The organism is Micromonospora sp. WMMD1082 (assembly GCF_029626175.1).
Classification (GTDB): domain Bacteria; phylum Actinomycetota; class Actinomycetes; order Mycobacteriales; family Micromonosporaceae; genus Micromonospora.
In genome coordinates this window covers 3758886-3816556 of sequence record NZ_JARUBM010000002.1, presented here as the reverse complement: position 1 = coordinate 3816556, position 57671 = coordinate 3758886, and the positions used below count along the sequence as shown (strand labels likewise).

The following is a 57671-nucleotide window of genomic DNA, read 5'->3' as shown; positions in this document are numbered from 1 at the left end:
GGGACGAGTTTCAGCGGCGACCGCCGGGCACCCGTACGGCTCTTGCTGTCTCCAGACCTCGCAGGCGTTCCTTGATCGCGGACACCTGGGGCACCCGCAGGTGGCTCAGCAGCTCGAGTGCCTGCTGCCAGGCTGCACGGGCTCCGTCCGGGTCACCGAGGGCCAGCGAGGCGTCGCCCTGTGGCAGCAGGCACTCGACCGAGTTCATCCGCCACCCGGTCTGCTGGTAGATGTCGGCCGCCCGTCTCCAGGACGCCAGCGAGGCAGTCAGGTCTCCCTTGGCCTGGAAGCACTTGGCCAGCGTCTCGTAGCAGAGGCCCTGGCCGTTGAGGTCACCCATCGCTCTGGCGATCGGCAGCGCTCGGTTGGCAAGGTCCATTCCGACGTTCGGCCGGCCGAGGCAGGAATGCGCGTCGGCCAGACAGCACAGGACGATGACCTGGTCGGACAGGTCGCCCAGCGCCTCGAAGATGCGCAGGGCGCGCTCGTAGTGTGCGACGGCATCGAGATGACTCTCCTGCGCGACGCTCACCTGGCCGCGGTTGCGGTACACCAGGGCCTGTTCCCAGCGAAGCCCGAGCCCGACGAACAGGTCCAGTGACTGACGGAGGAGACGCGCGGCCTCGTCATGGTTGCCCAGCACGTGCTCGGCGCCGGCCAAGCTGCGGGAGAGGTGGGCCTGGCCGAGGTCGTCCCCGGCGGAAGTGGCCGCGAGCAGACAGGCGCGCGCCATCGCCGCCCAGTCGTGCCACCAGCCCTCGCCCTGGTGGAAACGCTGAAGGCTGATCGCCAGGCGCCAGGCCGTAGCGACCCGGCCGTCATCGAGCTGTCGCTGCACCACGGCGCTGAGGACGTGCCGGTCCGCGTTGAGCCAGGCGACCGCCTCAGTTGCGTCGTTCAGGCGGGTGACGACCACACCCTGTAGCGTCTCCGGCGGGTCCAGCACCATTGTGGGTGTCAGCAGCAGATCTGCTTCGTACACGGTCTGCCGGTAGTGGTGGCCGAGCCGTTCGGCCGCACGCTGTCGGGCCTGGTCGTCCTCGTGTAGGTGAACCAACTCCTGAGCGTACGCCCGAATGAGGTCGTGGCTGGTGAACCGGCCCAAGGTGTGCTCCGCGAGCAGGCCGGTCCGGACCAGCTCGCCGGCCAGCAGACGCGCCTCGCCCAACGGTACGCCGGCGAGGCTGGCCATCGCCGCGACCGTGATGTCCTGGCCCGGATGAAGCGACAGCAACCGGAACAGGCGAGCCGCGCGGGCACCGAGCATCCGGTACGACCAGGAGAAGATCGCCCGGATGTCGTTGGCCATGTCGTCGACGGAGAACGCGTCCAGGCTGCCCTGCGCCTCCCGCAGTTCCCGGGCGATGTCGGCCAGCTGGTGATCGGGGTGGGCCAGGGCACGGGCGGCGACCATCGCCAGCGCCAGCGGGAGCCGCCCGCACCGCTCTATGATTTCGTCGATCGCTTCCGGGGCGGCGGAGGTCCGGTCCGCTCCGATACGGAGGATCAGGCAGTTACGCGCGTCCTCGGGTGGCAGCACGTCAAGGGTCATGAGGTGGGCGCCGTGCGCGGTGGCCAAGCCGGTGAGACGCTTGCGGCTGGTGACCAGCACGAGGCAGCCGGTTGCGCCCGGCAACAGCGGACGGACCTGCTCGACGCTGTGCGCGTTGTCGAGCACGACGAGGATACGGCGGCCGGCCAGGACGCTGCGGTACAGGCCACTGCGGGCGTGATGGCTCGCCGGGATGTCGGTGTCCGGAACACCGAGCGCGTTGAGGAAGCCTTGGAGGGCCTCCGCGGGGTGCAGCACCGACTGGTCGGGGTCGAAGCCCTGCAGGTCGACGTAGAGCTGCCCGTCCGGATAGCTGTCGGCCAGTTGGTGGGCCAGGTGGATGGCCAGGGCGGTCTTGCCGATGCCGGGAATGCCGTCGATGGCGAGCACCGGCATCGATGCCTGGGTCATTACGTGGCTGTTGACCAGGCCGAGCGTTTGGCGCTGGGCGTCGTCGCGGCCGGTGAACCAGGGCAGGTCTGCCGGCAGTTGGGCGGGCAGCACCGCGGTGAGGCCCGAGGCTCGGCCGATTAGTGTCCGGCCTGGTTGCGCAGTCGGCGGCGGCTCGGCCTTCCCGGATGACTCCGGTCCGGCCACGCTCTGCCGCAGAATGCGGTGGTACGCCGCACTGAGTTCGTCACCCGGCATCACTCCCAGCTCATCGGCAAGCCGGCGGCGGATGTTCTGGTACAGTGCGATCGCTTCGGCTTGTTGGCCGTCGGCGGACAGCGCCAGCAGGAACTGGGCTTGCAACGCCTCGTCCAGCGGGCGGTGTTCGGCCAAGCGCCACAACACCGGAAGGACCGATCGGACCCGGTCCAGGCGCAACGCCAGACAAGTGGCCTGCCGGGCCAGGTCCGCGCACTCGTGGTCCACCACACTGAACGCGAGGCGGTCGTACGAGGCCAGCTCGGACGCACCGCCAGTCGGTCCACGCCACATGCTGAGTGCGTCCTCATATGTCGACATCGCCTCGGTGAGCCGCCCGGCGAGCTCGTCCGCTCGCGCCTGCCCGGTCAGCTGACGCAGCTTCAGCAGGTCGAGACTGTCCGTGTCGACGCGCATGCGATAACCCGCCGCGTCGCCCAGCAGCCAACGGCCGGCCGATCGGGTCGGCAGACCGGGTTCGAAGAGGCGCCGCAACGCGCCGATGTAGCGGTGTACGACGTTGACGGCGCTTGCGGGCGGCCGCTGGTCCCAGAGCGCCTCGACGATGTCGCCGATACCGACCGGTTGTCCGGCGTTGGCCAGAAGCAGTGCCAGGATCAGGCGCTGCTGCCGGGCACCGATGTCCAGTTCCACGCCGTGCCGCCAGACTTGCACCGGCCCGAGCACGGCGAAACAGAACGGTCTCCCGTCGCCGCTGGTCGTTGGCACAGGACTATCCCCCTATGTGCAACAGGAATCTGGTAGACCGAACGTGGGACCAACCCAGAGCGATCAAGAGGTCGAATCCCTCCGACTCAGAGCGACCGATCGTGCCACCTTTAGCGTACACACCGCAGGGAGACGAGCCGCTTTCGTGAAGTGGCTCACGGCCGATACGAGGCACGGTCACCGTCGGCATCCTTGACTCTCCCTCCGGGGGAGAGTCAATCGTTAGCCCATGAGAACCTGGTTCGTCCTTTCGATTCGGTTTCGCTGCCCGGGCTACCGGCTCCGGCGGTGGCGGCGGCGGCGCGGAGGATGAGGTCTGCCACCGCTTGGGGCTGAGAGGCCGGAAGCGCGTGTGAGGCGCCGGCGACTTCGATCGCCTTTCGCGCGTCGGCTCGCTCGGCCATGAAGCGGAACGTCTCGAGCGGGATGGCGGGGTCCAGCTCCGGCGAGATGAACCAGGACGGGATGGTCTTCCAGGCCGGCTCGCCGGTGCCTCGTTGAGTGCCGAGGTGTTGAACGCCCGCTGGGTGGCGGCGTCGAGTGCGACCTGCTCGGCCGGCAGGTCCGCGGCGAAGTGCTCGTGGTAGCTCTCCGCGTCGACGTAAACGTCGGCGGTGCCGTCGCTGAGCGGCATCTCGTACAGGTGCTCGCCCAGCGTGGCGCCAGGGAACTTGCCGAGCAGGTCGGGCGTGTTCTCGCCCTTCTCCGGTGCCAGGGCAGCCACGTAGACGAGGGCCTTCACGTTGTCGTTGCCGACCGCGGCGTTCGAGGCCACCATGCCGCCGTACGAATGCCCGACCAGCACAATCGGGCCGTCGATCGAGGCCAACAGATCGGACACCGCGGCGGCGTCCCCGGACAGGCTGCGCAGCGGTTGCCGGCCGCGATGGTCCGGTGCCCGGCGGCCCGCAGCCGGCTGACGACGCCGTGCCAACTGGCCGACTCGGCGAAGGCGCCGTGAATCAAAACAATGGTGGGCTTCAGGGGTTGCTCCTCGTTAGGTCCGGTGGGTTGCTGGGATCAAGACTCGGCTCACGGGCCGCCCACCGAATCGATCATTCGCCTGTCGTCCGCGAATGATCGACACGGTGGTCACGCGCATTCCCGACCGGGCCGGCCGGCGCATGTCCCCGGCGGGTGACGACGATCTCGCGACCGCGAACGCTCCGCGCGGCTGAATCGAGTCATTCGACGGATTCGCCACGCTGTCGAAGTGGCGGACGGGCGTACGGCGATCGGTGTCCCAGCTCGCGGGGCGTGTCTCCTGGACCTCGTCGAGCCGAGTCGCCGCCCGGTCCGTCGCACGTGACACGAGACGTGCGTCGTCACGGCCGCAGCTTGCCCTCATGTCCTTGGGAGGGGTCCCGGATCTGGATCACCGGCCTACCGCATAGACATCGGCGTAGTTGTGTGAGGAGCTTGATCGGACTCTGGGTGTTGTACTTGCCGCCAGGTTGGGTCAGCCCCAGTCGGGGTTCAACGTCGATAGCGCCCGCGGCATGTTCCTCTGCGAACGGTTTTGAACATGTTAGTTCGGCTCCTGTGAGTCGACCCTCACCTCGGTTACGAATAATCCAGACGACACCACGTCAGGTGGCGTCATCGCGATTATCGGCCTGGCCCGGATCCCCCGTGGCCGCAGCGGAGGTCTCATGAATCTCATCACCGCCCGACGCACCGCCTCGCGCGCTGTTCCTTCTTCCGCTGTGCGCCGCCGGCCTCTCGGCGCTGACCTGCGGGCGTTCGCCGCGCTGGACGCCGGCGTCGCCAGCACGCCGCCGACGGGGGCAGTTGCGGTGCGTTCAACCGCACCGTGACGGAGACGGGCGTCAAGGCGAATGACTACATGCGTGACGATCTGCACCATCGCGGCTGGTAATTCGTTCTGGTCGACAGGCCTGGGACTACCCGGGTCGCCACGTCGGCAGCCCGAACCAGGATGTCGACCTGCCGACATCCTCCAACTCTCGGAAGGCACTCATGAACCGTCCTCTTCGACTGGTGATGGCCATCGTCGCCACCTGCGTGACGTTGGCCGGTACGGCACTCGTCTCCGTTCTCCCCGTCTCCGCCGCGCCCGGCAGCCCGGCCGTCCGCCCGCCGCTGGGCTGGAACAGTTGGAACACCTTCGGCTGCAACATCGATGAAGGTAAGATCCGTGCGGCTGCCGACGCCATGGTCAACTCAGGGATGCGGGCAGCCGGCTACCAGTACGTCGTCGTCGACGACTGCTGGCAGGCAGCGACCCGTGACAGCGCCGGTAACCTGCGCGCGGATCCGACCCGCTTCCCGTCCGGCATGAAGGCACTGGGCGACTACATCCACGCTCGAGGGCTCAAGTTCGGCATCTACCAGGCGCCCCGCGAGAGGACCTGCGCCCAGTACTTCAACACCATCGGTGGCGCCACCGGCGCCCTCAACCGGGAGCAGCAGGACGCCAACACGTTCGCATCGTGGGGCGTCGACTTCCTCAAGTACGACTGGTGCTCGCCGTGGGGAACGGTGAACGACCAAGTCGCCAGCTTCTCCAAGATGCGCGACGCGCTGCGTGCCACAGGCCGGCCGATTGTCTACTCGATCAACCCCAACAGCGCCCACTCCAACACCGGGCCCTCCTACAACTGGGGCTCGGTAGCGGACATGTGGCGCACCACGGAGGACATCACCGACCGGTGGAGCACCGGCTGCCGCGCCGACTGCTTCATGGGCATCACCGAGATCCTCGACGTGCAGGCACCCCTGCACTCCTGGGCGGGACCGCAGCACTGGAACGACCCCGACATGCTCGTCGTGGGCGTCCGCAACACCTTCACCCCTACCGAGAACCGGGCACACTTCAGCATGCGGGCCATCATGGCCGCCCCGCTGATGGCCGGCAACGACATCACCTCAATGACCGCGGACGTGCGCACCGTCCTGACAAACCCGGATGTGCTGGCAATCAACCAGGACAGCGCCGGCCGGCAGGCCCAGCGGGTCCGTGATTTCGGCGAGACCGAGGTATGGGCGAAGACCCTCAGTGACGGTTCCGGAGCTGTCGCCCTGCTGAACCGCTCCAACAGCACCGCGACGGTGTCCACCACCGCCACCGAGATCGGCATGCCCTCGGCCAGCGGCTACCACCTGTTCGACGTTTGGACCAAAGCGACCCGAAACACCACCGGGGCAGTCAGCGCGACCGTCCCGCCGCACGGAGTGGTCATGTATCGGGTGCGGACCGGCTCCACGACTCCCACCGACACGTTCAGCCTACGCGGCGTCGGAAGCGGTCGTTGCCTGGATGTCCTCGGCGGCGTCCCGAACGACGGCACCCGGGCGGTCATCTGGGACTGTAACGGTGGCACCACGCAAATCATCACCGCGACGTCCGGCCAACTGCGCATCGGAGGCAAATGCCTCGACGCCGACAACAACGGCACCGCGAACGGTACCAGAGTGATCGTCTGGACCTGCGGCAGCGGCGCCAACCAGCAATGGACGATGCAGTCCGATGGCACCATCCGCGGAAACCAATCCGGCAAGTGCGTCGACGTGAACCAGGCCGCCACCGCCAACAACTCACCCCTCGTCCTATGGACCTGCTCCGGCGCCGCACACCAACGGTGGAGTCGCGCCTGAACGTGCGGGCACAATGAGGACCGGGCACCGGTCCAGTGGGCCGCCCCGCTCGGGCAGGTCACGACCCTGGCCGCGGTGCCCTGCCGCACCACCGACCGGTACAGGCCAGGGTCTGGTGGGCGATGGCGTCCCAGGAGAAGTCGACAGCCCGGCGGCGGCCGGCTCGGCGGCGTGCTGCGGGTTGGCGAGCAGCTCAGTGAGCCGTGCCGCCAGAGCGGCCTCGAAGCGGGACGGGTCCAGCGGCGCGCCGGAGCCGTCGGCGGCCTGCTCGATCGGGACCAGCAGCCCGGTCTCGCCGTCGGCGACCACTTCCGAGATGCCGCCGGTGGCGGTCGCCACCACCGCCGTCTCGCAGGCCATCGCCTCCAGGATGACGATGCCCATCGGCTCGTACACCGACGGGCAGACGAAGACGGTGGCGTGGGTCAGCACCTGGATCACCTCGGACTTCGGCAGCATCTCTGCCACCCAGGCGATCCCGGACCGGCTCGCCCGCAGCTCGGCGACCAACCCCTCCACTCGGCGGCGATTAGTGGCGAGGGCGGAGAACGCTCCCCGATGACTGCCGGCGTACATTTCCGAGTGCATAGGCGGGTACGCCATCAAGTCGTACCCGCCGACCATGACCTGTAGCGCGGTGCGCTCGCGGCGGTCGCGGTCGCGGCCGGTGAACTGCCAGGCGACCGCAGCGGCGGTGGAGACGTCGACCATCGAGTCGAGGCCGAACCCGGTCGGCGCCGTGGAGGAAGGAGGCGATGGTGCCGGCGGCGATCGCGACAATCGCCTCGATCATCTTGTAGGTGGTGGCGGCGACGGACCAGCAGGATCCGGCGCGTCAGTACGCGCGTCGGGTGGCGGACGGCCGGTGAGGGCTCGGGACGAGTGGCAGCGTGGCAGGCATCAGCGGCACCGGTCGGTGTCGACGGTTGGGCAGGCCGACGGTCGACCAGGTGATCGGACCGCACGGGCCGACGACAACGGCGACCAGGACGGCGGCGAGCCCGAGCACCGCGACGCGTGCCCGCCCGACGTGCAACCCGAGCGCGGCGGCCGCCTCGTCGCCGAGGCGCAGCACGCCGAGCGCGGGCAAGACCGCCACGACCAGCGGCGCGCACAGCAGCAGCCACGGCGGGGGGGAGCCGGGCATGCTCCCAGGTGATCCCGGTGAGACTGCCCACCAGGTAGCGGAAGAGCGTGTCGTACTGCAGGCGGTCGGCGGAGGCCATCACCGCCAGCAGCACCGCCTGCAACGCCGTGGACATCGCCGCGCCGATCAGCAGGACCGCGCCCGGCCCACGGCCGGTCCTGGCCGCGGCCAGGCACAGCGCGCCGCCGCCGAGGGCACCGACCAGCGCCACCACGGGCTGCGCCGCCGCCGGAACCGGGAGCGCCCACACCACCACCATCACCACGGCAGCCGCGAGCGCACCGCCGGTCGACACACCGAGCAACTCGGGTACGGCCAGCGGGTTGCGCAACGCGGCCTGCATCAGCAGCCCGGCGACGCCGACGGCCGCTCCGTCGAGCAGCGCCAGCAGCAGTCGGGGCGTCCGCAGTTCCCAGAGCACCACCCGGGCGACCTCGCCATCGGCGGGCAGGGCAAGGGTGAAGGTCGCCGCGATCGCCGCCGCCAAGGCGATCAGCAGCGCGATCATCGCCGGCCACCGGTGAGCCGCCCCCGGCCGCGTTAGGCCGTGTTCGTAGGGCGCGGAGCCATTGGTTGATGGCGGCGATGGTGAGGGTGGCTTCGTAGCGGACGGCGAGTTTGTCGTATCTGGTGGCCATGGCGCGGTGTTGTTTGAGCTGGTTGATACCGCACTCCACGGCGTGGCGCAGGCGGTAGACGTGAGGGTCGAAGGCGGGTGGACGTCCGCTTTTGGATCCTTTGGCCTTGCGGTGTGCGTCCTGGTCAGTCTTGCTCGGGATGCAGGCGCGGATACCACGGATCGCAGGTGGGCGCGGTTGGCCTTGGACGTGTACGCCTTGTCGGCCAGTACGGTGTCGGGGCGGGTCCGGGGACGGCCGCCACCGGTTCGGGTAACGCGGATCTTGGCCAGCACGGGGATGAACTGGGGGCTGTCGCCGCGCTGTCCGGCGGTCACCACCAGGGCCATCAGTTTGCGGCCTTGCTCGCAGGCCAGATGGGTCTTGGTGGTCCAGCAGCCCCTCGATCGGCCGAGCCCATGGTCTGCCGGTTCGGAATGCACACCACCAGGCGACTCCTTCTGCGCGTCGCCGTCACGGCGGGCTCCCGCCGCGTGTTGATGGGCGCGGCTGATGGTCGAGTCCACGCTCACCGTCCAACCGATCAACCCCGCCGCGTGCGCCCGAGCCTGCAACGAGCTGAGAATCTGCGCCCAGACGCCGTCACGCTGCCAGCGCCGGAACCATCGATACAAGGTCTGCCACGGCGGGTACTGCGCGGGCACGTCGCGCCACGGCGATCCGGTCCGGACCCGCCACCGGATGCCGTCGATGATCAGCCTCATGGTCCATCTACGCGGTCGAGCATGACCCGTTCCCTGCAGGCAGCAACGGCTCCAGCACCGCCCACTGCACATCGGTCAGGTCATGCCGCCTCACTGCCGCTACGCTCGGCACGAGGTCTCCGGTGTGACGTTCAAGCTTGGTCGCTGAACCAACTACCGGAGACCTCTTCAATTAGCGACCATCGCCACGCCCCAACCACGACACCCTACGAACACGGCCTAGTGCCACCCCGGCCGGGCCCTCGGTGGCCGATGCCGGTGCGGTCACGCCGTGGCCTTGGCGACCGCCTCGTCGAGGATCAGGCCCAACGCCCGGGTGCACGGCCCGACGCCCACAGCTCCGCGGGCACCTCGTGGGCGCGGCCCTCGCGGACCGCGGTGATCCGCTTCCACACCGGGTTCTCGGCGTACTGCGCCGAGACCGTCTTGGTGTCCGGACCGAAGGTGAACGACTGGATGGACACGATGTCGGGATCCCGGGTGAGGATCTCCTCCACGCTGTACGCCTGCGCGGTGTCGAAACCACCGCCCTTGCTCGGCCACGGGTAGCCGAAGACCTGGGAGAGCAGGTGACCGAGCAGGTCGTCGGAGGTGTCCACACCGATCGACGTTCCGCCGTACATCGCCAGCGCGGTCGTCTTCCGCGCCTTCGTCAAGGTGAAGAGCGACCGGGCGTACGGCGCCGTCGCCACGCAGGTCGGCAGCGACGCCTCGCCCGTCCTGCTCGGCGATTACAAGATCGACCCGAACGCCGAGCGGGAGTTCCCCGAGCAGTTCGCGCTCATCGACACCGCCGCCAACTCGCTGAAAGTGGTGCCGATGCCCGAGGGCGTCAGTTACAGCTTCCGCTCGCTGGGCCGCGGTCCGCAGGGTGAGGGCCTGATCCTCGGCACCGACGGCAAGCTGCACGTCGTCGACCCCACCGCCGGCGAGATCACCAACGCGTGGCCCGTGGTCGCTGCTTGGAAGGAGCCGATGAACTGGCAGGAGCCGCGTCGGCCCTGTTCGTCCGCGACGACGCCGCGTACATCACCGAGCCCGCCCACCAAGCAGGTGCACCGACTCGACCTCGCCACCGGCAAGGTCGTCGGCTCGGTGGAACTGCCCGCGATTCCGAACGAGATCAGCGGAACGCTGTCGGCGCACTGAGCGGCACGGACGTAGGGCCCGGACTGGGGAACGCGGTTCGGGCCCTCGCCGGCCCTGGCGGCGACTATCCACGGGCGCGACCCGTATCGACCCACACCGACTGCCGTGACATCTCACGCCCGTATCACGGATGGTCCGGGAAGGCCGCGGTGCGACCCGCCGGCAATATGAGTGCTGCTGACACAGCGAGCACGACACCCGTTTGCGGATCTTGAAGCGTAGACAACTCCACGATCCACAGGTGTCGTGCTCGCTCCTCATCCGGGCACCCACGACAAGGTCCGATCAAACGGACGTTCGCGGACTACTCCGGGCCCAGCGCCTGCCCTGGCGCACGTACGTGGATCCGCTACTTGAGTTCGATGTACCAGACGGTGCTTGAGTCTGTCGATCCGGTGTTCCATCTCACCTCGCCGGCTGCATACAGCGCACCTGATCTCCACGTCATGCCCGCCGCCGGGAGCACCAGTGGGACGTCGATCGACCGACGATTCCAGGAGCGCCTGGGCGGGGCCTCTGACGTCAGCCGTTTTGGATCGGCCCGATCCCTCTTCCGCCCAACGGCGTCAAATCGGGATAGCCTGCTCGCATATGAACTGCGCCGAAACGCTACATCCAAACAAATTATTGGCTGCTTGCGGCCGGCCGCAACGTTAAACTTGCAATGCCGAAATGGGAATCGACCTAGCCCGGGCTTCATGAGGCAGCCGGGTTCATGGTCGATACACGGGGAAGATGTAACGTCACAATGGTGTGCAATCCAGTCGCCTCCGCCTGCTCCCTGTAACAGAAGAAAAGGAGGCCGCAGCCACCTTTAATAACTCCTCGACAGGTCGAGCTGCCGACGGATTGAGGCTGGTGCTGTTAAGGGCGCCAGCGGGGGTTGTGCAGCATCGCCAGGTTGCGGAGGGCGTTTCTCCGGGCCATTCCCAGGGCTTTGCCGTCGTCGTTATCCGCATACTTTACGCGGATTTGCGCCTCGGTCACGTCATCGAGCAGGGCCCAGTAGATCGGGATCGCCGCGCTCCGGCTGCCGGTCACTGCCAACGTGTACGCCCAGTTGTTGCGGGCTGCGACGGTGGCCGCAGCCGTCGGGCCGAACGTCGCGGTGCTGACCTTGACAGCGGCTTCGAGGATCGACAGGGCCGCGGCCGTGTTGCCCTCCTGGCGCTGCTTCTCCGCGGTCTCGACCCAGCCGAGGGCCCAATCCTTCGTGACCTTCCGCTGCCGGATCCGCCGCTCGTAGATCGTGGCGCCCGACTCACCCACCTCGAGGTTCCACTCCAGATGGATGACCTCCTTCTCCTTCATCTTGCTCATCACCCACGACCGCAGATCGTCACGGACCTGCTGCAGCGTGCGCCCAGGGAGCAGGAACCGGGTGACGACCGGGCCACGATGGAACGCCAGTGATGGCGGCATTTCGCCGTTGTCCGTGGTGGCGGTCTCCAGACCGGTCATGTCGCTCCACGACAGGCTCAGGTGCCCCCACATCCGCACGTCCCGCGGCGAGAACGAGATGCTGCGGCTGCTGCCAACCTCGGATTCGCCGTCGCGTAGAGGTATCACGTTTGCGAGCTTCATTGGTCGTTCACCACTACGCCCATCAATGGATGGTACACGTTGCTGTCACCACCAGGTGGTGCTGGCCGCACCACCGCGCTACCTCGAGTACCGCCGCACGAGGGGCGGACATCGCCTGCGGCGACGTTCGCTCCGCGATCGGGGCACGTCATCAGGTCGAACTACTAACAGGACTCAGACACTCAGCCCAACCGCTGCGACAAATAACAAACCAGGCGCCCTCATTGCCGCAGGCAGCGCGCGGCGGCGCTGGTACGTCCGTCACCACCAGTAGCCGTCGAGCCAGGCGCGACCACGTTCGGACATGCCGAGTTGAGTGCATCCCCAGTTCCGTTCATCGCTCAAGTCTCCTGATACGTGCCGGTATCAATTGCTGAAGGTCTGCATCAGACGGCGGCACCGTTTGGGGATCCTCGGTGAGACCTGCGCGGAGGCCCCAGAGCCAATAGTCGGCTGCCCGGAAGACCACCCAATCTCGCCCGTGGTCAACGCCGATCCTGGCCGCCTCCACCGCGTCCTCGAAGTGCTCTACGATGCTCTTCCAATTGGGCATTGTCGATGCGGGTCCAGAGCACCCGGGCGAGTCGAACGCGATGGCCACGCATCAGTACAGGGTCTACCGTCGACCAGGGTTCCCTGGCTCCTCGCAGGACCTGCGCTGAGTGCAAATCTGCGTTAATACTCCAACGTCACTTGGCTTCGACGTTGGGCGTGGCGTGGACATGAAGACGGCCACCGCGTTGATCATCGATGGTTTGTGAGGACAACCGAAGATCGTGCTGGTCTGGTTGTCCAGGTGCTGTGACCACGAACGTTCACGGTGTTGGGGTCAGCTGGCCGGGGTGACGTGGTGGGTGCCAGCGTCGTTGTCGTCCGCTGCGGATGTGGGCGGGTCCGGAGGACGAGGTCAGCCTCCGCGGTCATCGCATCCGGTCGGAAAACTTCCTTGCGAGGTCCCGGTGCCGTTTCGCGGCTTCTGCCGCCTGGTCATCGGTGATGTTGATGTTCACCCCGGGCATCCGGCTCATCCGCTCAACCTGATCCGCGAACCGGCGGTGTTCGCGGCATGCGTGTTCCAGGCAGGGCAAACAGGTGACGCTATCCGGACGGGCAGACGTCATCGCATAGGCGACCTCAAGCCCGCAGCCGGTGATGACGACGCCCGGCGCGTCGGTCGCGCCGAACAGCAAGGTCATCGCGTTACGGACGTCAGCGCCGGCCCGGACCACGTTCTGCTCCACATGGATGTGCGGGTTGATCTGGCTCACCTAGGTCCCAACCTCGTCCAGGTCTGTCCGGTCAGGGTAGCGGGGACTGCGTATATTTCCGTGTTTGACCTGGGTGTGGTCCGTTGGACAGGACGTTGATCCTGTCCGGGAAGGACCACGTCATGGCAGACAAGAAGAACGCTGTTCAGCTTCCGGAGCCGTCGGCGGCGGAGGTGGAGTTCGCTCAGCAGTTGGTGGAGCGGGCCAAGGCCGACGGGGTGTCTCTGGTGGGGCCGGGTGGGCTCCTGGCGGGGATCACTCGTACCGTGCTCGAATCAGCGTTGGATGCGGAGCTGGATGCGCATCTCGACGAGGCCGGTGTCGACGAGGCGACCGGCCGGCGGGCCAACGTGCGTAATGGTCACGGAACCAAGACGATGCAGACCGATGTCGGGCCGGTGCGGATCCAGGTGCCGCGGGATCGGGCCGGATCGTTCACCCCGCAGATCGTGCCCAAGCATGTTCGCCGGTTGGACGGGTTCAACGAGGCGATCCTGTCGCTGTATGCGAAAGGGTTAACGACCGGGGAGATCTCGGCGCATCTGGCGGATGTGTATGAGGCCGATGTGTCCCGGGAGTTGATCAGCCGGGTCACCGACAGTGTCCTGGCCGAGATGGAGGCGTGGCGGCAGCGGCCGCTGGACCGGATCTATCCGGTGGTGTTCATCGACGCCCTGGTGATGAAGATCCGCCAGGGGCAGGTCGCGAACCGGCCCGTCTACGTCGTGGTCGGCATCAGCCTCGACGGGGAACGCGACGTGCTCGGTATGTGGGCCGGCACCGGCGGTGAAGGCGCCAAACAGTGGGCCGGCTACCTCACCGAACTCCGCAACCGGGGTGTCGAGGACGTGTTCATGGTCTGCTCCGACGGCCTCAAAGGCATGACCGATGTCGAGATCAGACTCCAGCCGTTCGAGTACCGTGACCACGGCGATCGAGTCGAATCCCGGCAGGTCGAACAGCGTCACCGCCGTGGTCACCTCGGTGGTCGGCACGCCGAGCACGTCTGCGACGGTCGCCACGACGCGTTCCCGGGTGGCGCTCACCGCCGGCCTCCCGCCGTCGCGCCGACCAGATCGAGCAACTCGGCTCGGGCGATCTTGCCGGTGCTGGTGTGTGGCAGTTCCGGCACCAGATGAACCGCCCCGGGCACCATGTAGTGCGGCAGACGTTGCCGGCAACCCGTCACGATCTGTCCGACGAGATCCTCGTCGGCGAGTTGGTTCCGGTCGGGTACGACCAGGGCGTGCAGTCGGTTGGTCAGCTCTGGATCGGGCTCGGCGACGACCGCGACCTCGGCGACTCCGGGCTGGGCGGCGACGGCCGCCTCGATCTCACCGAGCTCGACCCGGTAGCCGCGGGTCTTGACCATGCCGTCCCGGCGACCGATCAGGTGCAGAACGCCGGATGCGTCGCGCCGGGCGAAGTCCCCGGTGCGGTAGAAGCGACGCCGGCCGGTCTCGGTGGTCAGCTCGACCTTGGCCCGGTCGGTCAGGTCCGGTCGGGCCAGGTAGCCCGGGGTCACGCAGTCGCCGGCGATGACGATCTCGCCCTCGGCCGGACCGTATTCGCAGGCCCGCCCGTGGTCGTCGAGCAGCGCCAGGGTCACCCCGTCGATCGGGCGTCCCAGCGGTACGCGGGTGCTCTCCGGCACGGGCCCGGTCAGGGACAGGTGGGTGACCACATTCGTCTCGATCGGACCGTACAGGTTGCTGATCCTGGCCTGTGGCACGGCGTTCATCAGGGCGGCCAGTGGTTCAGCCCGGAACTCCTCCCCGGCGTAGAGGAGTTGGCGTAGCGTCGGCAGCCCCTCGGTAGGCAGGGCGGAGCGGTGCAGCAGCGCGGTCAGCGCGGAGGGCACCGCGTACAGGTGGGTGATCGCACGGTCGTGGAGGAACCGGTACAACGCCTGCGGGAACAGGGCGGTGCGTTCCGGCACCGGATGCAACGTCGCGCCGCCGGCGAGCCCAACGTAGATGTCGTAGACGGGCAGGTCGAAATGCAGTGGCGCGTGCACCGCGACCTGGTCGCCGGGACGCAGCGGATACGCCGCAGCCGCCCAGCGGACGAACGCCGAGGCGTTGCGGTGCGTGATGACCACGCCCTTCGGTGTGCCGGTCGACCCGGAGGTGTACAGCACGTATGCCTCGTCGCCGGGGTACACCCGGACCGGCTCGCCGGTCGACGCGTCGGAGGACCGGGCCCGATGCAGCACGGTCGGCAGGTCGAGGACCGGCAGGGTGACGCCCTCGGTGTGGTCGGTGTCGCTGTCGGCTAGGAGCAGTTCGCAGGCGGCCTGTTGGAGGATGAAGTCGCGGCGCTCGCGGGGCGCGCCCGGATCGATCGGCACATAACAGCGGCCGGCGTTCAACACCGCCAGCATCGCCACCACGGTGGCCGGATCCTTCCGCGTCACCACCGCGACCCGGCCGCCCTGGTTGGTGAGTTCACGCAGCATAGTGGTCAGTCCGGTGGCGGTTCGGGCCAGGTCCCGGTAGCTGAGGGCGGCACCGGTCTCGTCGACCAGGGCGGGCACATCGGGCTGGGCGTGGGCGGTATCCCACACGGCGTCACTGATCAGCATCATGGTCACTCCTGTCCGCTGCCCGGCGCGCGGGCGAGCTCGACCTCGGCGGTGGTGGCGGCGCGTAGCGCATCGAGCGCGGCACCGGGGGCACGGCGCCCGCTGCGGACCCGGCGCAACGCCAGGTAGGCGCTCTCCATCGCGCGATGCCAACCGCGCTCGATGCGGGCGAAACGCGCGACGAAGCCGGCGTCCGTAGCACCGGCGGGCAGGTCGGCGAGCCAGCGCGCGTGCAGGCTGCGGTTGCGGGCGATCAGCCACGTCTGGAGGGTCAGGTTCTCCAGCTCCAGCCGGCCGGCGGGGGCATGGTCGGCGACGAATCGCTCGTAGGCTCTGCTGTCGGCGGCGGCCCGCACAGCCGCCACGTTCGCGGCGATCTGGCCCCGGGGATCGCCGGGCTCAGGGGCGGTGCCGGTGGCGGTGAGCATCGCCCACCGGCCGGCTGACAGTGCCGGCGTCAGCGTGTCGAAATCGACGCCGGTGACGGTCGGTACGGCGCGCCCCCATTCGGTCGGGTTCTCGTACGGGTCGACGATGTGGACCGTGCCGTCCGTTCCCAGCCCGTCCACCACGAAGCCGTGCTCCATGTGCTCGCGCCGGTAGTAGGGGAGCCATGGCAGGTGGTACGCGTCGCCGACCACCACGATCGGCGCGTCCGCCGCCGGCGCGGCCCGCCAGTGATCGACCGCCGTGCCCGGGTCGGTGGCCCTCCAGTCGAGTCGCCAGCCGGTCCGTCGGGCCAGTCGTTCGTCTTGGTCGTCAGGAGGAAGAGCGACCTGGGCCGGACCGGTCGGCATGTCACGCAGCTCGAAGCGCCAGTCTCGGGCGAACACGGCCCGCACGTCCGGTACCGCCCGGTGGGCGAGCAGCACCGCCACCGCGTCCGAGACGCAGTCCAGGCGGGCGCCGTCGACCTGGGACAGGAAGCGGTCGCACGGTACGAGAAGGTTGGATCGCAGCAGATCGGTCACGAGAGCATCACCTCTTCGCCTCGACCCTGAGCGCTACGTCGATCGATCGACAACTCATTGCTCGGTTGTTGTCATCGAGGTTTGAGGCAGCAAGTGGACAATCGGTTGTAGGTCGACCGTGCGGTGTCTTTTCGTGGGATGACCCCTCCGCTATTCGGTGGAGGGTGCCGAGCTGAAGCGATTGGACCGAACATGCCCGATGACTCACTCCGCAGAGCCCGCGCGATGGCCGATTCCCCGGTTCATGACCCTCACCCAGACCGGGGCGGACCGGTCGACTCGCGAAGCGGAGGCAACTGATGGACAACGACCACATCAGCATCGGCTCAGACACCCGGGCACTGGTCACCGGCGGGCATGGCTTCGTCGGCTCGCACCTGGTGGACCACCTCGTCGCACGGGGAGCCCAGGTAACCGTCCTCGACGTCGCGCTGCCGGACGAGAAGCTGCCCACCGGGGTCGGCTACCGAGTGGTGGACCTCCGCGACCCGGCCTCGGTGCGAGGCGCACTGACTCCCGCCGACGTGGTGTTCCACCTCGCAGGCAACGCCAGCGGCACCATCTCCGTCGACCATCCCCGGTTCGACTTCGAGACCAATGCGGAGGGCACCTTCAACCTCCTCGAGGGCCTGCTCGACATCGAGGTACGGCGGGTGGTCTACCTGTCCTCCGCGATGGTCTACGGACGCCCGCAGACCCACCCGATCGCCGAGACGCACCCGCTGAACCCGTTCCTGCCGTACGCGGCCTCCAAACTCAGCGGCGAGCACGTCGCCATGAGCATGGTGGAGTCGTACGGGCTGCCTGCCGTGGTGGCTCGGGCGTTCACCATCTACGGACCGCGTGAGGACCCACGCCGCGCCGGCGGCGAAGTGTCCCAGTACCTGCGCTGGCACCTCAACGGACTGCCGATCCCAGTGGTGGGCGACCCCGATGCCAAGACCCGCGACTTCTCGCACATCGACGACCTGATGGCCGGACTGATCCAGATCGCGGAACGTGGCACGAGCGGCGAGTGCTACAACCTCGGCAGCGGCACCGAAACCTCGATGCGGGAACTGGCACGTCTCATCGGTGAGGTCACCGGCACCCCGGCCCGGATCGAATGCGACCGCAGCGTGCTCGAGGACAGCTACCGCCACGTCGCCGACATCAGCCGCCTGCGAGCCCTCGGGCACTGGCCCAGGGTGCCGTTGGCCGAGGGCGTCACCGCCCTGGCCGCCCTGCTCGGAGACCGGCCGGAACTGCCCGCTATGCCGACCGTCTTCCAACGTGACATGCCGGCCCCGGCGCCGGCCGCCGCCTGAGTGGAGGGTTCAGACATGACCCATCGGTTCGTCGTGCCCTACCACGGACAGGGCAGTGTGTTCGACGAGGACGACGTGGCTGCGGTCGCCCGGTTGCTCCGCTCCGACGCACACCTCTCCGGCGGTCAGGAACGAGGCGCGTTCGAGAACGAGTTCGCCCAACATGTCGGGGCCCGACACGCGGTCTCGATGACCAGCTGCACCATGGCTCTGGAGCTGGCCACCCATCTGCTCAGTCTACGGCCGGGCGACGAGGTCGTCGCCTCCCCGCTGACCTTCCAGGCGACTGTCGCGCCGCTGCTGTCGCGGCCGGTCGGCGTACGCTTCGCCGACATCGACCCGGACACGCTGGCCCTGGACCCGGCGGCGGTCGCCCGGGTCGTCGGTCCCCGCACCCGGGCGATCTACGTGACGCACTATGGTGGCCTTCCCGCCGACCTCGATGGCCTGCTCACAGTGGCCCGTCAGCACAACCTGGTGCTGCTGGAGGACTGCGCGCACGCGCTCGGCAGCCGATACCACGGGCGCGGTGCCGGCACCGTCGGAGACCTCGGCTGCTGGAGTTTCCACAGCCTGAAGAACATGTCCACGATGGGACAGGGCGGCATGGTGACCTGCCGCGACGACCGGTGGGCCGGCACGCTGCGCCGGATTCACGCGATGGAGCCGGACGCGGACTTCCGACCGCGGACGATCCCTGCGGACTTCGGTGGTCGACAGCCACCCGGACCGGAGGACCCGGAACGACACGCCAGAAACGCGTACACCGACGACTGCACCACAATCCGGCACGGCGGGCTGAACGCGACGATGAGCGAACCGGCGGCGGCGGTCGGACGTACTCAGCTGGCGAAGCTGCCGGCGATGGTGGCCCGACGTCGGGACATCGCCGCTCGCCTGCATGCCGGCTTCGCCGATCTGCCTGGCGTCGTCCCGCACCGGGACCTGCCCGGGACGGTGCACTCCTACCACCTCTACACGCTGCGGATCAGCGATGCCACCCCCGACCTGCGCGACGAGGTGGTGCGTCGGCTGCACCATGAGCACGGTGTAGAGATGATCCTCCGGTACTTCCCACTGCACCTGCTACCGGAGTGGCGTCGCCGGGGTGGCGCGTACGGGCAGGCACCGACGGCCGAGCGGATCTGGTTCGACGAGCTGGTGAACCTGCCCATTTACCCGGCGATGACCGATCGACAGATCGATCACCTCATCGACGGGTTCCGTGTCGCCGTGCGTCAGGCCCGCGGCGCACTGCCCGCGGCTCGGGTGGTGGCATCATGATCGAGCAACCAGAGCTGACCGAGGCGCTGCGTGAGTTCCAGATCAAGAACGATGTTCCCGGGGTGACCGCCGTGCTGTTCGACCGGAACGGGCCGCTCGTCGCCGCCGCGACCGGCCTTCGGTCGATCGAGGAACCCGACGCGGCGCTGCGTCCCGACACGTTGTTCCGGATCTATTCCACCGCCAAGACGCTCACCGCTACGCTGGCCGCCGCCCTCGTCGACAGCGGCGAATTGGGCTGGGACGAGCCGGTCGCGGCCACCCTGCCCGAATTCCGGCTCCGCCGTGCGCACCAGGCCCCGGCGGTGACCCTGCGGCACCTGCTCAGCCACCGTGCCGGCTTCATTCCCGACATGGTGCTGCACGAAGGGTGCAGCCGGGATCGCGACGCCGTGGCCGTTGCCGCTCAGGTAGAACCGCCCCGCACCCCGCTGGTCGGTCGTCCTGGACAGGTCTACTCCTACAGCAACCTAGGCTTCACGGTTGCGGGACACCTGCTCGAACGCCGCGCCGGTACGACCTTCGACCGGCTCTTCACCGAGCGGATCGCCGAACCGCTCGGGATGACCCGCACCTGGCACGACCCGTCCGTTGCGATGACCTATCCACTCCTGCAACACCACCGTCTCGACGCGGGAACCGTGCGGGTCATCCATGAGCCTCGCGTCGCGGCCAAACACGCCCCCTCCTCGCAGTGCTGGTCCACGGTGCTCGACCTGGCCCGGGTCGGCGCCGCCCACCTCGCCGCCGACCCGGCCGACCGGGGCCTGCGCGAACTTCGCCAACCGCAGGCCGACGTCCGCCTCGATGTCGATCTGCACTACGGTCTCGGGCTCTACCTGGGTCCGCGCGCCGGTGACGGTATCCGTTTCGGGCACGAGGGCTTCTACGAGGGCATGTGGACCAAGCTGCTCTGCTGCCCGGCCAGCGGGCTCGGCCTGGTCTGGGCCGACAACCGCGGCGAGGAACTGCGCGAGGCCCGCTACCAGGTGATCAATGACCTGTTCATGGCGCTGGGCGGTGCCACGCCGAACTGGACCCGCCCCGCGCGGAGCGTCGCGGTCGGCCCGCCGCCGTCGGGGCGCTACGAACGGCCGGCCAGCGGCAGCGCCCTGCGGCTGGTTTCGCACAGCGTGAACCTGGACATCATCACCGATGACCGTACGGTATCGACGCGTCCCGTCGCCGTCGACGTGTGGGCGGCCGAGGCGACCCCGGCCGCCCGGATGGCCCCGCCCTGGCGGCCACACGCCGGTAGCGATCGGGTCAGTGTCGGTGCCGTCCGGGACGACCAGACCGGTGAGGTCACCCACGTGCTCCTCAACGGGTTGCCGTACCGGCGGGCTGACCACCGCCGCTGACCGGGGGGGGTGTCCCTATGGGTTTGTCAATGGGGCGTCGAGGGTCTTGGCCCAGGCGATGACGTGGTCGATGGCGTCGCGGGTGAGGCCGATCGTCGGGTCGGTGGTGATCAACAGGGTGGGGCTGGTGCGTGTGGCGGCCCAGCTGTGAGCTTCGGGTGTGTGGAGGTCATCGATCCATGCCGCGGGCCGTTGCAGGGCGTAGGTGGCAATGAGTGGGATCTTGTTGCTGGGGTGGAAGGGTGGGGCTGGCATGGTGATCACGGGTAGGGCCGTGATGTGCAGAAGCGGAGCGAGAAGCTGGTTGGCTTCGTCGTTCCAGCTTGTGGCCCATGCGATGTCCAGGACGGTGCTCGCTTCGGTGATCCAGGCGCCGTGTGTGGGGTTGACACGAACGGGTTCCTCGTCCTCAGGGAACAGGTGGTGCTCGGTGTAGCCGGCCGGCGGCTGAGTGGTTCCGTAGGGGTTAAGGACACCGTCGACGTCGAGCAGCAGCAGGGGTCGGCTCATTCGGAGGATTGTGCCTGGTGTGGTCAGCCGGTTGTGACCGCGACGATTGGCCTCGGCTGGTAAGGGACCTTGTCGCGGAGCATGGCGAACAGGACGTCGATGCGGCGGCGGGCCAGGCAGATCAGGGCGGCGTTGTGGCGTTTGCCTTGGGCTCTCTTGCGGTCGTAGTAGGCACGGCTGGCTGGGTCGGCCAGGGCAGCGAACGCGGCGAGGAAGAATGCGCGTTTGAGCTGTTTGTTGCCGTTGCGGGCGGGGTGTTCGCCGCGGATGCTGCTGCCGGAGCGTCGGGTGACCGGTGCCAGGCCGGCGTAGGCGGCCAAATGTCCGGGGGTGGCGAACGAGGTGCCGTCGCCTACTTCGAGCAGGATTCTTGCGGCGGTCCTGACGCCGATGCCGGGCATCGAGGTCAGGACCGCGGCAAGAGGGTGCGCATCAAGCATCCTGTCGACTTCGGCGGCGACCTGGTCACGCTGTTGCAACACGTCGCGCAGGCTGTCGGCCAGCCTCGGCAGGATCGTCTCGGCCGCGGCGGTGCCCGGGACGATGACGGTCTGCTCATCCAACGCGGTCGTGATCCGTTCGACCAGGCGTTCGCCCATGCGCGGCGCGTTCTTGGTCGCGATCGACATCAGTTTGCGGCGTCCGGCCTTGCGCAGCCCGGCCGGGCCGCCGCAGCGCGACAGCAGCTCCAAGACGGCCTTGTGCTGAATGTTCTGGCCCAAAGCTCGCTCCAGAGCTGGATGAATCTGGGTGAGCAGCCCGCGGATGCGGTTGGTCAGCCGGGTGGCCTCACCGGCCAGGTCGTCGTCGAAGCCAACCAGTACCTCCAGCTCGGCGAGGGCTTCGTCGCCGACGTCGACGCGGCGCAGCGTGTGCGGCATGGTGCGGGCCGCATCAGCGATCACGTAGGCGTCGCGGGCGTCGGTCTTCGCGCTGCCGGGGTGCAGGTCGGCGATCCGGCGCATCGCGAGCCCGGGCAGGTAGGCGACCTGCTGGCCGCAGGCACGAGCGACCGCGACAGGCAGCGCTCCGATCGAGGCCGGCTGGTCAACCACGACCAGGACCGGGCCGTGCTTGGCCAGCTTGTCGAAGACCTGCCGCAGCTTGCCCTCCGTGTTGACCAGCGCCGCGTCGTGCAGCCGCTTGCCGTCCCGGCTGAGGGCGACGGCGTGGTGGCCGTCCTTGCCGACATCAAGACCGAGAAACACCTGGTAGTCGCCGTGCATCGCATCGCCTCCCCGCGACGTCGCGTTCCCGTCTCGGTCGCCAGTCTGGCGTCGACTGCCGGCAGCCACGTTACGAAGAGACCTACCCCAACCGAGCGGGCGGCCGTGTCCCTATCAGCGGTCCGTCGACGCCACCCGGCCCGGCGACAACACCCCCCGGATCATCCGTACGACAGGGGCAGTAAGTCATACCGAGCCGGGCGACCGAGCAGTCCCCGGCTGGGGACGATCAAAAAGGTAACGGGACGGGCAGGTGAACATCGCTGGTGGCAACCGGGCCGGCCTGGTACTCGCACTGGTGTGCAGTGTGCAGTTCGTGGACGTGCTCGGCGTCACAGTGCTGGTGGTGGCACTGCCGACCGTGCAGCGTGACCTTGGGGTGGATCCGGCGACGCTGTCCTGGATCGCCGGAGCGTACCCGTTGTTCTTCGGCGGTCTGCTCGTCGCCGGCGGACGGGTGGTCGACACGTTCGGGCGGCGGCGGGTGTTCCTGGCTGGCACGCTGGTGGTGACCGCGGCGTCGGTGGTGTGCGCGCTCGCGCAGCACGGTGTGACGCTGCTGGTAGGCCGGGCAGTGCAGGGAATCGGCGCGGCGGTAGCGGTGCCGGCGGCGCTGGCGGTGTTGCTGGCCGCCTTCCCGTCCGGGCCGCGCCGTACCCGCGCGCTCGGCGTATGGACGCTGTGTGGAGCGTTGGGTGGTGCCGGTGGATTCGTTCTCGGTGGGTTGGTCACCCAGGTCGTGGGATGGCGGTGGCTGTTCGCCGCGCTGGTGCCGGTCGGTGTCGCGGTGGTGATCCTGGCGCGCCGTGCGATCGATGCGGGAAAGGGCACGCCTGCCCGCCCGGATGTTCTCGGCGCGATCCTCGTCACCGGCGCTGCGCTGCTGTTGATCCTCGGGTTCACCCGGGCCGGCGAGTACGGCTTCGGCGACTGGACCGCCTGGTTACCATCGCTGCTGTCGGCGGCCTGCGCGACCGTCTTTCTCGCGGTGCAGCGGTCGGTGGCCGATCCGCTGGTGCCGCCCTGGGTGTGGACGGTGCCGTCGCTGGCGTTGGGTGCCCTGGTGGCGTTGGTGCTGACCTTCACCACCAGTGGTGCCAACGTAGTGGGCACCCTCTTCCTGCAACAGGTGCTCGGCCTGTCCGCCGGGGTGAGTGGTGCGGTGTTCCTGCTCTTTAGCGCGGCGGTCGCGGCCGGCTCGACTGTCGCGTCCCGCGTGGTCCGCCGAGTGGGGCGGGTATCGGCGATGGTGGGCGGTCTGGTGGTTGTCGCCAGCGCCATGCCGGTGAGCGCGATCGCAGTCGATCGGCGGGCGCTGGCGCTGTTCATGGTCGGCCTGGTTGGCTCCGGGCTCGGTCTGGGTGTGGCATCGGTCGCCTCGACCGCGCACGGCACCAGCACCACGGTCGCTGAGAACGCCGGTCTGTTCGGCGGTATCTTGAACGCCGCCGCGCAGATCGGTACCGCGGTAGGCATCGCCGTGCTGTTGGCCGGGGTCTCGATCGGTGCCGGGCTGGCAGCCGGTTCGCCGGACGCGAACGCGTGGGGCCAGGTGGTGGCCTATCTCATCGCCGGGACGCTCGCCCTGCTCACTGCGGCACTCGTCGTGCTGCTCGCGCGGCGGTCGTCGGATGGTCCCGCCCGCCGGTCGGCGTCCAGCCAGGACTACCTGGGCGGGACGTCAACCCGCGCCAGCACCCAGATCCCGCACGATGCAGGGACACCGGGCACCGGCACCGGGTTCATGCCCCCGTTTACCCCCCGGAAACCCGGTCCAAGTGGTGACCATCAGTGACAGGTTACAGCGAGACAGGTGCCGCCACACTGGCCGTGCTTGTCGAAGCGGGGCCAAGCCTTCCTGCTGGCGGCATGACCAGACGACCGTCCCGCGTTGGTTGCGACTGCCAACAGAAACCCTGCACTGACGGCCCGCTCGGCACTCCCCGACAGCCGCCGCCCCGGTCGGCAACCGTAGGGGGCTCTCGGTCTACCCTGGCCGCGCGAATCGGCCCCCTCTCTAAGGGACGTCTCGTAACTGGGTGACTGGTCCATGATGGATCATGTCGGGGTGCAGGTGATCTCGGCGGGCCGCCAGGAGTGGATCTTCCCGTTCACCGGGCTGCAGTCCGCCCAGTTTCGCCGGCTGGTCCGGCTGGTCGCCGAGCGTGGCGGAGACGTGATCGCTGATGGTCGGCCGGGCCGGCCGTGGTCGCTCGACCTCGCCGACCGGGTACTGCTGGTCGCCGCGTACTGGCGCACGAACCTGACGATGCGGCAGATCGGCCCGCTGTTCGGGGTGTCGCACTCCGCCGCTCACAGGGTGATCGACACTCTCGGCCCGCTGCTGGCCCTCACCCCGGGACGCCGTCGTCGGGTCGACCAGATCACCATCGTCGACGGCACGCTCATCCCGACCCGCGACCGCCGCCTGGCCGCCCCGAGCAAGAACTACCGCTACTCGACGAACCTGCAGGTCGCCATCGACGCCCACACCCGCTTGGTCGTGGCCCTCGGTGATCCGCAGCCCGGTAACCGCAACGACACCATCGTCTACCGCACCTCGGGCATCGACCAGAAACTCGCCGGGCGGCCCGTCATGGCCGACGGCGCCTACCGCGGCAACCCCGAGGTGATCATCCCGTACCGCAAACCCTCCGATGGCAGCGAACTGCCCGAGTGGAAGAAGGACCTGAACAAGCAACACCGCACCGTCCGCGCCCAGGTCGAACACGCTCTGGCCCGCATAAAGAGCTTCAAGATCCTGCGGGACTACCGGCGTGCCGCCACACATTGACCGACACCGCCGCCGGCATCGCCCACCTGCACAACATCATCCTGCTCGGGTGACACCAACGCCGGTGCCGGGCAACACCTTCAACCAGTTACGAGACGTCCTTTAGTCAGGTGGATGCCGGTGGCGGCGCGTCCGGCCGGGCGGTCCTCGCCGTCGAGACCGGCCGAAAGAGACTCCCGGAACTGCTCACACCCCATGCCCCGGTAGTCGGCCGATAACGCCGCCCGGTTCCCGGCATCCGCTTCAGCTGCCGGACGACCAGCGGCAACCGGGAACGCCGACGGGCGGCTCCGCTGCGGCTCAACGGGGAAACCAACCGCCGCTCCACGACGACCAGTAGTAGACGAGGAGTGAGAGACGAGGACAGCGGAGGAAATGCACATGCGCGGCTCGGCACTACCCGCCGTACGCCGCCGGGCAGCCACGTTCGCCGTCACCGTGGTGACGGTCATCGGCCGCGACGGGCTGCGGCGGGACCGCCGACACATCGGGGTCCACCGCCGGTCCGGTCCCGTCGGCGACCACCGACAGTGCCACGTTTCATGGTGCGTGACCCGTGGATCAAGGTGGCCGACAAGGGGCATGACCGCCGCGTTCGGCACCCTGGTCAACAACACCGGCACCGACGTCACCACCATCAACCTCCCGGACGGGCACGCGCCGAGGTCGTCCCCTCCGGGCGTGACGCACGGGATGCCCGGACTCGCGGCCCGGCACGCTGTGGTTGGTGACGGATGTGGTAGCGGAGCAGTAGCGCCTGCCACGAAACCTCCCCCTCGGCGGGTCCAGGCCAGGGGGCAGACGAGGTACGTCGAGCCGGGAGCCTCACCAGGCCCACGTCCACGATGCGGAAGATTAGTGTGGTGGGGAACTCGGGACGGGCAGCGACCGACTACTGGGATCGTGGTGTGCTGCGGCGCCGGTCGCGGCACTGTCTCCGGGAAGGTTGTCCAGTTATGAGTGTCACACGTCGCCGGGCCGCGAGGATTGGCGCGCTCGGGCTCTTCGCCGCTACCACGGTGGCGGTCACCGGGTCACCGGCCGCCGCGCATGTCACGGTGAGCCCGTCGGTCACCACCGCGGGTTCCTACACCGTGCTGACGGTCGGCGTGCCGCACGGCTGCGACGGTTCCGCCACGACGAAGGTCTCCATCAAGATCCCTGAGAAGATCGTCTCGGTTACCCCGACGGTGAACCCGAACTGGGCTGTGGAGAAGGTCCTGGCGGACCTGAACCCTCCGGTCAAGGACAGTCACGGCAACGAGGTCACCCAGCGGGTTGCCGAGGTGGTCTACACCGCGAAGACGCCGCTGCCAGACGATCTACGGGACAAGTTCGAGCTGTCGCTGAAGCTGCCGGACGCGCCCGGTGAGACGCTGGTGTTCCCTGCCGTGCAGACCTGCGCGCAGGGTGAGGCGCCCTGGGTGGAGTTGCCCGCCGCCGGCCAGGACGCCGATGAGTTGGAATACCCCGCGCCGAGTTTCGTGCTAACCGCGAAGGCCGACGCCGACACCGAGGGCGCCGACGCTGACGTGCAGCCGGTGGCTCAGACCACCGACGACTCCGGGGGTAATGGCGCTGGCGTGGTCAGCTGGATCGCCTTGGTGCTCGGCGCGCTGGGCCTGGTGGCTGGCGGGCTGGCGCTTCTGCGTAGCCGCAAGTCCGCCTGACGTCGGCGGCGTAGATGCTGTCGCCCAGCATCCTGGTGGTGCGACGGTCGAAGCCGGTTCAGTGGGCATGGTGGACGATGTCCACCACGCTCGCTGGCCTGCTCGGCCTGCTGGCGGCTGTCGTCCCGGCGGCGCCGGCGGCCGCCCATGCGGTCCTGCTGGCCACCGACCCCGCAGACGGGGCCGTGCTGGCGAGCGGCCCGGCCGAGGTCACGCTGACCTTCAACGAGGTGGTGACGGTACGCCCGGGCGGGGTCCGGCTGCTCGACGCGGCCGGAGACGAGATCTCCAGCGATAGCCGGTCGGTGGACACGAACGTGATCCTGACCGTCCCGCCGAACCTTCCCGGCGGCACCTACATCGTGGCTTTCCGGGTCATCTCGGCCGACAGCCACCCCGTCTCGGGCGGGCTCAGCTTCGCCGTCGGCGCGCCCAGCACCGCGGTCGCGCCATTACCGGAGAGCCGTCCGGGGTCCGCGCTGGACGTGCTGCGCCAGGCAGCCGAAGGTGCCGCCTACCTCGGCCTGCTGGTCAGCGCGGGTCTACTCGTCTTCCTGCTCGTCCTGCTGCGTGCCGACGCACCGGTCCTGCGGCGCCGGCTGCTGCGGTTCGCCTCCTGGTCGGCGGGCGTGACCGTGCTGGCGCGGTTGGTCCTGGTGCCGACGGTCCCGGCCTGGCAGGACGGCCGGGACGTGACCGGCCTGGTCGACACTTCCCTGTGGGTGACCGGCCTCACCTCGACGGAGGGTCTGAGTTCCCTGCTGGTCGTCCTCGGCCTGGGCACCGGATTGTGGGCGACCTCGGCCGCCCTGGCATCCGGCAGTGCCGCCGGGGCTACCCGCACCAGCCGGCGCGCGGCGTTAACCGCCGCAGCGTTCGCCGGTGTCGCCCTCGCCTGGGGGGCGGTCGCCCTCGTCGGTCACACCCGCACGTACGGCCCGGCGTGGCTGGTCGTCCCGGCCGACATCCTTCACGTGGCCACCGCCGGCGTGTGGCTGGGCGGGCTGGCGGCACTGCCCTGGACACTCACCCGATCGGCCGACCTGACAGCCGACGCGGCGGCACGGACGGTGTCCGTGTTCTCCCGCACCGCCGCCGTCCTCGTCGGCCTGCTCGGCACCGCCGGTCTGGTGCTCGGCTGGCGCATCCTGCGGTCGTGGGAAGCACTGTGGAGCACCCCGTACGGCCTGGCCCTGCTCACCAAGGTCGGACTGACCGCAGTGGTACTCGCCATCGCCACGCACAACCGGTACCGCCTGGTGCCTCGCGTCACGATCGCAGACCGCGACGACGGCCCTCCAGCGGCGTGGCGGATGCTCCGCCGCACCGTCCGAATCGAGGCGTCACTGCTGATCGCCGTCGTCGCCGTAACCGGATTCCTGGTCACGCAGAGCCCCACCCCCGACACCGCCCCCCGACCCACAGCGGACGGCGCAGACCGCCCACCCGTGCTGGAAGCGCCGCTGGGACCGGGACGAGCGGTCGCCCGGCTCACCCCCGGCACGGTAGGAGTGAACTCGATGGAACTGGACCTCGTCGACACCGCCGGTCAGCCCGTCGTCCCGGTCGCCGACCCGAAGCTGACGGTCCTGCTACCCGCGATGAACGTGGGCCCGCTGGAACGGAAGCTGACCCGCACCGGGCCCGGCCGATACGAGGCGGTCGTCGACCTGCCCCTGGCCGGCTCCTGGGTGCTACAGGTCAGCGTGCGCACCTCCACGTACGACAACCCGGTCGCCCGATTCACGGCGGACGTCCGTTGAACGCGCACCGGTGGACCCGGACGGCTGGCATGGCTGTAGCAGCCACGGTCGCATACCTGGCACTGGGCGCCGCACCCGCTGCCGCCCACGTCGAGGTGGCCGGGGCGCAGCCGAACGGCGACGGCACCACGACCCTCACCTTCAGCTTCGACCACAGCTGCGACGGCTCCCCCACCACCGAACTGGTCGTCGCACTGCCAGACGCAGTGACCGCGACCGCCACCGTCACCCCGGGCGGCTGGTCCGGCGCGGTCACCGACCGCCGGGTCACGTTCACCGGCCCCGGCCTGGAGACCGCCCAGGTAGGTGTGACCACCCGGATCACCGCACAAGCGGGCGACACTCTGATCTTCCCGGTACTGCAACGGTGCGCCGACGGCGGCTCGTACGACTGGATCGACATCACCGCCGACAGCGAACACCCCGCGCCACGGCTGATCGCCACCAACGCCGTCCTGGCAGCCCAACCCGACACGACCGCCGCTCCCACACCCGCCGCTGCGGGCCGCCCGGTACAGGAACAGGGCGGTGGCGCCACCCTGAGCCAGACGCTGGCCGTACTCGCCGCCTTCGTCCTCGCCGCGGCAACAACCGGGTTCGTGCTCGCCCGTCGCGCGTAGCGGGCCGTCACGCTCACAGACGGGACCAGCAGCACGCTGCTCAACCACCAGCCTTGGGCGACCCGCCAGGAACTGGCTCGCCACTTCGAGTGGATCATGGTACAACACATGCCGACGCCACTCTAGTCTTGGCAACCTGTCTCCGATCGACTACGAACGACAACACACGCCGGTCGCGGCGGCCTGACCATCACACGGAAGCCGTCCGGGAGACCGGGGAAGCTCAGTTGCGGCCGTCGTGTGGGGCATGGTGTCGGTGACTGTCGCGCCGGGCGGCGCGGGTGCCTGCTCCGGCACGGCCGACGGATTGTTAGGTGGTGAGGCGGCTGGTGCTGTCTCGCTCTATGAGGTCGACGGTAAATCGTTGCCGGTGACCGGAGGGGATGTCGCCGGTGAGCAGCAGCCGGGTCGCGCTGGCGGCCATCTCTTCCACGGGCAGGCGCATCGTGCTCAGCGGCGGGTTGGCGCAGGTTGCGGCGAGACTGTCGTCAAACCGACGATGTGGATGTCGTGCGGTATTCGGCGGCCGGTGGAGGTGATCGCCTGGACGGCGCCAGCGGCCATCAGGTCGCAGGCGACGAACATCGCGTCGATGTCGGGGTACTCCCCGAGGAGGCGCAGCGCGGCCTGGTAGCCGCCGATGCGTAGGAAGTCCCCCTCGGTGCTGATGTCGGGCATGCCGAGGTGGTTGATGGCGCGACGGTGGCCGGTACGGCGGCGGATCGCGCAGGGGTTGGTGGCAGGGCCGTGGATCGCGGCGATGCGCCGACGACCCAGCGCGTGCAGGTGGGTGACCGCGGTGTAGGCACCGCCGGTGTTGTCGGCCTCGATTGCGGGCACCGACGGGGCGGTGGGAACCAGGGACACCGCCCGGCGGCAGCGGCGGTGGAACCGGTCGGCCATCGCGGGTGTGACGGTAGCCAGGACCGCGCCGACGGTCGCGTTCGCGGCGATCGCGTCGATCGCGTCCGGCGCGGCGTCACCACCGACGGCGTGCAGCCGCACCGGCACGTCGGCGTTCTCCAGCACCGACGTGATCCCGGCGAGCACCCGGCTGTAGTACGGGTGCACTCCGAGCCACCCTTCGTCCTGGCCGTACGAGATCGCGAGCACGTCCACTGCGCGTTGCCGGCCGGAGGCCAACGCCCGTGCGGTCTGGTTGGGTTGGTAGCCCAACCTGGTGACCGCGTCGTGCACCCGCGCCCGTACCGGCCCGGACGCGCCCGGCGCGTTGTTGATCACCCGTGATGCGGTGGCGCGGGAAACGCCCGCAGCCTGTGCCACGTCTTCGATCGTCGGCTTGGCGCTGCTCATGTCCGGATCCCACGTTCCGTCGCCGGGCCGCGCGAGGGGCTGCACGGCTGCCTTCACGATAGGCCCGAGAGCGCTCTCATCCGAAGACCCCTCGGGGTCCAGATGTCGGCCGGGCGTCCGGGCGCGGTGTCGCCGGCAGCACGGGGGTCCGCGATCGGCGCAGCAGGAACAGCGCTGCGGCGGCCGATACGAGTTCGGCCAGCGGGACACTGATCCACAGTCCGGTGGTGCCGATGTGGCTGAGCGCGATCATCAGGGGCGCTTTCACCGCGAGGATGCTCCCGACCGAGAGCAGGTACGAGGGGCGGGGCTGGCCGAGGGCCTGGAAACGGGCCGACAGCAGGGGCACGATCCCGGCGAACGGAAAGCTCAATGCCAGGATCCGCAACGCCGTGGCCGCCTGCTCGCGCATGGCCGGGTCGTTGGTGAACAGCGCGGTCAGGGGGCCGGCTGAGACGATGAGACCCGCGCACACCAGGGTGCCGTAGCCGATCGTGGCGCGGATGGTCAGGACGGTGGCCCGCCTGACCCGCTCGGTTGATCCGTGTCCGGCGTTGTACCCCACAATCGGTTGCATGCCTTGGGCGATCCCGAGCTGCGGCATCGTCACGAACGTGCCGATACGCGTGCACAGCGCCCATGCGCCCAATGCCACCGCCCCGCCGAGGGTGACCAGCAGGTTGTTCGCCAACGCGGTCAGCAGGGCGGCGCCGAATCCGGCGAGGAAGGACGGCGACCCGAGCGCCACCAGGTGCCGCAGCGTGGGTCCGTGTGGTCGCAGGTCGTCCAGGCGGATCCGGTACGGGCGATGCCGCTGGCCGAAGAAGAACCACAGGCTCATCCCCATCGACACCGCCTGACCACCGACCGTGCCCCACGCCGCACCCCGGACCCCCATCCCGAACCCGAAGATCAACAGCGGGTCCAGGATGATCTGCGTGAGCACCGGTAGCACCCACAGCATCGTGGAGAACCGCATCCGGCCCTCGGCGCGTACCAGACTGGAGAAACCCGTCGCGGTGATCGCCCCGGCCAGGATGACGACCGCGTAGTCACGGGCGTAGCCGCGCAGCGGCCCGGTCGCGCCGAGCACGGTCAGCAGCGGATCGATCAGCAGCACCCCGGCGACGCCGACCGTGACCGCGGTCGCCCAGAACACGACGAACGCGGTACCGGCCGCTCTGGCCGCCTGCGCGGTGTCGCCGGCACCGAGGCTGCGTGACACCAGCGACGCCCCACCCGCGCCGACGGTGGTCGCTACCGCACCGACCAGCAGCAACACCGGCGCGACGGTGTTGACCGCGGCGAACGCGACCGGCCCCACGTTACCTTTTTGATCGTCCCCAGCCGGGGACTGCTCGGTCGCCCGGCTCGGTATGACTTACTGCCCCTGTCGTACGGATGATCCGGGGGGTGTTGTCGCCGGGCCGGGTGGCGTCGACGGACCGCTGATAGGGACACGGCCGCCCGCTCGGTTGGGGTAGGTCTCTTCGTAACGTGGCTGCCGGCAGTCGACGCCAGACTGGCGACCGAGACGGGAACGCGACGTCGCGGGGAGGCGATGCGATGCACGGCGACTACCAGGTGTTTCTCGGTCTTGATGTCGGCAAGGACGGCCACCACGCCGTCGCCCTCAGCCGGGACGGCAAGCGGCTGCACGACGCGGCGCTGGTCAACACGGAGGGCAAGCTGCGGCAGGTCTTCGACAAGCTGGCCAAGCACGGCCCGGTCCTGGTCGTGGTTGACCAGCCGGCCTCGATCGGAGCGCTGCCTGTCGCGGTCGCTCGTGCCTGCGGCCAGCAGGTCGCCTACCTGCCCGGGCTCGCGATGCGCCGGATCGCCGACCTGCACCCCGGCAGCGCGAAGACCGACGCCCGCGACGCCTACGTGATCGCTGATGCGGCCCGCACCATGCCGCACACGCTGCGCCGCGTCGACGTCGGCGACGAAGCCCTCGCCGAGCTGGAGGTACTGGTTGGCTTCGACGACGACCTGGCCGGTGAGGCCACCCGGCTGACCAACCGCATCCGCGGGCTGCTCACCCAGATTCATCCAGCTCTGGAGCGAGCTTTGGGCCAGAACATTCAGCACAAGGCCGTCTTGGAGCTGCTGTCGCGCTGCGGCGGCCCGGCCGGGCTGCGCAAGGCCGGACGCCGCAAACTGATGTCGATCGCGACCAAGAACGCGCCGCGCATGGGCGAACGCCTGGTCGAACGGATCACGACCGCGTTGGATGAGCAGACCGTCATCGTCCCGGGCACCGCCGCGGCCGAGACGATCCTGCCGAGGCTGGCCGACAGCCTGCGCGACGTGTTGCAACAGCGTGACCAGGTCGCCGCCGAAGTCGACAGGATGCTTGATGCGCACCCTCTTGCCGCGGTCCTGACCTCGATGCCCGGCATCGGCGTCAGGACCGCCGCAAGAATCCTGCTCGAAGTAGGCGACGGCACCTCGTTCGCCACCCCCGGACATTTGGCCGCCTACGCCGGCCTGGCACCGGTCACCCGACGCTCCGGCAGCAGCATCCGCGGCGAACACCCCGCCCGCAACGGCAACAAACAGCTCAAACGCGCATTCTTCCTCGCCGCGTTCGCTGCCCTGGCCGACCCAGCCAGCCGTGCCTACTACGACCGCAAGAGAGCCCAAGGCAAACGCCACAACGCCGCCCTGATCTGCCTGGCCCGCCGCCGCATCGACGTCCTGTTCGCCATGCTCCGCGACAAGGTCCCTTACCAGCCGAGGCCAATCGTCGCGGTCACAACCGGCTGACCACACCAGGCACAATCCTCCGAATGAGCCGACCCCTGCTGCTGCTCGACGTCGACGGTGTCCTTAACCCCTACGGAACCACTCAGCCGCCGGCCGGCTACACCGAGCACCACCTGTTCCCTGAGGACGAGGAACCCGTTCGTGTCAACCCCACACACGGCGCCTGGATCACCGAAGCGAGCACCGTCCTGGACATCGCATGGGCCACAAGCTGGAACGACGAAGCCAACCAGCTTCTCGCTCCGCTTCTGCACATCACGGCCCTACCCGTGATCACCATGCCAGCCCCACCCTTCCACCCCAGCAACAAGATCCCACTCATTGCCACCTACGCCCTGCAACGGCCCGCGGCATGGATCGATGACCTCCACACACCCGAAGCTCACAGCTGGGCCGCCACACGCACCAGCCCCACCCTGTTGATCACCACCGACCCGACGATCGGCCTCACCCGCGACGCCATCGACCACGTCATCGCCTGGGCCAAGACCCTCGACGCCCCATTGACAAACCCATAGGGACACCCCCCGCCCGACGAACCACGCGTTCGTCAGCGCGTAGACCCCGTACACACCCACCGACATCGTCGTGTGCACGCACGCGTGCCACAGCAGCCGGCCTACCGGCGCGGTACCCAGCGCCGCGACCTGCTCACGACGAACACCGCGACGCAGCGATGACACCGCACCTCCACAACCGCTGCTGGATCTGGTGTCACCGACGGTGATCGAAACCCGCCATGATCGTCGCCAGCCGCGCCTTCGCCTGGTTGTACTGGGCCGCATCGGTGTGCCCGCGATACACCGTCTCGATCGCCATGATCAGATCCAGGTACAGGTTGTAGAGCCGACGCCGCATCCGTTCGGCTGCGGTCACCGGCCGATGCCCGTAGCCACGCAGGAACGGTTCCGGGTCAGAGAACGCCCCGGCCAACTCCGTGGCGGTGAATCCCGCCTCCATCAACGGATCACCGAAGAACGCCCGCTCGTGATCGATGACGCACACGATCGCCCCGTCACGGATCAGGACGTTGCTCTCCCACAGGTCCCACTCGACCAGCACCGGCTCGACAACCTCGTCCAGGCAGTCAGCGTGCGCCGCCACCACCGCGCGGACCGCGTCGTAGTCGACGCCGATGTCGACCCGCCGCCGCTGCCCGTCGCGGAGCACGTCCTCCAACATGCCGGTGAACACCTGCCGCCACGTCGCGCCGGAACCACCACCCAGCAGACGACCAAAGTGACCGCCCTTGATCTGGTTCAGCCGCCGGTTCACCGCGCCCAGCGCTTCCGCGTACCCGGCGTACTCGGCCGCGGGTAGCCGGTTCATGACGATGCCCAGGTTGTCGGCGTCAACGTACTCCATGAAGAAGTAGTCCGCGTCGCACAACTCCCGGCTCGGATCGTAGTAGTGGACCTCCGGCACCGGAACGGTCGTCTGCTGACCGATCAGGGCCAACGCGTGGACCTCGGTGCGCATCATGTCCCGCTCGTAGGTCATCACCTCCACCCCCGCCGGAGGAGCGATCTTCAGTACCACCTGACGCCCGTCACGGAGCCAGATCCGGTAGGCCACGTTGAACCACCCATGGTCGAGTTCCACCGCCCAGCCGCCCCCGACCGGGACCTGGCCGTCGCCGTACGCGCGAGCCACCATCGCCCGCAACACAGCCACCGGCTGCCGGTTCTTCGTGATGCTCTCCACCAAACCCTCCAAGGTCGTGGCACTGGTACCGCGTCGACGCGACGCCGACGGGCCAGCGGCAACACCCTAGAAGCGAGAGCGCTCTCACCGGAACGCGAACCATATCCTCATGTCTGGCAGCTACCGACCTCGCCTTCACACGACCTCACGGCGAACTCTCGGATGATCTGTTACGCGCCCCGCCCGAGAGACTGTCGGGTAACCAGGTCGCTACACGGCGCGAAGTCGTTCGGTGTTGATACGTCGGGCGGCTTCGCGCTCGGTAGCATCGTTCCAACGAGTCGGCTGACAGGCCAGACGTATCGTCATGAGTCGGATCATCGCGACCTTGATCATGAATTGACGGTGAGCCGTTCGTAGTCGCGGGCCAGGCGCCGGTTGCGGACCAGCCATCCGAGGGTCCTCCCCCACGACCCACCTTCGCGGGTGGACCGTGAAGCCCTTGACGTCGTCGCTGCATTTGACGATCTTCACCAGAACGCCGAGCTGTTATTTTCGCCCAGGTCAGCAGGGTGGAGTCGATGCTGTTGGCGTAGCCGCCGTCGTCCCACATGAGGGCTGTTTGTCAGCGTGGGCCGTGTAGGAGGGCGCCGTGCAGGGTGGCGGATGGGTCGGCGCGGAGGTCGAGTCGGTCGGGGGTGATGTCGTTGCGGATGAGGAGGTCGCCGAGGGTGGCGATCATGGCGCCGTTGTCGGTGCAGAGCCGAGGCGACGGTACGCGTAGCCGCACGCCAGCGGCGGCGCAGCGTTGTTCGGCGAGGTGTCGTACACGGGTGTTGGCGGCGACGCCGCCGACGAGTAGCAGGGTGTCGGCCTGGTGGTGGCGGCAGGCGGCGAGGGCCTTGCGGGTGAGGGTGTCCGCTACGGCTTCCTGGAACGACGCGGCGACGTCGGCTACGGGTACGGGTTGGTCGCCGTGCTTTTCGATCCAGCGGGCGACGGCGGTTTTCAGGCCGGAGAAGGAGAACTGGTAGGGCGGGTCGTGGGGTCCGGTCATCGGTCGGGGGAAGGTGATCGCTGCGGGGTCGCCGGCACGGGCGGCCTGGTCGATCGCGGGGCCGCCGGGGTAGGGCAGGCCGAGTAGGCGGGCGACTTTGTCGAAGGCTTCTCCGGCGGCGTCGTCGACGGTGTCGCCGAGGTGGACGACGGGGTCGCGGGCGAGGTCGCCGATCAGTAGCAGGCTGGTGTGTCCGCCGGAGACGATCAACGCTGCGCAGCGGGCGGGTAGGGGGCCGTGTTCGAGGGTGTCGACGGCGGCGTGGCCGGCGAGGTGGTGCACGCCGTAGAGGGGGACGTTGAGGGTGAGTGCGTAGGCTTTGCCGGCGGCGAGGCCGACCTGCACGGCGGTGGCGAGGCCGGGTCCTGCGGTGGCGGCGACGGCGTCGATGTCACCGAAGCCGATGCCGGCGCGGTCGAGGGCGTGTCGCACCATCGGGGCGACGGCGTGCAGGTGGGCGCGGGCGGCGATCTCGGGGACGACTCCGCCGAAGCGGGCGTGTTCGTCCATGCTGGTCGCGAGGGCGTCGCCGAGCAGGACGCCGTCGGCGACGATGCCGACGCCGGTTTCGTCGCAGGAGGTTTCGATGCCGAGGACGACCGGCATCGGTCAGCCGTCCTGTGCGATGCCGGTGCCGGGGTGTTCGGCGCTGGCGGCGAGGAGCTGTTTGCGGAGTTTGGTGGGGAGCCGGTCGACGTAGGCGAGGCCGTCGAGGTGGTCGACCTCGTGTTGGAAGCAGCGGGCGAGGGTGCCGGTGCCGTCGAGCCGGATCTGGTGGCCGTGGACGTCGAATCCGGTGACGGTGGCGGTGGCGCAGCGGGCCAGTTCGGCGCGCTGGCCGGGCACGGACAGGCAGCCCTCGGAGTCGGTCACCAGGTCACGGTGCTCGGGTAGGTGCAGGATCGGGTTGACGACGGTGGCCACGGTGTGGGCACCGGTGGCGTCGGGACAGTCCACGACGAAGATCCGGGCGTCCACGCCGATTTGGTTGGCAGCCAGTCCGACGCCATGAGCGGCGTACATGCTGGCGAACATGTCGGCGACGAGTTGGGCGAGGGCGTCGTCGAAGTCGGTCACCTCGGTGCAGCGGCGGTGTAGCACGGGGGTGCCGTATCGGGTGATGGGACGCGGGGTGCCGGGCGAGGTCTGCACAACCGCCTATCATAGGCAATTGCATATTATTGGCAGTAAGGATGGGGGAGGCTGCCTGCTACCGCGCCCATACCTGCCCACTGGCGGGCTGGTCGGGACGGGGGTCAAGGGTGGGCGGTGCGTCGTCTGGCGCGGTGTGCTCGTACGTGGTGGCGGGTGGCGCACCGTTCGGAGCAGAACCGACGGCGCCGGTTGCTGCTGTCGTCGAGGAACGCGGCCTGGCATCGCGGTTCCGCGCAGACGCCGAGCCGGTCGATGCCTCGCTCGCACAGCCACGCGGCGAGTCCCCAGACGGCGGCGGCGAGGTATTCGACCGAGGAGGGCGTGCCGGGTGCGGCGACGTGCATGTGCCAGTCGACCGCGCAGGTGCCGGTGATCATCGGCCGGACCCGGTACCGGGCCAGCAGGCTGTTGAGCCGGTCCACCGCCTCCCGCTCATTGCTCGCCGCCACGTTGCCGAAGACCTCTCGCAGGTGACGTCCGGCCTTTCGCAACGTGGACAGGTCGGTGTCCGTGACGGTGTCGCGGTCGGGGCTGGTCGGCCAGCAGCGTCCGCGCGTCGGTAAGGTCGTCGAGTCGTGCGTTCGCCAGGGCCGCCGCCCGCACCGCGAGCCGGTAGCTGTCGGCCAGTCCGCTGCGGTTGCCCGCTGCGGTCCCGTGAGCGCTCGACAGGCGTGCCGGTCCGGCCGATGCCGGGACCGTGGCGGGCCGCGCACCGGCGGGTCCGCTCGTCAAGGGCCCGTTGTTCGGCATCTCGCACACTGGCCGTAGACGACGACACCGCTGGGCTGCTTGGACGGGTCGGTGTCGATGCCGACGGCTCGTGCGGCGGCGACGCTCGCCGCGACCGCGTCGGCTGGCAGCTGCCGCATGTCACCGCAGCTGCCGCAGACGGCGTGGTGGTGTGCGTCGCCGGCGAGCCCGAACGTGAGGCTCCGGCCGACCGGCACGGTGTGCGCGATGCCCAGCTCGACCAGTTGCCGCAGCACCCGATGCACCGTCGACAGTTCCACGGCCACGCCACGGGCGAGTAGCGCGTGGTGCAGCTCGGTCACGGTGAGGTGTCCACGGTCGCCGACCGCGTGCGCGAGCTGGTCGAGCACCGCGCGCCTGGCCGCGGTGATGCGCAGACCCGCGTGGCGTAGGTGCCGCACCGCGGCGTCGACCCGGTCGGTCTTTGATGTGATCAATCGCCACTCCTCAGCGCACCCGTACTACTCTGTTGCAAGGTGATGGCAACAGCATAGTTTTGGCAGCAACCCTTGAGGAGTTCTGATGGCGGTCTACACCCTGCCCAACCTGCCCTACGACTACGGCGCGCTGGAGCCGGCCATGTCGGGGCAGATCCTGGAGCTGCACCACGACAAGCACCACGCCGCGTACGTCAAGGGCGCCAACGACGGGCTGGAGCAGCTCGCCGAGGCCCGCGACAAGGGCGACTTCTCCACGTTGGTCGGCCTGGAGAAGACGTACGCGTTCAACCTCTCCGGGCACGTACTGCACACGATCTTCTGGGGCAACCTCTCGCCCGACGGCGGTGACCGACCCGACGGCGAGTTGGCCGCCGCGATCGAGGAGCACTTCGGCTCCTTCGACGCCTTCGCCGGCCAACTCTCCGCCGCCACCAAGGGGGTGCAGGGCTCCGGCTGGGGTGTGCTGGCCTGGGAGCCGCTGAGCCGGCGGCTGATCGTGGAGCAGGTGTACGACCACCACGGCAACGTCGGGCAGGGCTCCACCCCGCTACTGGTCTTCGACGCCTGGGAACACGCCTACTACCTGCAGTACAAGAACGTCCGCCCGGACTACGTGGACCGGCTGTGGAACCTGGTCAACTGGCCGGACGTGATCGCCCGCTTCGACGCCGCCCGCGCCACCGCCCCGAAGATCTGACCGGCGTGACCGGACCCACCCCGGCCGCGGCGGAACTGGTGCAACGCGCCGCCGGCGTCATCGCCGCCAAACAACGCGGTGACCTCGCCGGCGCCGAGGAACTGCTCGCCGCGTTCGGCTCCGAACAGGCCAAGACCCTCGGCTTCTACCTCCTGGCCGACCTCAGCCTCGGACTACTCCGCGCGCACAGCGGCCAGACCATGGACGACCTCGTACGAGAGTTGTCCCTGATCGTCGCCGCCACCGCCGGACAGCCAGAGACCGGGTAGGACTTCATCCGGGTCGGGGTGGCCGGCGCCATCACGCCGCTATCCCGACCTGGATGGCGCCGGCCGCGCAGGCGCCGGCCGCCACCGGGGAGGCCCATGGTGATCATGAGGGAGCCGGACCCGCCGTCGGTGCGGCTGCTCGACGCCGCCACTGCCGACACCAGAGTCGACGAGCTGCGAGACTGCTACCGGGCCGTGTTCTGCGCACCGCCGTGGAACGAGCCTGCACATCGTGCCGACGAGTTCGCCGCCACCCTCCGCCGGCATAGTGCGCAGGCCGGCTTCATCGGGGCGGTCGCCACGGGCAGCCAGGGTCCGACGGTCGGGCTTCGCCTACGGTTTCGACACCCCCACAGCCGTTCCCGGCGACCGGCAGCTACGCGACATTGCGCGTCCTGCTCGGTGGGCGGGCCGACCAACTGGTCGGCAGACGAGAAGTGCGGGAACTGGTCGTGCGACCCGACGCGCAACGTCGTGGCCTGGGCCAGGCACTACTGGCGGCGATCGTGCAGGACACGCCGTCGTGGCTGCTCACCGCCACCGCGATCACGACCGCCACCGGCTTCTACCAGCGGCTCGGCTGGCGCCACCTGGTGACCGGAGCCGGCCTGATGGTCTATCTCAGCCCACCTGCCTGACCATCGGGGTACCCGAAACACCTTCACCCTGCCGCCAATAGTATGTAGTTGCAAAGTTACGGCAATAAGGGGGCGTGGGTGCAGACGGCGGAGATCAAGCGACGCTTCCTGGCGTACTTCGAGGCCAACGGGCACGCGGTGGTGCCGTCGGCGCCGTTGCCGGCGTTCTCGGATCCGAACCTGCTGTTCATCAACGCCGGCATGGTGCAGTTCGTCCCCTATTTCCTCGGCCAGCGGGCCGCGCCGTACCGGACCGCCGTCTCGGTGCAGAAGTGCATCCGGACGCCGGACATCGACGAGGTCGGCAAGACGTCGCGGCACGGCACGTTCTTCCAGATGAACGGCAACTTCTCCTTCGGCGACTACTTCAAGGCCGGCGCCATCCCCCTCGCCTGGAACCTGTCGACCACGCCGGTCGAGCAGGGTGGTTTCGGGTTGGACCCGCAGCGGATCTGGGCGACCGTGTACCTCGACGACGACGAGGCGTACGACCTGTGGCTCGCCACCGGCGTGCCGGCAGAGCGGATCGTGCGCCGGGGCAAGGCCGACAACTTCTGGTCGATGGGCATCCCCGGCCCGGCCGGCCCCTGCTCCGAGCTGTACTACGACCGTGGCCCCGCCTACGGCCCCGAGGGCGGCCCGGAGGTCGACGAGGACCGTTACCTGGAGTTCTGGAACCTCGTGTTCATGCAGTACGAAATCGCCGACGTGGCGTCGAAGACCGACTTCCGCATCATCGGGGAACTGCCGCACAAGAACATCGACACCGGCATGGGTCTGGAGCGGATCGCCTCGATCCTGCAGGGCGTGGACAACCTGTACGAGATCGACGAGGTCCGTCCGATCCTGGCCCGCGCCGCTGAGCTGACCGGCAGGCAGTACGGTGTGCACTCCGGCCACGCCGCCAGCCAGTCCCACCCCGACGACGTACGCCTGCGGGTCATCGCCGACCACGTCCGCACCGCGCTCATGCTCATCGGCGACGGAGTGACCCCGTCCAACGAAGGCCGCGGCTACGTGCTGCGCCGGATCATGCGCCGCGCCATCCGCGCCATGCGGCTGCTCGGCTGGCAGGACAAGGCCCTGCCCGAACTGCTGCCCGTCGCCCGCGACTGCATGTCCCCGTCATACCCGGACCTCGCCGCCGACTTCGACCGCATCTCCGCCGCCGCCTACGCCGAGGAGGACACCTTCCTCGGCACGCTGCGCGCGGGCACGACGATCCTGGACACGGCGATCGCGGAGACCAAGAAGGCCGGACGCTCGTCACTGCCCGGCGACAAGGCGTTCCAACTACACGACACCTACGGCTTCCCGATCGACCTCACCCTGGAAATCGCCAACGAGCAGGGCCTGACCGTGGACGCCGACGGCTTCCGCGCACTCATGACCGAGCAACGCGCCCGTGCCAAGGCCGACGCGAAGGCCCGCAAGACCGGCCACGCCGACCTGTCCGCGTACCGGGCGGTCCTGGACGCCCACGGGCCGACGGACTGGCTGGCCTACAGGACCCTCGTCACCGAGTCCCAGGTGCTCGCCCTCTGGTCCCGGGGCGCGACCATCGATGCCGCCCAGGCGGGCGACATCGTCACCGTCGCGCTGGACCGCACCCCGTTCTACGCCGAGAGCGGCGGCCAGGACTCCGACGCCGGCCTGCTCACCGGCCCGAACCTGCGCGCCGAGATCATCGACGTGCAGCGGCCGGTCAAGGGCCTTATCGCGCACACCGTCCGGATCCTCGACGGCAGCCTCGCCGTCGGCGACCCGGTGCACGCCGCCGTCGACCCTCAGTGGCGCCTCGGCGCCCGGCAGGCCCACTCCGGCACCCACGTCGTGCACGCCGCGCTGCGCCAGGTCCTCGGGCCCAACGCGTTGCAGTCCGGCTCCTACAACCGGCCCGGATACCTGCGCCTGGACTTCGCCTGGCGCGGCAGCCTGTCCGACGCCACCCGCAGCGAGATCGAAGAGGTCGCCAACCTGGCAATCCGCCGCGACCTACCCGTCGACGTCCGCTACCTGCCACTCGCGCAGGCCCGTGCCGAAGGCGCCCTGGCCCTGTTCGGCGAAACCTACGACGAAACCGTCCGGGTCGTGGAAATCGGTGGTGAATGGTCCCGCGAGCTGTGCGGCGGCACCCACGTCGCCCACGCCGCGCAGATCGGCTCCCTCGCCCTCACCGGCGAATCATCCGTCGGCGCCGGCCAACGCCGCATCGAAGCCGTCACCGGAATCGAGGCATTCCGCTACCTGGCCCGCGAACGCGACCTCGTCACCCAACTCGCCACCCAACTCAAAGCCCGCCCCGAGGAACTCCCCGACCGGGTCACCGCCCTGCTGTCGCGAATGAAGCAGATCGAACGCGAGGCCAACGACCTGCGTGACCGACTCATCGACCTCGACGCCGAAGGGTACGCCGCCAACGCCGTCGACATCGACGGCGTGGCCCACGTCGGCGTCACCACCACCGGCGACGGCCGACGTCTCGCCGAAAAGATCCGCGACCGGCTCGGCCGCCGCCCCGGCGTCGTCGGCGTCATCGCCGGCGCCAGCGTCGTCGTGGCCGTCACCCCCACCGGCGTGCAACGCGGCCTCTCCGCCGCCGACCTGATCAAACTCCTCCTCGCCGGCCGAGGCGGCGGCAGCGCCGCACTCGCCCAAGGCAAAGCCACCGCAGACCCCGCCGACCTGCTGCTACAACTCCGCGACCTCACCACCGCCGCATGACCCCCCACTCCGCGCAACTGTTGGCCGGGATGCAGCACGCCGTGGGGATCATCGCGGCCCGCCACCGAGGTGACCTCGACGGCGCTCAAGCCCTCGCCGACACCTTCACCGACGACGCGCAACGCGCCCACGCGTTCCTCCTGCTCAGCGAACTCGCCCTCACCATCATCAGTGACGGCACCGGCGCTGATCTCCGGACCGTCGTGCGTGACATCTCCCTCCGCATCGCCGCACTGGCGGCCGCCGACTGACGCGCCGACGTACCGGACGGCTGGCAGGGACACGTATTGCCGTAGTGAAGTCTGCGCAGTCGGATCCTCGGTGAGCACGGAGACGGTCGCCAAACTCGTCGTCACACGACCGGTTCGGTCTACTCTCCCGGATTGGCCCTGTCGGCCCCTGTGCGATCAGGTCGGCCAGGCAGTGCACGGCGCCGGTCGGGTCGAGGTTGGCGTGCCATTCGTCGTAGACGTCGGCGTTGCGCTCACCGGAGGTCTCCGGTCCGTACGTGCTCGTGAGGCTCTTGTCCAGGGTAGTCAACCCAGCGGTCGCATGTCGTGGGTGACGGTGCCGGCAGCGGCCAGCGAGTGATACAGGCCGACTTCGGCGGTAGGCCCCTCGGCCATCACCAGGGCGGTACAGCCCCGCTGGTCGGCGAGGTGGATGATCCGGTCGCCGATCTGAGCGGTCGGGAAGAACTCCGGGCTGCCAGGGAACAGCGGCAGCCGTTCGAGGCCATGCCAGCCGGCGAGCCGTCCCGCCGCGGGTGGGTGCAGGAACGTCATGCCGTAACCACGGCCGGAGGTCAATGTCGCGTCTAGCAGCCGAGGGCGCCGGCGCAGCGCGACGTCGACAACCGCTGTGTACACATTCACCCCGAGCGAGCGGCACATCATCTCCCCGATGACCGCCCCGGCGATCCGGCCGTTAATCTCCACGACCTCGGGGCCGTCGGGAGTGTGGGCGAACTCGGTGTGGGCCACGCCGTCGGTGAACCCGACCGCGGCGAGGACTTCACCGATCCAGGTTTCCAGCCGGTCCAATTCGGCTCGTGGCACGGCGACTGGGAAGGCGACCGCCTCCTCCCGACGGACCGGCTCCGGTGTATGGATATGTACGGCGATCCCGAGGAGCCTCGTGTGTCCCTGCCAGCTGACTGTCTCGGCGCTGTAGACCGGGCCGGGGAAGTACGGTTCGGCCACCAGATGCCAGCCCAGCAGGGTGGCGTCGGCGGCCTCGCGGGCGGCCCGGTCGCGCTCGGCGTCGTCGCGGAGCAGCCAGACCGACCGGGAGGAGGTACCCGCCGAGTCCTTCAGGATCATCGGGTAGCCGATCGCCGTCGCCGCGTCGCTGACCGCCTCGGCCGTGGCGTTGACCCGGGTCGCGTTGGCGCGGCTGAGTCCGGCCCGGTGCAGCAGGGTCCGGACCTGCGCCTTGTCCCGCAGGGTGCGGGCGACCTGTAGGCCGAAGGTGGCCAGGCCGTACCGTTCGGCCAGATACGCGCCGGGCAGCATCCAGATGTCGGTCGAGTTGACCAACCCGGCGAGGTCCGGGACCCGGTCGAGGATCGCGGCGCAGGCATCCACATCGGTGGTGTCAACATCGATCACCTCTAGGTCCTGCGGACCGAGGCGGTCAAGTTCGTACGCATAGACCGACCGGTTTCCGGTGAGCAGGCACAGCCGGTGCCCGGCTTCAACGGCGGCGTCGCACAGGCGAGCGAGGCCGAAGGCGAGCGCTTCGAGGAGCACAATGGTCACGAGGGAATCCCCTCGCTCTCCGGAGGCCGAGTCGCCTCCACAACGAGCCGCTTCGCGTGGTTGTCGAACGGATCTCCCGCGAAGCCACCGAAGCAGACGATCCCGGTGAACCCGGCGGCGGCCAGCATGCCGCGGATCTCGACGGCGCTGTAGACAAACTGTTCGAAGAATCCGTGCCGGGCGGTGTCCCCCCGCACCAGGGTCCAGTCGCTGCGCAACCGAGTCCAGTCGTCCAGGACGGTGTCCCGCATGAACAGCTGACCACCGTCCACCTCGACCGTCTTCGGAATGCCTGCCCACCGGGCAAAAAACTCCTTGCTGAACAAGTCCATCAGCAGCCGACCACCCGACACCAGACACCACCAGGCGTGACACAGCACCAGCTGACCCCACCCCGGGTCGGCGAAGTAGCCGAACGAGGTGTACCCGCTGATGACCAGGTCGTAGCAGGCGGGCTCGACGAACTGGCGCATGTCGGCGTGGACCAGCCGCACCGTGACCCCGGCCTCCGCGCTCGCCGTGCGGGCACGGTCCAACATCGCCGAACTCAAATCAACTCCAGTGACCTGGGCGCCCCGCCCAGCGAGCGGAACAGCATCAGTACCGGGCCCGCAGCCCAGATCCAGCACGCTGGTCCCTGCCGTCACCGTCAGCAACGGAGACGTCGTCACCCACCTCTGCGCCTCCCGAGGGCGCGGCGCGGCGAACAACACCCCCGCGAAGTCCACCCAGAGCCCGTCGTCTTCAAACCACTCCACAGGCAACTCCGACCTCGCACCACGACCGACGCACTACAGGTCGCCGGACAAGGCGCCAAAGTTCCCGCCACAGAAACGAAGACGGTCAGCAGCCAATCGCCAGCCGCCTTGCAATAGGCCAGAACTAATCCATCCGACGGCGCGACCAAGCTGACAGCCGAGGACGAAGATGCCTGATCCATCCGGTGAGAATGCAACTTCCCGGCCGCCAGTCACATCCGCAAGCGGCAATGCGCTGGTGCCCGTCATCGTCGGGATTTCACCCGGACGGGTCAGCCGCCGACACCACCACGACCGACTGTCCCACGCCGAGGAGCGATCAGCCCGTGCCGTTCACGGGCACAGCGTGCAGCCAGAGCACGACACCGGTGCTGCCGGACGGACCCAGCGCGTAGGCGAGGGTCGCGGCGACCTGGTCGCGGTCGCCGGCATCGACGACAACTCGAACAGCGAATCCATCGTTGCGAGGTCGAGGCGCAGGTCGAGCCCGACCTGCGCGCCCAGGTCCGTGATCTGGTGCAGGCGCTCGGTTGCGCGCTCGCCCCACATCGTGGCAAGCGCTTCGGCGGCGGTCGGTCCGGGCTCGGTGTTCGTCTGGCCCAGCTCGTAGCTGCGCCACTCGATCTCGACCCGGTGGCCAGTGGGAAGCTGGGCGAGCGTCTGCTCAAGTCGACGCAGGCCGATATAGCACCACGGGCAGATGATGTCGACGAACACTTGCGTGCGCATCAGCCGGCCTTCGGGGGCAGCACTTCGCGCACGAGGTCGTAGCGCGGGGTGTTGGTCATGCGGGGAGTGGCCGTTCCGGAGATACCGTCGACGGCGCGGTCGATGTCGGCTTGGCGCTCCTGCAGGTCGTCGGTTTTGTCGAAATGGCGCCAGTGCGCCTCGCTCTGCCACGCCACGACGTTGTACACGCGCGTGCCGTCCTGGCTGGCGAGCAGTCGGGCCGAGCGATAGCCGGGGTAGTGGCGCACGCGGCGCTCCTGGATCTCCGCGAACGCCTCGATCAGCTCGTGCTGGCTCTGCGGCCCGTCAACCGTGTAGTCGATGATCGAGTAGAACCCCGCGTCGTCCGGCACGTAGCACCGCCTCTCCGTGTGGTCGTCGCAGGTCAAGATAGGACTTCAACCATCGTTCAAGTCAAGCCGCCAACCGCAGCACGCAGCGGCGCGTCACGCCGTCAGCGCGCGAAGGGATGCTCGCCGAGCCAGCACCGGGGACCGGCTCCGGAATCGGCCGCTTGGTCGCCAACGGAACTTACGGAAGTCGATGCCGTTGTGACTTGATGGTGTACGCGACTCTGCACTCTTAGCCGGCCGTCGTGAGTTCGGTCAGCACGGTGTCGATCCGCTCCGTCAGTTCCAGGCCGGTGCCGAGCGATGCGGCGCCGGACAGGATCGGGTACACCCGCCCGGCCCGGACCGCGGGCAGTTGCTTCCACAGCGCGCTGTCGGTCAGGGCCGCGCTGTCCGGAGCCGGTGTCACGCCGTCGGGGCCGGACGGAATGAGCAACACTCCGGTGGGCTCCAGGATCCCGATCTGCTCCATCGAGTACTCCTTCGTCGGCTCCGGCTGGGAGTTGGCCGGCTCGGCGAGCCGCAGCCCGCTGTCGACCAGCACGGTGGTGTCGGTCCACTTCGGCCCGAGGGTCCAGAAGGTGGTGTCCGAGGCGACCTGGACGAAGGTGAAGGTGTACCGGTCGAGTACGGCCTGGTGCTTCTGCTTGATTCCGCTGGTGTGGCTCCGGTACCGGCTGAGCAGTTCGTCGGCCTGCTGGCCGCGGCCGAGCACCTCACCGATGCGGCTGGCCACCTCGAGCAGGCTGAGCTGCTGGAAGGAGATCACCACCGTGGGGGCGATCCTGCTGAGCTGGTCGTACAGGTCGTCCGGAGTGTCGATGGTGCGCAGGATCAGATCCGGCTCGGCGCCGGCGACCTTCTCCACGTCCGGCTCGGTCCAGTCGCCGACCACCGGCGTCTCGGCCAGCTTCGGGGCGTACGTGTCGCCGGTGCCGTCGTACCCACCGCCGCTCACGCCGACCGGAACCAGCCCGAGGTCGACGACGGCGAAGGCGCCGTAGTAGTCGGCGCAGACCACCCGGGCCGGGTTGGCCGGCACGGTGACCTCGCCCTTGTCCGTCTGCACCTGCCGCTGCCCGGGCGACCCGCCGGCGTCGGGGGTGCGCTCGCTGTCGTCGCCGCAGGCGCCGAGCAGCAGTGTGCCGGCCACACCGAGGCCACCGGCGAGGAAGCCGCGGCGGGGCAGCCCGCCGGCCGGGCCCGCCGTGGCGAGACGGAACAGGTCCGCCAGAGCGGTAGAGCCAGCGGTGTCGAGCGCGGGCAGGGCGGTGACCGGGGTGGGCCGGTCCAGGAGCAGGGTCATGGGTCAACCTTTCTCCGCACCGGGTGGCACGGTGAACGAAGCGATCATCGGATTTCGTGGTGTCGGTGCCGCGTGGCCGCCGTGGTAACGGCCGACCGGCACGACCATCGGCGTGCCGGAGACCGGGTCCGCGACGACCAGGTTGTCCAGGCCGAACACCTCCGACACGATCGCGGAGGTGATCACCTGCTCCGGAGGTCCCTCCGCCACCAGCACGCCGTCCTTCATGGCGACCAGGTGGTCGGCGTACCGGCAGGCCAGATTCAGGTCGTGCAGCACCAGCAGGATGGTGACCCCACGCTGCCGGTTGAGGTCGGTCAGCAGGTCCAGCACCTCCACCTGGTGGGTCACGTCCAGGTAGGTGGTGGGCTCGTCGAGCAGCAGGACGCGGGTCCGCTGGGCGAGTGCCATGGCGATCCAGACCCGCTGCCGCTGCCCGCCGGACAGCTCGTCGACCGGCCGACCGACCAGATCCAGGGTGCCGGTGGCCTGCAACGCCGCCGCGACCGCGTCGTCGTCCGTCACGGTCCACCGACGGAACCAGCCCTGGTGCGGATAGCGACCCCGGCCGACCAGGTCGGCCACGGTGATCCCCTCCGGCGCGACCGGATGCTGCGGCAGAATGCCGAGCCTGGTGGCCACCTGCCGGGTCGGCATGGTGTGGATGTCCCGACCGTCGAGGTACACGGCGCCGCCCGCCGGTGCCAGCAGGCGGGCGAGCCCACGCAGCAGGGTGGACTTGCCGCAGGCGTTCGGCCCGACGATGACGGTGATGCGTTCGGCCGGGATATCGACGCTCAGCCGCCGGACCACCGCACGGTCGCCGTACCCGAGGGTCACCTCCCGGGCGCCCAGGCCGACCGGTCCGTCGGGGGCGAGGTTCACCCGTCTCCTCCCCTCATCCACCGCGCCCCGCCCGGTTGGCGGTCGCCAGCAGCCACAGCAGGTACGGCGCGCCGACGACGCCGGTCACCACGCCGACCGGGAACTGCCCGGAGCCGAGCACATGCTGGGCGGTCAGGTCCGCGGCAACCATGATGGTCGCGCCGGTGAGCGCCGCCGGCAGCAGCGCCGGCCCCCGGTCGCGGACCAGCCGCCGCGCGATCGGGGCGGCGACGAACGCCACGAACGGCACCGGGCCGGCCGCCGCGGTCGCGACGGCGGCGAGTGCCACCCCGGTCAGCAGGATGGCCAGCCGCAACCGCTCCACCCGGGCCCCCAGCCCGACCGCGGTCGCGTCGCCGAGACGCAGCACGTCCAACTCGCGCGACAGGCCCAACGCGCAGGGCAGCAGGACGGCCATGGTCAGGGCGAGGGGTTGCACGTGTGCCCAGGAACGGGCGTTGAGGCTGCCGGTCAGCCAGACTAGGGCCTGCTGCGCGCTGGTGATCTCGGCCCGCGACATCAGGTACGACACCACGCTGGCGAGCACCGCGGCCACCCCGATACCGACCAGCACCAGCCGGTATCCGGTGATCCCGTCCCGCCAGGCCAGCAGGTAGATCAGGGCGGCGGTACCGAGCGCACCGGCGAACGCGCTGACCGACACGACGGCACCGACCACGCCGAACACGATGATGCAGACAACCGCGGCGGCGCTCGCGCCCATGGTGATCCCGATGATGTCCGGGCTGGCGAGCGGGTTACGCACCAGGCTCTGGAAGATCGCGCCGGAGAGCCCGAACGCCGCGCCGGCGAGCAGGCCGGTCAGGACCCGGGGCAGCCGCACGTCGCTGATGACGAACTCGTCGCGCCGGCTGCCCTCCGCGAACAGGGTGTCCAGGACATCCGGCAGCGGGATGGCCACCGCGCCCACGGCCAGGGCGGTGCAGAAGAGCGCGGCGGCGACCACCGCCAGGGTGATGGTGACCCCGGCGCTGCGGGCCCGGCCGCGACGCCGGGTGGCGCGTACCACGGCCCGGGCGGCAGCCGCAACGGTGTCGGCGGGGCCCGGTCGGGGCGGTGGTGAGCTGGTCGTCGGTGCCGGCCGGGTCACAGTTCGGCCAGCTTCCGCCGCCGCACCAGGGCGATGAACGCCGGCGCGCCGATCACCGCGGTCACCACGCCGACCTGCACCTCCGCCGGGCGGGCCAGCACCCGGCCGACGACGTCCGCGGCCAGCAGCAGGGTCGGTGCCAGCACCATGGCGTACGGCAGGATCCAGCGGTAGTCCGGGCCGGTGATCAGCCGGGCCACGTGCGGCACGGCCAGCCCGACGAAGGCGACCGGCCCGGCCAGTGCGGTGGCCGTGCCGCAGAGCACGACCACGCAGAGCGCGCCGAGCACGCGGGTGGCCGCCACGTTCTGCCCGAGCCCCCGCGCCACGTCGTCGCCGAGGGAGAGCGTGTTGAGCAGCCGGCCACACGGCAGCGCGAGCAGCACCCCGGCCAGCATGAACGGCAGCGCCTGCCCGGCCAGGTCGGTACCGCGACCGGCGAGCGAGCCGACCTGCCAGAGCCGGAAGTGGTCGAACGCGTCGGTGTCGGTGAGCAGCAGGGCGGTGGTGACCGAGGCGAGTGCCGCACTGACCGCGGCACCGGCCAGTGCCAGCTTGACCGGGGTGGCACCGTCGCGACCGAAGGCCGCGATGCCGTACACCACGACCGCGGTCACCGCCGCTCCCACGAAGGCGAACCACACGTACCCGGTCAGGGTCGTGACACCGAAGAGGCTGATGCCGGTCACCACGAACAGCGCCGCGCCCGCGTTGACGCCGAGCAGCCCGGGATCGGCGAGCGGGTTGCGGGTCAGCCCTTGCATGATCGCGCCGGAGAGCCCGAGGGCCATGCCGGCGAGGAGCCCCACCACCGTCCGGGGCACCCGCAGCGTGCGCACCACGAGGTGGTCACCGTCGGCCGGGTCGTACGCGAGCAGGCTGGCGAACACGTCGCCGGCCCCGATCGGTTTGGCGCCGACCGAGACGCTGGCGATCGCGACGGTGGCGAGCACCGCCACGGCGACGACCAGCCCGGAGAGCAGGGGTAGCGAATGGCGGGTGGCCGGTCGGGCAGCGGCGCGCCGCTGCGGTGCCGCGACGTCCGCCGCACCGTCCACCAGTTGCACAGGTTCTCCCGCCACCGCATCCGCCCAGCTGAAGTGAGCATAGGCTAACCTAAGTTCAGTCGAGCGGGAGGACCGGAGGACCATGACGGCTGACACCGCCACATCACCCGCCCGCGTCCGGCGGCCCATGCCGGCGCGGGTTCTCGCCACCCGGAAACTGACGCCACGACTGGTCCGCATCACCCTCACCGGAGCCGAGCTGGACACGTTCGGCTACGACGGACCAGACCACCTAGTCCGGGTGTTCCTCCCGCCGGAGCCCGGTGCCGAGCTGCGCCTACCCGATGGCGCCGACAGCTGGTGGCCAGCGGTGCAGGCGATGCCGGCGGAGGTCCGGCCGATCGTCCGCAACTACACGGTGCGCCGGCTCGACGAGGCCCGGCGCGAGATGGACATCGACTTCGTCCTGCACGGTGACACCGGCCCCGGCTCGTCGTGGGCCGCCTCCGCGGCCGTCGGTGACCAGATCGGCGTGCTCAGCGACGGCGCGGAGTACGCTCCACCGCCCGACACCGTCTGGCAGCTGCTCATCGGCGACGAGACCGCCCTGCCGGCGATCGCCGCGACCGTCGAGGCGCTGCCGTCCCGTATCCCCGCCGTGGTGCTGCTGGAGGTCGGCGACGCCACGGACGAGATGCCGATCGCCCTCCCCGACGGAGCCCGCCTCACCTGGTTGCACCGGGGCGCGGAGGCGGCCGGGCGGAGCGACATCGCGCTGCGCACCCTGCGCGGATCCGAGTTGCCCGTGGGCACCCCTTATGCCTTTGTCGCCGGCGAGTCCAGCATGGTCACCTCAGTACGCCGACACCTCGTGCAGGACCGCGGCATGGCCAAGGAGCGCGTCTACTTCTGCGGGTACTGGCGCGCCGCCCCGGCCCCGTCGATCACCAGTTGAACGCCGCCATCGGACCCGGCTCGGGTTCCCACTCGGCGCGGGCCCAACTCCTCGGGGACGCCGGCATCGGCATGTTGGCTTACAGCGCCGTGGAGACGGTGTCCACCAAGTGGCTCACCAACGGATCGCGTCCTCGCTGACCAGCAGCGACAGGTGACGAGAGGCGCCGGCTCTCGCTCAGAGGCGGATGGCCACCTAGCTACCGATCTGTGAACAGTGGCGGGCGTTTGGCGATGAAGGCGGCCATGCCCTCGGTCTGGTCGTCGGTGGCGAAGGTGGCGTGGAACAGCCGTCGCTCGTGCAGCAGGCCTTCGGCCAGGGTGACTTCGAAGGAGCGGTTGACCGCTTCCTTGACCATGCGGGCGGCTGGCGCGGACATGCTGGCGATCCGCGTGGCGACCTGGAGTGCCTGTTCGAGTAGTTGTTCGGCGGGAACGACGCGGGAGACCAGGCCGGCGCGTTCGGCCTCGTCGGCGGTGATCGCCCGCCCGGTCAGGCAGAGATCCATGGCCTTGGCTTTGCCGATGGCCCGGGTCAGGCGTTGTGATCCGCCCATTCCGGGGATCACGCCGAGGGTGATCTCCGGTTGGCCGAAGCGTGCGGTGTCGGCGGCGATGAGGATGTCGCACATCATCGCCAGTTCGCAGCCTCCGCCGAGTGCGTAGCCGGCGACGGCGGCGATCAGCGGGGTGCGTACGGCGCTCAGTGCCGACCATCCGCCGAACCAGTCGGCGGCGTACATCTCGCTGTAGGTGCGGTCGGCCATTTCCTTGATATCGGCGCCGGCGGCGAACGCCTTGGCCGAGCCGGTGATGACGATGGCCTTGACGGTGGGGTCGGCGTCCAGCGATGCGGCGGCTGCGGTCAGGTCCCGCATGACCTGAAGCGACAGGGCGTTGAGCGCGTGCGGGCGGTTCAGGGTGATCACCGCGACGCCGGGGTGGTCGATGTCGACCACGATGGTGTGCTCGTCGGTCATGAGGCTGCCTCCGGGGTGCGCGGGTGGGTGGCGAGGGCGGTGATGATCGCGGAGAAGTCCAGTTCGCCGTTGCCTGCGGCGACGAACTGGTCGTAGAGGGCGGCGGCAGCGGCCCCGAGCGGGGTGTCGACGTCGGTTCGCGCTGCGCTGGTCTGCGCCAGGTGGAGGTCCTTGCGCATCAGCACGGCGGAGAAGCCGCCCTCGTAGCCGCGGTTGGCCGGGCTGGTTGGCACCGGTCCGGGCACCGGGCAGTAGCTGGTCAACGCCCAGCACTGGGCCGACGAGGTCGACGCCACGTCGAACAACGCTTGGTCGTTCAGGCCCAGCGACCGGCCGAGCAGGAATGCCTCGGACACTGCGATCATGGAGATCCCGAGCACCATGTTGTTGCAGATCTTCGCGGCTTGGCCGGCACCGGCCGCGCCGCAGTGGATGATCCGGGAGCCCATCACCTTCAGCAGCGGGCGGGCTCGTTGCAGGGCGGCAGCGTCACCGCCGACCATGAAGGTGAGGGTGCCGGCGGTGGCACCGGCGACGCCGCCGGAGACGGGCGCGTCCAGTGGCGCGAAACCTGCCTCGGCGGCCCGGGCGGCGACCGCCTGCGCGTCGTTGACGGCGACGGTGGAGCAGTCCAGCAGCAGTGCGCCGGGGGCGGCGGTGTCGAGCACCGTGTCGTAGCACTCGGCCAGGTGTTGTCCCGTCGGGAGCATCGTGATCACCGTGTCGGCGCCGCGTACCGCCGCTGCGGCGCTGTCGGCCACGGTGACGCCGCGTGCGGCTACCCGCTCGACGGCGGTGGGTGCCGGGTCGTATCCGATGACCTGGTGGCCGGCGGTGACGAGGTTGGCGGCCATCGGACCGCCCATGTTGCCCAGTCCCAGGAACGCGATCATTTCTGTCCCTCCACGCGCAGGTCCGGCGGGTTGTCGATCGGGGCGATACAGGCGTCCACGAGTTCTGGCGGCACATCGGCGACGGTCGCCGGTTGCCAGCGGGGTTGCCGATCCTTGTCGATGATCTGGGCGCGGATGCCTTCGGCGAGGTCGGGCAGCCGCAGCAGCGCGGCGGACAGCCGGTACTCCTGGGCCAGCGCTGCGGGCAGGTCCGGCAGGCGCGCCGCGCTTCGCAGCGAGCGGAGTGTGACGGCCAGCGAGGTGGGTGATCGGGTAGCGATCGTCTCGGCCGCGGCGCGCGCATCGGCGTCGGGATGGCGGGCGAGTCGCTCGACGATGCCGTCCATGGTGTCGCCGGAGTAGCAGTCGTCGATCCAGCCGCGCGCCGCGGTGAGGTCGGATTCAGGGGGTGCGGTGGCGAACGAGGCGACGGCGCCGGCGGCGTCGCGGCGGGCCAGCGCGAGCCTCAGGTAGGGCAGCCGCTCGGACGGAATGTAGTGGTCGGCGAGACCAGCGGCGATGGCGTCGGCGGCGCCGATCGGGGTGCCGGTGAGGGCGAGGTGGGTGCCGAGTTGGCCGGGTGCGTGAGAGAGCAGCCACGATCCGCCGACGTCGGGGTGGAAGCCGATGCCCACCTCGGGCATGGCAAGCCGGGACCGCTGCGTCACCACCCGCAGCGCGGCGTGCCCGGAGATACCGATACCACCGCCCATGACCAGTCCGTCCATCCAGGCCACGATCGGCTTCGGGTAGGCGGCGATGGTGGCGTTGAGCCGGTACTCGTCGGCCCAGAAGTCCAGTGAGCCGGTGCCGCCGGAGACGGCGTCGGCGTGGATGGCACGGATGTCGCCGCCCGCGCACAGGCCACGGCCGCCCGCGCCGGTGACCAGGACGGTACGGACGCGGTCGGAGGCAGCCCACAGTGCCAGGGTGTGCCGGATGATGGTGACCATCTCGGCGGTGAGGGCGTTGATCGCGGCTGGCCGGTTCAGGGTCAGGTGCCCGAGGTGGCCGGTCAGCCGGGCGATGACCGGTGGCGCGCTCATGCCGCGTTCCGTTCGTCGAGCAGGCTGCGGGCGATGATCAGCCGCATGATTTCGTTGGTCCCCTCGAGGATCTGGTGGACGCGCAGGTCGCGGACGACCTTTTCGATGCCGGTCTCGCTGAGGTAGCCGTAGCCGCCGTGCAGTTGGAGGGCGGTGTTGGCCACGTCGAATCCGGTGTCGGTGGCCAGCCGTTTGGCCATGGCGCAGCTGGCGGTGGCGTCCGGAGCGTCACTGTCGAGCGCGTCAGCGGCCTGGTGGAGCAACAGCCGAGCGGCGGCGAGCAGTGTGTGGGCGTCCGCGACACGGAAGCGCAGGGCCTGCGCGTGGGCCAGCGGGGCACCGAAGGCGTGCCGGTCGCGCAGGTAGCTCCTCGCCCGGTTCAGGGCGTACTGTGCGCCGCCGAGGGAACACGCACCGATGTTGAGCCGTCCACCGTCGAGAGCGGCCATTGCGATCGCGAAGCCGCCGTTCTCGGCGCCGAGCAGCGCGGTCGTGGGCAACCGGACGCCGTCGAGGATCACTTGCCGGGTGGGCTGGGCGTTCCAGCCCATCTTCGCTTCGTTGGGGCCGAAGGCCAGCCCCGGAATGCCGGCATCGACGAGAAACGCTGAGATGCCGTTGGGGCCGGGCGCGCCGGTGCGGGCGAAGACGACGTACAGGCCCGCCGCACCGGCGCCGGAGATGAACTGCTTCACCCCGTCGAGCACCCACTCGTCGCCGTCGCGGCGGGCGGTGGTGCCGATCGCGGCGGCATCGCTGCCGGCCCCGGGCTCGGTCAGGCAGTACGAGCCCAGCATCTCCATCGTGCACAGGCGGGGTAGGTAGGCGGCCCGCTGTGCTTCGCCGCCGTGCCGGTCGACCATGGCGGCGACCATGTTGTGGATCGAGGTGTAGGCGGCCAGCGACGGGCATCCGGTGGCGAGTGCCTCAAAGACGACGACACCGTCGCGCCGGCCGAGGCCGCTGCCGCCGTGAGACTCCCGCACGTACACCCCGCCGAGCCCCAGCTCGGCGGCCTTGCGCAGCACGTCGACCGGGAAGTGCTTGTCCTGGTCCCATCGCACCGCGTGCGGCGCCAGGTGGGTGGCGGCGAAGTCGGCCACGGTGTCACGCAGCGCCAGTTGGTCGTCGGTCAGCTGCATGGCGCCTCAGCTCATCGTGGGGATGACGAAGCTGGCCCCGTCCCGTACCCCATGGGACAGCCAGCGTGAGGTGACGGTCTTGGTACGGGTGTGGAAGCGAATCGAGTCCGGACCGTGCTGGTTGAGGTCGCCGAAGCCGGACGCCTTCCAGCCGCCGAAGGTGTGGTAGGCGATCGGCACCGGGATCGGCACGTTGACGCCGACCATGCCGACCTGCACCCGCTGGGCGAAGTCGCGAGCGGTGTCACCGTCCCGGGTGAAGATCGCCACCCCGTTGCCGTAGGGATTCTCGTCACACAACCGGATCGCCGATTCGTAGTCCGTCGCCCGGGCGACGCACAGCACGGGCCCGAAGATCTCCTCGCGGTAGATCGACATCTGCGGGGTCACCCGGTCGAAGAGCGACGGCCCGAGATAGAAGCCGTCCGGGTGCGTGTCGACGGTGTGCCCACGGCCGTCGAGGACGAGCTGCGCTCCCTCGGCCACTCCGGCGGCGATGAGGTCGGCGACCCGGCGGCGGGCGGCGTCGGTGACCAGGGGTCCGAAGTCGGCCTCCGGGTCGTGTGCGGCACCGACCCGCAAACCGCGGATCCTGTCGATGAGACGGGCGACGAGCGCGTCGGCGGTGGCCTCCCCCACCGGCACCGCCACGGAGACCGCCATACAGCGTTCCCCGGCGGAGCCGTACGCGGCACCGACCAGCGCGTCAACGACCTGGTCCAGGTCGGCGTCGGGCATCACCACGGCGTGGTTCTTCGCGCCTCCGAAGCACTGCGCGCGCTTGCCGTGCGCGGTGGACGTGGCGTAGACGTGTTGCGCGGCCACCGACGAGCCGACGAATCCGACGGCCTGTACCCGCGGGTCGGTCAGCAACGGAGCGGCAGCGTCGCCGTCACCGTTGACCACGTTGAACACCCCGGGCGGGCCGCCAGCCTCGACAAACAGCGCGGCCAGGTGCAGCGGCACCGACGGGGTGCGCTCGCTGGGCTTGAGGACGAACGCGTTTCCGCAGGCCAGAGCGGGGGCGGCCTGCCATAGCGGGATCATCGCCGGGAAGTTGAACGGGGTGATGCCCGCGACGACGCCCAGCGGTTGCCGCATCGAGTAGACGTCGATGCCGGTGCCAGCTGAGTCGGTGTATTCCCCCTTGAGCAGGTGCGGGATGCCGATGGCGAACTCGACCACCTCCAGTCCGCGCTGGATGTCGCCGTGGGCGTCGGCGATGGTCTTGCCATGCTCGGCGGAGAGCAGCGCGGCGAGGTCGCCGGAGCGCTGCTGGATGAGCGCCAGCCAGCGGATCAGGACGCGGGCGCGTCGTTGCGGGTTGGTGGCGGCCCAGCCGGGTTGTGCGGCTGCCGCGTCGGCCAGCGCGGCGTGGACCTCCTCGACCGAGGCCATCGGCACCTGGCGGGCAACCTGTCCCGTGCTGGGGTCGTACACGTCGCCGAAGCGTCCGGCGGTGCCCGGTACACGTTCGCCGGCGATGAAGTGGGTGAGTTGTTCCATGGCGTCTCCTGGTGGGAAACGGACGTCGTGGTCCTGGTGGGACGGGGGAAGTCGTGGGCCTCGCGGGGTGGGTTAGGCCGGCACGGGACGCTGTTGTGGACCGGTGTAGGCGCTCAGCGGGCGGATGAGCACGTTGGCGCCGAGTTGCTCGGTGATGTGCGCGGTCCAGCCGGTGATCCGACTCATCACGAAGATCGGGGTGAAGGCGGGGGTGTCGAAGCCCATCAGGTGGTAGGCCAGTGCGGAGGGGTAGTCGAGGTTGGGGTGGATTCCCTTGCGGTCGAGCATCGCGGTCTGCAGCCTGGCGTACACCTCGGCGAGCCGGCGGATCCGGTCGTCGGCGTGGGTGGCGATCAGCTTGTCCAGGGCCGCCTGCATGATCGGGACGCGGGAGTCGCCGTGCTTGTAGACCCGGTGCCCGAACCCCATGATCTTGCGCTTGGCCGTGAGGGCCTCGTCCAGCCAGGAGTCCACCCGGTGCGGGTCGTCGATCTCGACGAGCATGTGCATGACCGCTTCGTTCGCCCCGCCGTGCAGCGGGCCCTTCAGCGCGCCGATCGCGCCGGTGACCGCGCTGTACAGATCGGACAGCGTTGAGGTGATCACCCGGGCGGCGAAGGTGGAGGCGTTGAAGCTGTGTTCGGCGTACAGGATCATCGT

Annotated in this window: 52 protein-coding genes and 3 pseudogenes (1 of these 55 only partly in view); 21 read left to right on the top strand and 34 right to left on the bottom strand. The window is 69.4% G+C overall.

The features are described 5' to 3' along the window. Window positions 1-10: 10 nt before the first annotated feature. Entirely contained in the window at window positions 11-2929 is a 2919-nt protein-coding gene (locus O7615_RS17665; protein WP_278178780.1) for a BTAD domain-containing putative transcriptional regulator, read from the bottom strand. 4 nt (window positions 2930-2933) lie between these two features. Next, entirely contained in the window at window positions 2934-3863 is a 930-nt protein-coding gene (locus O7615_RS17660) for an alpha/beta fold hydrolase (protein ID WP_347405090.1), read from the bottom strand. A 718-nt stretch (window positions 3864-4581) separates the two neighbouring features. Here O7615_RS17660 and O7615_RS17655 point away from each other — a divergent pair. Further along, window positions 4582-4746, top strand: coding sequence for a hypothetical protein (locus tag O7615_RS17655; RefSeq protein ID WP_278178778.1), 165 nt, complete (start codon window positions 4582-4584; stop codon window positions 4744-4746). 163 nt (window positions 4747-4909) lie between these two features. Further along, the gene (locus tag O7615_RS17650) at window positions 4910-6547 is read left to right on the top strand and encodes a ricin-type beta-trefoil lectin domain protein (protein WP_278178777.1); all 1638 of its coding nucleotides are present in this window, start codon (window positions 4910-4912) and stop codon (window positions 6545-6547) included. Here the strand turns inward: O7615_RS17650 and O7615_RS17645 are convergent. Beyond that, complete coding sequence (locus O7615_RS17645; protein WP_278178776.1) at window positions 6500-7258, bottom strand: glycosyltransferase; 759 nt, start codon at window positions 7256-7258, stop codon at window positions 6500-6502. The two genes, O7615_RS17650 and O7615_RS17645, sit on opposite strands and share 48 nt — an antisense overlap. Before the next feature lie 124 nt (window positions 7259-7382). Next, a complete protein-coding gene (locus tag O7615_RS17640) occupies window positions 7383-7694 on the bottom strand; it encodes an iron chelate uptake ABC transporter family permease subunit (RefSeq protein WP_278178775.1) in 312 nt (103 codons plus the stop codon). A gap of 47 nt (window positions 7695-7741) precedes the next feature. Here O7615_RS17640 and O7615_RS17635 point away from each other — a divergent pair, with 47 nt between their 5' ends. Next, window positions 7742-8218, top strand: a complete 477-nt coding sequence (locus O7615_RS17635) for a hypothetical protein (RefSeq protein WP_278178774.1) — start codon at window positions 7742-7744, stop codon at window positions 8216-8218. Between the two features lie 39 nt (window positions 8219-8257). Here O7615_RS17635 and O7615_RS17630 read toward each other — a convergent pair. Further along, window positions 8258-9130: pseudogene (locus O7615_RS17630) on the bottom strand (IS5 family transposase); the annotation flags it as partial. A 205-nt stretch (window positions 9131-9335) separates the two neighbouring features. Then, window positions 9336-9635: an ABC transporter substrate-binding protein gene (locus O7615_RS17625; RefSeq protein WP_278178772.1), complete on the bottom strand. Its 300-nt coding sequence runs from the start codon at window positions 9633-9635 to the stop codon at window positions 9336-9338. On the opposite strand from O7615_RS17625, the gene O7615_RS17620 reads away from it, so the two are divergent. Further along, on the top strand, window positions 9628-10185 hold the full coding sequence (locus O7615_RS17620) for a hypothetical protein (protein ID WP_278178771.1): 558 nt from the start codon (window positions 9628-9630) through the stop codon (window positions 10183-10185). The genes O7615_RS17625 and O7615_RS17620 overlap by 8 nt on opposite strands. Before the next feature lie 864 nt (window positions 10186-11049). Here O7615_RS17620 and O7615_RS17615 read toward each other — a convergent pair. Next, window positions 11050-11769, bottom strand: coding sequence for a tetratricopeptide repeat protein (locus O7615_RS17615; protein WP_278178770.1), 720 nt, complete (start codon window positions 11767-11769; stop codon window positions 11050-11052). Between the two features lie 920 nt (window positions 11770-12689). Further along, window positions 12690-13037, bottom strand: coding sequence for a hypothetical protein (locus O7615_RS17610; protein WP_278178769.1), 348 nt, complete (start codon window positions 13035-13037; stop codon window positions 12690-12692). 122 nt (window positions 13038-13159) lie between these two features. On the opposite strand from O7615_RS17610, the gene O7615_RS17605 reads away from it, so the two are divergent. Continuing rightward, window positions 13160-14176, top strand: coding sequence for an IS256 family transposase (locus O7615_RS17605; RefSeq protein ID WP_278178768.1), 1017 nt, complete (start codon window positions 13160-13162; stop codon window positions 14174-14176). Here the strand turns inward: O7615_RS17605 and O7615_RS17600 are convergent. Continuing rightward, window positions 14080-15624 (bottom strand): amino acid adenylation domain-containing protein, encoded by a 1545-nt coding sequence (locus O7615_RS17600; RefSeq protein ID WP_278178767.1) that lies wholly within the window; start codon window positions 15622-15624, stop codon window positions 14080-14082. The two genes, O7615_RS17605 and O7615_RS17600, sit on opposite strands and share 97 nt — an antisense overlap. Before the next feature lie 2 nt (window positions 15625-15626). Then, window positions 15627-16592, bottom strand: coding sequence for a BtrH N-terminal domain-containing protein (locus O7615_RS17595; RefSeq protein WP_278178766.1), 966 nt, complete (start codon window positions 16590-16592; stop codon window positions 15627-15629). Between the two features lie 299 nt (window positions 16593-16891). Between O7615_RS17595 and O7615_RS17590 the strand changes: the two genes are divergently transcribed. Genes O7615_RS17590 through O7615_RS17580 form a run of 3 tightly spaced genes read left to right on the top strand, consistent with a single transcriptional unit; the run spans window position 16892 to window position 20544 of the window. Continuing rightward, window positions 16892-17899, top strand: a complete 1008-nt coding sequence (locus O7615_RS17590) for an NAD-dependent epimerase/dehydratase family protein (RefSeq protein ID WP_278178764.1) — start codon at window positions 16892-16894, stop codon at window positions 17897-17899. 15 nt (window positions 17900-17914) lie between these two features. Continuing rightward, entirely contained in the window at window positions 17915-19183 is a 1269-nt protein-coding gene (locus O7615_RS17585) for a DegT/DnrJ/EryC1/StrS family aminotransferase (protein WP_278178763.1), read from the top strand. After that, the gene (locus O7615_RS17580; protein ID WP_278178762.1) at window positions 19180-20544 is read left to right on the top strand and encodes a serine hydrolase domain-containing protein; all 1365 of its coding nucleotides are present in this window, start codon (window positions 19180-19182) and stop codon (window positions 20542-20544) included. Before O7615_RS17585 ends, O7615_RS17580 begins: the two co-directional genes overlap by 4 nt. A gap of 15 nt (window positions 20545-20559) precedes the next feature. Here the strand turns inward: O7615_RS17580 and O7615_RS17575 are convergent, their stop codons facing one another. Then, the gene (locus O7615_RS17575; RefSeq protein WP_278178754.1) at window positions 20560-21054 is read right to left on the bottom strand and encodes an HAD domain-containing protein; all 495 of its coding nucleotides are present in this window, start codon (window positions 21052-21054) and stop codon (window positions 20560-20562) included. A gap of 23 nt (window positions 21055-21077) precedes the next feature. Next, on the bottom strand, window positions 21078-22280 hold the full coding sequence (locus O7615_RS17570) for an IS110 family transposase (RefSeq protein ID WP_278178756.1): 1203 nt from the start codon (window positions 22278-22280) through the stop codon (window positions 21078-21080). Between the two features lie 253 nt (window positions 22281-22533). Between O7615_RS17570 and O7615_RS17565 the strand changes: the two genes are divergently transcribed. The 5 genes and pseudogenes from O7615_RS17565 (at window position 22534) to O7615_RS17545 (ending at window position 29127) form a co-directional block, all read left to right on the top strand. Next, window positions 22534-24075, top strand: a complete 1542-nt coding sequence (locus O7615_RS17565) for an MFS transporter (RefSeq protein ID WP_278178761.1) — start codon at window positions 22534-22536, stop codon at window positions 24073-24075. 273 nt (window positions 24076-24348) lie between these two features. After that, a pseudogene (locus O7615_RS17560) lies at window positions 24349-25127 on the top strand (transposase family protein). Between the two features lie 903 nt (window positions 25128-26030). Then, complete coding sequence (locus O7615_RS17555; protein WP_278178760.1) at window positions 26031-26744, top strand: YcnI family protein; 714 nt, start codon at window positions 26031-26033, stop codon at window positions 26742-26744. A gap of 77 nt (window positions 26745-26821) precedes the next feature. Then, window positions 26822-28507, top strand: coding sequence for a FixH family protein (locus O7615_RS17550; RefSeq protein WP_278178759.1), 1686 nt, complete (start codon window positions 26822-26824; stop codon window positions 28505-28507). Between the two features lie 29 nt (window positions 28508-28536). Beyond that, window positions 28537-29127: a DUF1775 domain-containing protein gene (locus tag O7615_RS17545; protein ID WP_278178758.1), complete on the top strand. Its 591-nt coding sequence runs from the start codon at window positions 28537-28539 to the stop codon at window positions 29125-29127. A gap of 310 nt (window positions 29128-29437) precedes the next feature. Here O7615_RS17545 and O7615_RS17540 read toward each other — a convergent pair. Beyond that, window positions 29438-30441: pseudogene (locus tag O7615_RS17540) on the bottom strand (LacI family DNA-binding transcriptional regulator). 76 nt (window positions 30442-30517) lie between these two features. Beyond that, window positions 30518-31765 (bottom strand): MATE family efflux transporter, encoded by a 1248-nt coding sequence (locus tag O7615_RS17535; protein ID WP_278178757.1) that lies wholly within the window; start codon window positions 31763-31765, stop codon window positions 30518-30520. 242 nt (window positions 31766-32007) lie between these two features. On the opposite strand from O7615_RS17535, the gene O7615_RS17530 reads away from it, so the two are divergent. Both O7615_RS17530 and O7615_RS17525 read left to right on the top strand, forming a co-directional pair. Further along, the gene (locus O7615_RS17530; RefSeq protein ID WP_278178756.1) at window positions 32008-33210 is read left to right on the top strand and encodes an IS110 family transposase; all 1203 of its coding nucleotides are present in this window, start codon (window positions 32008-32010) and stop codon (window positions 33208-33210) included. 23 nt (window positions 33211-33233) lie between these two features. Further along, the gene (locus tag O7615_RS17525) at window positions 33234-33728 is read left to right on the top strand and encodes an HAD domain-containing protein (protein WP_278178754.1); all 495 of its coding nucleotides are present in this window, start codon (window positions 33234-33236) and stop codon (window positions 33726-33728) included. A gap of 196 nt (window positions 33729-33924) precedes the next feature. Here O7615_RS17525 and O7615_RS17520 read toward each other — a convergent pair whose 3' ends face one another. From O7615_RS17520 to O7615_RS17495, 6 genes are all read right to left on the bottom strand, one after another. After that, window positions 33925-34914, bottom strand: coding sequence for an aminoglycoside phosphotransferase family protein (locus O7615_RS17520; protein WP_278178753.1), 990 nt, complete (start codon window positions 34912-34914; stop codon window positions 33925-33927). Window positions 34915-35124: 210 nt separating this feature from the next. Next, window positions 35125-35250 (bottom strand): hypothetical protein, encoded by a 126-nt coding sequence (locus O7615_RS17515; protein ID WP_278178751.1) that lies wholly within the window; start codon window positions 35248-35250, stop codon window positions 35125-35127. A gap of 229 nt (window positions 35251-35479) precedes the next feature. Then, window positions 35480-36517: a tRNA (adenosine(37)-N6)-threonylcarbamoyltransferase complex transferase subunit TsaD gene (gene tsaD / locus O7615_RS17510; protein WP_278178749.1), complete on the bottom strand. Its 1038-nt coding sequence runs from the start codon at window positions 36515-36517 to the stop codon at window positions 35480-35482. Between the two features lie 3 nt (window positions 36518-36520). Then, window positions 36521-37063 carry a peptide deformylase gene (gene def, locus O7615_RS17505; protein ID WP_278178748.1) on the bottom strand — a complete coding sequence of 181 codons (543 nt, stop codon included), beginning with the start codon at window positions 37061-37063 and terminating at the stop codon, window positions 36521-36523. Between the two features lie 104 nt (window positions 37064-37167). Continuing rightward, entirely contained in the window at window positions 37168-37515 is a 348-nt protein-coding gene (locus tag O7615_RS17500) for a CGNR zinc finger domain-containing protein (RefSeq protein WP_278178747.1), read from the bottom strand. 279 nt (window positions 37516-37794) lie between these two features. After that, window positions 37795-38253, bottom strand: a complete 459-nt coding sequence (locus O7615_RS17495; RefSeq protein ID WP_278178746.1) for a transcriptional repressor — start codon at window positions 38251-38253, stop codon at window positions 37795-37797. A gap of 85 nt (window positions 38254-38338) precedes the next feature. Between O7615_RS17495 and O7615_RS17490 the strand changes: the two genes are divergently transcribed. The 5 genes from O7615_RS17490 to O7615_RS17470 all read left to right on the top strand — a co-directional run bounded on the left by O7615_RS17490 (window position 38339) and on the right by O7615_RS17470 (window position 42835). Further along, on the top strand, window positions 38339-38953 hold the full coding sequence (locus tag O7615_RS17490; RefSeq protein ID WP_278178745.1) for a superoxide dismutase: 615 nt from the start codon (window positions 38339-38341) through the stop codon (window positions 38951-38953). 5 nt (window positions 38954-38958) lie between these two features. Further along, window positions 38959-39222 (top strand): superoxide dismutase, encoded by a 264-nt coding sequence (locus tag O7615_RS17485; protein WP_278178744.1) that lies wholly within the window; start codon window positions 38959-38961, stop codon window positions 39220-39222. 386 nt (window positions 39223-39608) lie between these two features. Continuing rightward, on the top strand, window positions 39609-39860 hold the full coding sequence (locus tag O7615_RS17480) for a GNAT family N-acetyltransferase (RefSeq protein WP_278178742.1): 252 nt from the start codon (window positions 39609-39611) through the stop codon (window positions 39858-39860). A gap of 78 nt (window positions 39861-39938) precedes the next feature. Then, complete coding sequence (gene alaS, locus O7615_RS17475) at window positions 39939-42584, top strand: alanine--tRNA ligase (protein ID WP_278178740.1); 2646 nt, start codon at window positions 39939-39941, stop codon at window positions 42582-42584. Beyond that, on the top strand, window positions 42581-42835 hold the full coding sequence (locus O7615_RS17470; RefSeq protein ID WP_278178739.1) for a superoxide dismutase: 255 nt from the start codon (window positions 42581-42583) through the stop codon (window positions 42833-42835). The genes alaS and O7615_RS17470 overlap by 4 nt, the downstream gene beginning before the upstream one ends. Before the next feature lie 285 nt (window positions 42836-43120). On the opposite strand, the gene O7615_RS17465 is transcribed toward O7615_RS17470, so the two are convergent. The 8 genes from O7615_RS17465 to O7615_RS17430 form a co-directional block, all read right to left on the bottom strand. Further along, entirely contained in the window at window positions 43121-44344 is a 1224-nt protein-coding gene (locus O7615_RS17465; protein WP_278178738.1) for an ATP-grasp domain-containing protein, read from the bottom strand. After that, window positions 44341-44991, bottom strand: a complete 651-nt coding sequence (locus O7615_RS17460) for a class I SAM-dependent methyltransferase (RefSeq protein WP_278182129.1) — start codon at window positions 44989-44991, stop codon at window positions 44341-44343. Before O7615_RS17460 ends, O7615_RS17465 begins: the two co-directional genes overlap by 4 nt. A 444-nt stretch (window positions 44992-45435) precedes the next feature. Next, window positions 45436-45831, bottom strand: a complete 396-nt coding sequence (locus O7615_RS17455) for a DsbA family protein (RefSeq protein ID WP_278178737.1) — start codon at window positions 45829-45831, stop codon at window positions 45436-45438. Next, entirely contained in the window at window positions 45831-46184 is a 354-nt protein-coding gene (locus O7615_RS17450) for an antibiotic biosynthesis monooxygenase (RefSeq protein WP_278178736.1), read from the bottom strand. Before O7615_RS17450 ends, O7615_RS17455 begins: the two co-directional genes overlap by 1 nt. A gap of 229 nt (window positions 46185-46413) precedes the next feature. Beyond that, window positions 46414-47487 (bottom strand): ABC transporter substrate-binding protein, encoded by a 1074-nt coding sequence (locus O7615_RS17445; RefSeq protein WP_278178735.1) that lies wholly within the window; start codon window positions 47485-47487, stop codon window positions 46414-46416. 3 nt (window positions 47488-47490) lie between these two features. Beyond that, window positions 47491-48327 (bottom strand): ABC transporter ATP-binding protein, encoded by an 837-nt coding sequence (locus O7615_RS17440; RefSeq protein WP_278182128.1) that lies wholly within the window; start codon window positions 48325-48327, stop codon window positions 47491-47493. 58 nt (window positions 48328-48385) lie between these two features. After that, complete coding sequence (locus O7615_RS17435) at window positions 48386-49483, bottom strand: iron chelate uptake ABC transporter family permease subunit (RefSeq protein WP_278178733.1); 1098 nt, start codon at window positions 49481-49483, stop codon at window positions 48386-48388. Further along, on the bottom strand, window positions 49480-50550 hold the full coding sequence (locus tag O7615_RS17430) for an iron chelate uptake ABC transporter family permease subunit (RefSeq protein ID WP_278178732.1): 1071 nt from the start codon (window positions 50548-50550) through the stop codon (window positions 49480-49482). Before O7615_RS17430 ends, O7615_RS17435 begins: the two co-directional genes overlap by 4 nt. Window positions 50551-50632: 82 nt before the next feature. On the opposite strand from O7615_RS17430, the gene O7615_RS17425 reads away from it, so the two are divergent. Then, window positions 50633-51445 carry a siderophore-interacting protein gene (locus tag O7615_RS17425; RefSeq protein WP_278178731.1) on the top strand — a complete coding sequence of 271 codons (813 nt, stop codon included), beginning with the start codon at window positions 50633-50635 and terminating at the stop codon, window positions 51443-51445. Between the two features lie 199 nt (window positions 51446-51644). Here the strand turns inward: O7615_RS17425 and O7615_RS17420 are convergent, their stop codons facing one another. The 6 genes from O7615_RS17420 to O7615_RS17395 form a co-directional block, all read right to left on the bottom strand. After that, the gene (locus tag O7615_RS17420) at window positions 51645-52424 is read right to left on the bottom strand and encodes an enoyl-CoA hydratase (RefSeq protein WP_278178730.1); all 780 of its coding nucleotides are present in this window, start codon (window positions 52422-52424) and stop codon (window positions 51645-51647) included. Continuing rightward, complete coding sequence (gene mmsB, locus O7615_RS17415; protein WP_278178729.1) at window positions 52421-53317, bottom strand: 3-hydroxyisobutyrate dehydrogenase; 897 nt, start codon at window positions 53315-53317, stop codon at window positions 52421-52423. The genes O7615_RS17420 and mmsB overlap by 4 nt, the downstream gene beginning before the upstream one ends. Further along, window positions 53314-54363 carry an enoyl-CoA hydratase/isomerase family protein gene (locus O7615_RS17410; RefSeq protein ID WP_278178728.1) on the bottom strand — a complete coding sequence of 350 codons (1050 nt, stop codon included), beginning with the start codon at window positions 54361-54363 and terminating at the stop codon, window positions 53314-53316. The genes mmsB and O7615_RS17410 overlap by 4 nt, the downstream gene beginning before the upstream one ends. Next, a complete protein-coding gene (locus O7615_RS17405; protein WP_278178727.1) occupies window positions 54360-55505 on the bottom strand; it encodes an acyl-CoA dehydrogenase family protein in 1146 nt (381 codons plus the stop codon). The genes O7615_RS17410 and O7615_RS17405 overlap by 4 nt, the downstream gene beginning before the upstream one ends. Window positions 55506-55511: 6 nt before the next feature. Beyond that, complete coding sequence (locus O7615_RS17400) at window positions 55512-57011, bottom strand: CoA-acylating methylmalonate-semialdehyde dehydrogenase (protein WP_278178725.1); 1500 nt, start codon at window positions 57009-57011, stop codon at window positions 55512-55514. Window positions 57012-57083: 72 nt separating this feature from the next. Next, on the bottom strand, window positions 57084-57671 hold the 3' portion of the coding sequence (locus O7615_RS17395; protein ID WP_278178724.1) for a bifunctional 2-methylcitrate synthase/citrate synthase. Its footprint extends 534 nt past the window's final position; only the last 588 of its 1122 coding nucleotides appear in the window; its start codon lies beyond the right edge, outside the window — the gene reads right to left on this strand; it ends in the stop codon at window positions 57084-57086.

Coding starts and splice junctions, on each gene's coding strand:
- O7615_RS17645 (WP_278178776.1), bottom strand. CDS start 7,258: ATGGTCGACGTCTCCACCGCCGCTGCGGTCGCCTGGCAGTTCACCGGC.
- O7615_RS17515 (WP_278178751.1), bottom strand. CDS start 35,250: ATGATCAAGGTCGCGATGATCCGACTCATGACGATACGTCTGGCCTGT.
- O7615_RS17545 (WP_278178758.1), top strand. CDS start 28,537: ATGGCTGTAGCAGCCACGGTCGCATACCTGGCACTGGGCGCCGCACCC.
- O7615_RS17455 (WP_278178737.1), bottom strand. CDS start 45,831: ATGCGCACGCAAGTGTTCGTCGACATCATCTGCCCGTGGTGCTATATC.
- O7615_RS17425 (WP_278178731.1), top strand. CDS start 50,633: ATGACGGCTGACACCGCCACATCACCCGCCCGCGTCCGGCGGCCCATG.
- O7615_RS17490 (WP_278178745.1), top strand. CDS start 38,339: ATGGCGGTCTACACCCTGCCCAACCTGCCCTACGACTACGGCGCGCTG.
- O7615_RS17525 (WP_278178754.1), top strand. CDS start 33,234: ATGAGCCGACCCCTGCTGCTGCTCGACGTCGACGGTGTCCTTAACCCC.
- O7615_RS17650 (WP_278178777.1), top strand. CDS start 4,910: ATGAACCGTCCTCTTCGACTGGTGATGGCCATCGTCGCCACCTGCGTG.
- O7615_RS17655 (WP_278178778.1), top strand. CDS start 4,582: ATGAATCTCATCACCGCCCGACGCACCGCCTCGCGCGCTGTTCCTTCT.
- tsaD (WP_278178749.1), bottom strand. CDS start 36,517: ATGCCGGTCGTCCTCGGCATCGAAACCTCCTGCGACGAAACCGGCGTC.
- O7615_RS17550 (WP_278178759.1), top strand. CDS start 26,822: ATGTCCACCACGCTCGCTGGCCTGCTCGGCCTGCTGGCGGCTGTCGTC.
- O7615_RS17580 (WP_278178762.1), top strand. CDS start 19,180: ATGATCGAGCAACCAGAGCTGACCGAGGCGCTGCGTGAGTTCCAGATC.
- O7615_RS17570 (WP_278178756.1), bottom strand. CDS start 22,280: ATGCACGGCGACTACCAGGTGTTTCTCGGTCTTGATGTCGGCAAGGAC.
- O7615_RS17640 (WP_278178775.1), bottom strand. CDS start 7,694: ATGCCCGGCTCCCCCCCGCCGTGGCTGCTGCTGTGCGCGCCGCTGGTC.
- O7615_RS17400 (WP_278178725.1), bottom strand. CDS start 57,011: ATGGAACAACTCACCCACTTCATCGCCGGCGAACGTGTACCGGGCACC.
- O7615_RS17470 (WP_278178739.1), top strand. CDS start 42,581: ATGACCCCCCACTCCGCGCAACTGTTGGCCGGGATGCAGCACGCCGTG.
- O7615_RS17530 (WP_278178756.1), top strand. CDS start 32,008: ATGCACGGCGACTACCAGGTGTTTCTCGGTCTTGATGTCGGCAAGGAC.
- O7615_RS17605 (WP_278178768.1), top strand. CDS start 13,160: ATGGCAGACAAGAAGAACGCTGTTCAGCTTCCGGAGCCGTCGGCGGCG.
- O7615_RS17585 (WP_278178763.1), top strand. CDS start 17,915: ATGACCCATCGGTTCGTCGTGCCCTACCACGGACAGGGCAGTGTGTTC.
- O7615_RS17590 (WP_278178764.1), top strand. CDS start 16,892: ATGGACAACGACCACATCAGCATCGGCTCAGACACCCGGGCACTGGTC.
- O7615_RS17555 (WP_278178760.1), top strand. CDS start 26,031: ATGAGTGTCACACGTCGCCGGGCCGCGAGGATTGGCGCGCTCGGGCTC.
- O7615_RS17420 (WP_278178730.1), bottom strand. CDS start 52,424: ATGACCGACGAGCACACCATCGTGGTCGACATCGACCACCCCGGCGTC.
- O7615_RS17410 (WP_278178728.1), bottom strand. CDS start 54,363: ATGAGCGCGCCACCGGTCATCGCCCGGCTGACCGGCCACCTCGGGCAC.
- mmsB (WP_278178729.1), bottom strand. CDS start 53,317: ATGATCGCGTTCCTGGGACTGGGCAACATGGGCGGTCCGATGGCCGCC.
- O7615_RS17405 (WP_278178727.1), bottom strand. CDS start 55,505: ATGCAGCTGACCGACGACCAACTGGCGCTGCGTGACACCGTGGCCGAC.
- O7615_RS17615 (WP_278178770.1), bottom strand. CDS start 11,769: ATGAAGCTCGCAAACGTGATACCTCTACGCGACGGCGAATCCGAGGTT.
- O7615_RS17600 (WP_278178767.1), bottom strand. CDS start 15,624: ATGATGCTGATCAGTGACGCCGTGTGGGATACCGCCCACGCCCAGCCC.
- O7615_RS17575 (WP_278178754.1), bottom strand. CDS start 21,054: ATGAGCCGACCCCTGCTGCTGCTCGACGTCGACGGTGTCCTTAACCCC.
- O7615_RS17445 (WP_278178735.1), bottom strand. CDS start 47,487: ATGACCCTGCTCCTGGACCGGCCCACCCCGGTCACCGCCCTGCCCGCG.